The sequence below is a fragment of the Ciceribacter sp. L1K23 genome, from assembly GCF_018122705.1.
Lineage (GTDB): Bacteria > Pseudomonadota > Alphaproteobacteria > Rhizobiales > Rhizobiaceae > Allorhizobium.
Genome location: NZ_JAGRRC010000001.1, coordinates 2,056,464 through 2,112,759, shown reverse-complemented (window position 1 = coordinate 2,112,759; position 56,296 = coordinate 2,056,464). Strand labels below are relative to the sequence as shown.

Below are 56,296 nucleotides of genomic sequence, written 5' to 3'. Positions count from 1 at the left end.
GAGAAGTCGGCGACGACAGTCACCGGGCTCGCCGTTGCGCTCCTCATCGCCTCCGGGATGTGGATGCTGCTGGTTCCCGCGCAGGGCGAGGCCTTTGGCGGCGCCTATGTCGCGGATGGCTTCGGGACCTTCATGAAGGTCCTGGCACTCGTCGGCTCCATCACCGCCATGATCATGGCCGTCGGACATGCCCGCTTCGACCATCTCGACAAGTTCGAGTTCCCGGTCCTGCTGGTGCTGGCGACCCTCGGCGTCATGCTGATGATCTCCGCCAACGACATGATATCGCTCTACCTGTCGCTCGAGCTGCAGTCGCTGGCGCTGTATGTCGTCGCCGCAATCAACCGTGACAGCCTTCGGTCAACCGAAGCAGGCCTGAAGTATTTCGTACTCGGTGCTCTGTCGTCGGGCATGCTGCTTTACGGCATGTCGCTGATCTACGGCTTCACGGGCAATACCGGTTTCGACGAGATCGCACGCGTTCTGACCTCTGGCGAGCCGCAGCTTGGCTTTATCTTCGGTCTCGTGTTCGTTCTCGCCGGCCTTGCGTTCAAGATTTCGGCCGTTCCCTTCCACATGTGGACGCCGGACGTGTACGAGGGCGCGCCGACGCCGGTCACCGCATTCCTGGCCGCCGCGCCCAAGGTCGGCGCGATGGCGATCCTTGTGCGGATCGTGATCGAAGCCTTCCAGCCGGTGTTTGCCGAGTGGCAGCAAATCGTCGTCTTCATTTCAATCGCCTCCATGGTGCTCGGTTCGTTCGCCGCGATCGGCCAGCGCAACATCAAGCGCCTGATGGCATACTCCTCGATCGGACACATGGGCTACGCGCTCGTCGGCCTGGCCGCCGGCTCGAAAACCGGCGTGTCCGGCGTGATACTCTACATGCTGATCTATCTCGTCATGACGCTCGGCACCTTTGCCTGCATCATGGCGATGCGCCGCAAGGAAGGCGGCAATGTAGAGAACATCGAAGATCTGGCCGGCCTTTCGACGACCAAGCCGTTCATGGCAGTGGTTCTGACCGCCCTGATGTTCTCGCTCGCTGGCATTCCGCCACTCGCCGGTTTCTTCGGAAAGTACTTCGTCTTCATCGCGGCGATCGAAGCCAAGCTTTATGCGCTGGCCATCATCGGCGTACTCGCTTCGGTCGTTGGCGCTTATTACTACCTGCGCATCGTCAAGGTCATGTGGTTTGACGAAGCGAGCGGCGAGTTCGCGCGTATCGCAGGTGAACTGCGTCTTGTCTTCGGCCTCTCCGGCGTGTTTGTCATCGGTTACGTCCTGTTCGGCGGTCCGATCGGCAATGCGGCTGACGTCGCCGCCCAGTCGCTCTTCTATTGAGCCGGCTGGTGGCTGACCGGGCGCTATCGCTCGGGGACTTCCGGCACGAGGCATTGGGCGAGGTGTCGTCCACCAATGCCGAGTGCCTGGAAAGGGCAAGGCAAGGCGATCCCGGAAATCTCTGGCTTACGGCGACCGCCCAAACGGGCGGTCGTGGCCGTAGAGGACGGACCTGGCACTCGGCGCCGGGAAACCTTTACGCCTCTCTCCTGTTGATCGATCCTGCGCCGATGGACGCTCTTGGATCTCTACCGCTTGCAGTGGCTCTGGCCGTTTACGGTGCGGTGCGTCGTGTCGTTCCGCCTGGCTCTGATTTGGTCGAGATCAAGTGGCCGAATGACATCCTTATTGGTCGTCGGAAGACCTGCGGCATTCTCATCGAGGGAGAGCGGCTTACGGATGGCCGCCAGGCCGTGGTGGTCGGTATCGGTGTCAATATTGCTTTCAAGCCCGACCTCTCTAATTATCCCGTGACATGCCTTCGCGAGCATGGGGCATCCGCCTCTCCCGACGAAGTGTTTGCAGGGCTGTTCTCCAGCATGGTCGATGCGCTGTCGCTCTGGAAAAGGGGCGAGGGCGTCGCCGCTGTCGTGTCGCGCTGGCGATACGCGGCTTGCGGCATGGGAGAGAGAATTACGGTGAATCTCACCGATCGCGCGATTTCCGGCCAATTTTCCGGAATCGATGATAAAGGCCTTCTTCTGCTGACGCAGGATGACGGGCGAAGAATGACGATCGCCGCGGGCGACGTCTTCTTTGAACAAACTGGACTAGAAAAAGAATGAGCAACAAAGACGAACTGGTGTTTCTGCCGCTGGGCGGTGTTGGCGAGATCGGGATGAATCTCGCTCTATACGGTTACGGGCCGCCGACGAACCGCCAGTGGATCATGGTCGACTGCGGTGTGACCTTTCCCGGTCCGGACCTGCCCGGCGTCGACCTCGTGCTTCCTGACATCCGCTACATCGCTGCGGAGCGTAAGAACCTGAAGGCGATCATCATCACCCACGCTCACGAGGATCACTTCGGCGGGCTGAACGATATCTGGCCCGGCCTCAATGTGCCTGTGTACGCTTCTGGCTTCACGGCAGGCCTCCTGGAGGCTAAGCGCGACTACGAAGGGTCGAGAGCCAATATTCCGATCACGCCGTTCAAGGCAGGCGATGTCATCAATATAGGCCCGTTCTCGGTTGAGGCTGTCGGCGTCAATCACTCGATCCCCGAGCCGATGTCGCTGGTCATCCGAACGCCGCTGGGTAATCTCGTCCACACCGGAGACTGGAAGATTGACCACGCGCCGTCCTTGGGGCCGCTGACCGATGAACAGAAGTTCCGTGCCGTCGGCGACGAGGGCGTCCTCGCACTGATGTGCGACAGCACCAACGCCATGCGCGACGGCATCTCACCATCCGAGGAAGAGGTATCTGCCGGGCTGCGCAAGATCATCGAAAGCGCCGAGGGCAGGGTGGCGATCACCACCTTCTCGTCCAACGTCGGTCGCATTCGCTCGATTGCCCAGGCTGCGGAGGCTGCAGGCCGCGAGGTGCTGCTGCTCGGCAGTTCACTGAAGCGCGTCGTCGCGGTTGCCGACGATCTCGGACTGATGGAGGGGCTTAAGCCCTTTATCGCGGAGGACGAATACGGCTACATCCCGCGTGATCGCGTGGTCGTCATTCTGACCGGAAGCCAGGGCGAGCCCCGCGCGGCGCTCGCTAAGCTCTCGCGCGACGAGATGCGCAATGTCGCGCTCGCCGCTGGCGATACGGTCGTGTTCTCCTCGCGGGCGATCCCGGGCAACGAAAAGGCCATCCTCGACATCAAGAACGGCCTCATTGAGCAAGGCGTGCATATCGTGACGGACAGCGATGCGCTGGTGCACGTTTCCGGCCATCCGCGTCGGAACGAATTGATGCAGATGTACCAGTGGGTTCGACCGCAGATATTGGTGCCCGTTCATGGAGAGGCGGCGCATCTGATGGCGCAGGCCGAACTGGGACGTCAGGCCGGCATCCAGACCGTGCCGAAGGTTCGCAACGGTGATGTTCTTCGTCTCGCTCCCGGCCCGGCCGAAGTGATCGACCACGCGCCGTTTGGCCGCATCTACAAGGATGGCAAGCTGATCGGCGATATGGACGAGATGGGCATCTCCAATCGCAAGAAGCTTTCTTATGTGGGCCATGTCGCCGTCAACGTGCTGCTCGACAGTCGTCACGATTTCATGGGCGACCCCGAAGTCGTGCCGTTCGGCCTGCCGGTCTATGACGACGAGGGAGAGGACATGGAGGACGTGCTTTACGACGCCATTCTTGGCGCTGTCGAAAGCATACCCCGCGCGCGACGCAAGGATCTTGAAGGATTGCGCGAGTCCATCCGCCGGGCGGTGCGCTCGGCCGCCAACGAGACGTGGGGCAAGAAGCCCATCGTTACGGTCTTCGTGACGAAAGTCTGATGGCAGGCGGCAGATCGCGGCGTTAGGGTCGTGGCACGTTCGCGAAGGAGGTTCCCCATGCTAGGTCGCGTCAACCATGTCGCAATCGCGGTTCCGGATCTGACGGCCGCCACGGCGGCTTACCGCGATACGCTGGGGGCAAAGGTATCCCAGGCTCAGGCCCTTCCGGAACACGGCGTGACCGTCGTGTTCGTTGAGCTGCCGAACACCAAGATAGAACTCCTGGAACCGCTGGGCGAGAATTCGCCGATCGCCGCTTTCCTCGACAAGAACCCGTCAGGCGGTATGCATCACGTCTGTTACGAGGTGGACGACATTCTCCAGGCGCGGGATCAGCTTTCCGCGTCCGGAGCGCGGGTGTTGGGATCCGGTGAACCCAAGATTGGTGCCCACGGAAAGCCGGTGCTCTTCCTGCATCCGAAGGATTTCTTCGGCACCCTCATCGAACTTGAGCAGGTGTGACGAAAAGCGCGGTCATGGCATTTTGCCAGACATGACGTTTGCCTCTATAAGCGGCCTTCCATTCAACGGAAGTTCTCGAGATGCAGTTCCTCTCCGCCTTCGCCGTCTATTTCATCATCTGGTGGATCACCCTGTTCATGATCCTGCCGATAGGCCTGCGGACACAGGCGGATGAAAACGAGATCGTTCCTGGCAGTGCGGAAAGCGCGCCCGCGCGGTTCCGGGGAGGGCGTGTCGTCCTTCTGACGACACTGGTGTCCGGCATCATTTATGGCGGATGGCTTGTGGCCGAGACGTGGTTTGGGATCAGTTTCGACAGCCTTCCGACAATCCTGCCGAGCTTCGAATAACCGCTTCCTTGCGTCGCAAGTCGCTTCGATGACAAATTTTCAAAAAAAAACAAGGCCGTGAGGCCTTGTTCAAGTATCGCGTGATCTTTCACCATTTAAGGGGCTGCGAACGGGCGCGCCTAAGATCTGATCCTCCCAAGACTTGACCGCGAAATCGGCAAGAATTTAATCTCCCTGCCTCTTTTGTGGGCTAAAGCTAGCCTAACGGATTGGCTTTGTCACCTCTTTTTTGCAAATTTGCTACAGTTGTTGATAAAAAATTTTTCCAGCGTAAATGCCTCGAAAAAATTCATATTCCCGCCATGCTCGTTCATCCGACCTGTAACGTTTCGGTCTCCTTCGGAACGCTGTTTTGGCCGGCTAGGCGGTGGGTGACGCGGGTTTCCTTCCCGTGTCGAACCAGTTATGAACGCATCCGAATATTGTTGCCGTCCGGCTGATTCCGCATGAGCGGATAGCCTCATTCATTGGAAACCGTCATGCGTCTGTCGCGCTATTTCATGCCGATCCTCAAGGAGAATCCGAAGGAAGCGGAAATTGTCTCCCACCGTCTCATGCTGCGCACCGGCATGATCCGTCAGCAGAGCCAGGGCATCTATTCCTGGCTGCCGCTCGGCAAGCGCGTACTTGACAAGGTGAATGCGATCATCCGCGAGGAGCAGAACCGATCGGGAGCGATAGAACTGCTGATGCCGACGCTGCAGTCGGCCGAACTCTGGCAGGAAAGCGGACGTTACGATGACTACGGCAAGGAGATGCTGCGCATCAAGGATCGTCAGGAGCGCCCGATGCTCTACGGTCCGACCAACGAGGAGATGATCACTGATATCTTCCGGTCCTACGTCAAGTCATACAAGAGCCTGCCGCTCAACCTCTACCACATCCAGTTGAAGTTCCGCGACGAGATCCGTCCGCGGTTCGGCACCATGCGCTCGCGCGAATTCCTGATGAAGGACGCCTATTCCTTCGACCTGACCCAGGCCGATGCGATCCATTCCTACAACAAGATGTTCGTTGCCTACCTGCGCACCTTCGACCGCCTCGGTCTGCGCGCCATCCCGATGCGCGCCGACACCGGCCCGATTGGCGGCAACCACAGCCATGAATTCATCATTCTCGCCGACACCGGTGAATCCGAGGTCTTCTCGCACAAGGCCTTTGTTGATTTCGACATCCCGGCGGAAAGCACTGACTTCGACGACATCGCCGGCCTGCAGGCCGTGTTCGACAAATGGACCTCCGTTTACGCAGCCACTTCGGAAATGCATGACGAAGGGGCATTCAACGCTATTCCGGAGGCTGATCGCCTGTCGGCCCGCGGCATCGAGGTCGGGCATATCTTCTATTTTGGCACCAAGTATTCGGAGCCCATGGGCGCCAAGGTGCAGGGTCCGGACGGCAAGGAGCACCTTGTCCACATGGGATCGTACGGCATCGGACCCACCCGCCTTGTTCCCGCCATCATCGAGGCCTCGCATGACGAGAACGGCATTATCTGGCCGGCTTCGGTCGCTCCGTTCGATGTCGTCGTGATCAACATGAAGGCGGGTGACGAGGCATGTGATGCCGCATGCGAGAAGCTCTACGCCGACCTCGGAAAGGCGGGCAAGGACGTTCTCTACGACGACACCGACGACCGCGCCGGAACGAAGTTCGCGACTGCTGACCTGATCGGGGTACCGGTGCAGATCATCGCCGGCCCGCGCTCCGTCGCGAACGGAGAAGTCGAGGTCAAGGATCGCAGGACCGGCGCCCGCGAAACGATGACGATCGAAGCTGCGATCAACAAACTGACTGCCTGACGCCGCAGAGGCGTAAGCGGCGAGCGAGGAGACGAGATGGGCGCTGAAGGCTCGGGCAATGGAGAGGGAGCGGCCGTCTCCGGCCGTGGCAGCAGGCCGTTTTCGGCTTTCGAGCGTATGGTGGCATGGCGCTATCTGCGTGCTCGTCGCAAGGAGGCGTTCATTTCCGTCATCGCCGGCTTCTCCTTTGTCGGCATCATGCTGGGGGTTGGAACGCTCATCATCGTGATGGCTGTGATGAACGGTTTCAGGACCGAGTTGATTTCGCGCATCCTTGGCATCAACGGTCATATGATCGTACAGCCGATCGACCAGCCATTTACCGACTATGCCGATCTCGCACGGAAATTCTCGGCCGTTCCCGGCGTGACCATGGCCTTGCCCCTGGTCGAGGGGCAGACTCTCGCCTCCGGCAAGATGGGCGCCGGGACCGGCGCACTGGTTCGTGGCATCAGGGCGGAAGACCTGATCAAGCTCAAGACGGTATCCGGGAACATCCGGGCCGGCGATATGGTTGGGTTCACGGCGGGGCAGGGCATTCTCGTAGGGTCCCGCATGGCCGCCGAGCTTGGCGTGACCGCCGGTGACATGATGACACTGGTCTCGCCTGAGGGCGACGTCACGCCCCTTGGTGTCAATCCGCGCGTCAAATCCTATGCGATCTCGGGTGTCTTCGAGATCGGCATGTCGGAATACGACTCGACGATCATCTACATGCCGCTTGAAGAGTCGCAACTCTACTTCAACGCTGATGGCTTGGTTCAGTCGATCGAGTTGTTCGTATCGAACCCCGACGCCGTCGATGAGTTGCGGCCGAAGATCGAGGAAGCGGCGGGGCGGCAGATCTTCATCACCGACTGGCGGCAGCGCAACCAGACTTTCTTCTCCGCCCTGCAGGTCGAGCGCAACGTCATGTTCATGATCCTGACCCTGATCGTCCTTGTCGCCGCGCTTAACATCATCTCAGGCCTGATCATGCTGGTGAAGGACAAGTCGAGCGATATCGCGATCCTGCGGACCATGGGCGCGCCTTCAGGCTCCGTCATGCGCATCTTCTTCATGACCGGCGCCGCCATCGGGATCACTGGCACGCTGGCCGGTGTCGTCCTTGGCGTCGTCGTCTGTCTGAACATCGAGTCGATCCGGCAGTTCTTCTCTTGGATATCGGGAACGGTCCTGTTCGATCCCGAGCTTTATTTCCTCAGTCAGCTGCCGGCAGATATGAATGTCGGGGAGACCGTGTCAGTCGTCATCATGGCACTGACGCTCTCCTTCCTTGCGACCATTTTCCCCGCCTGGCGTGCCTCACGGCTCGATCCCGTGCAGGCTCTGCGCTACGAGTGAGGTGAACGGATCATGGCGAACAAGAACAAGGTCCTTTCGCTCACGGGCATCGAAAGGCACTACGGTCAGGGCGAAACGACCCTGTCGATCCTGAAAGACGCGAACTTCAGCCTGGAGGCTGGGGAAACGGTGGCGCTTGTCGCTCCGTCGGGAACCGGAAAGTCGACACTCCTGCATCTGGCCGGGTTGCTGGAGCATCCCGATGCTGGCGACGTCTGGATCGGCGGCACCGCCTGCGGCGGCTTATCGGACGAGAAGAGGACGGCGATCCGGCGCAACAGCGTGGGCTTTGTCTACCAGTTCCACCACCTGCTTCCGGAATTTTCGGCGCTCGAAAATATCATGATGCCGCAGCTGATCGCTGGCCTCTCCATGAAGGAAGCGAGCGAACGGGCCCGCCAATTGCTGGACTACATGCGCATCGGTCACCGCGCCGATCATCGGCCGGCGGAACTGTCCGGTGGCGAACAGCAGCGCGTGGCGATCGCCCGTGCCGTGGCCAACGCACCACTGGTGCTTCTGGCCGACGAACCGACCGGCAATCTTGATCCGGAAACGGCGAGCTACGTTTTCTCCGCCCTTGAGGCGCTGGTGCGACAGTCAGGACTGTCCGCTCTCATCGCCACGCACAACCACGACCTTGCTTTACGCATGGATCGCTGCGTCACCCTGCGCGAAGGCAAGATCATCGATTACGATCCGCGCAAGCCGGTCCAGCCCTGACGAAAAGAAGCCGGGCAAGCGGATATCCGGGCCGCACTGATGCCCACGGCGGCGCGAAGCGAAAACATTGATCTCCAGGCGAGATCGATGTGAGAATATCCATGTTTTCAAAATGTTACCGACCGACCTGGTGGGGCGCCTCTCCAGGCTTGACATTGGCACAAAAAGAGAACAAAATAAAAACATAAAGAGTAAGGAGAGAGACATGACGGAAGTACTTCGTGATATCGCCGCATTCGCCTCAATCTGCATGTTTGTTGGCAGCTTCTCAGTTCTGATGCTCGCGCTTTGATCCGGCGTCGATAACAGCATTTCCGGTTGACCACCGATCCATCTCGCTAATCTGTTCTGGACACCGGGCGCCGCCCGGTCGAAAATCCGCACCCTGAATAAGAGTCGGAACGGGATGGATTATGGCTGACGCGGTGACGGAAATTGCGGGTGGACGCGAACTCGCGAGATCGCCGGGCTTTGTCCACCTGCGTGTCCACTCGGCCTATTCGCTGTTGGAAGGCGCGTTGCCGCTGAAGAAGATCCTGTCCAAGGCGGTGGGCGACGAACAGCCGGCGATTGCCGTTACGGATACCAATAACCTTTTCGTTGCCCTGGAATTCTCCCAGAAGGCAAAGGACGAGGGGCTGCAGCCGATCATTGGCTGCCAGCTGTCGATCGACATGGAAGACGTCGAGGACGACAAGCGCAACGGCATGAGCCGCTTGCCGGGCCTTGTGCTGTTGTCGGCGACTGCGGAAGGCTACGAGCGGCTGGTCGACATCGTCAGCCGCGCGTATCTGGCGGGTGAGGGCGGTCACGCCGTTCATATGAAGTTGTCCTGGCTTGACGAGTTCGGGACTGACGGCCTGATCGCATTGACAGGTGCGGCATCGGGACCGATCGATACCGTCATGAAGGACGGTTCGCGCGCGCTTGGCGAGCAGCGGCTCGTCAAGCTGAAGGAGCGCTTTGGCGACCGGCTTTACGTCGAACTCCAGCGTCATGGCGCTTATGATCGTCAGCACGAGCGTCGAATGGTCGATCTCGCCTACAAGCATGACATTCCGCTTGTTGCCACCAACGAGGCCTTCTTCCCCACTCGCGACGATTTCGATGCCCACGATGCGCTGATGGCGGTCGCCCACAATGCGATCGTGTCGGACGACAGCCGCTTTCGCTTGACCCCTGATCACTACCTGAAGAGCCGCGCCGAGATGTGCGCGCTGTTCGCGGACCTGCCGGAGGCCTTGCAGAACACGATCGAAATCGCCCGCCGTTGCTCGTTCATCCTGGATACGCGCAAGCCGATTCTGCCGCGGTTCACCGGCGGCGCCACCGATGGCGAGGAGGCTGAGCGGGCGGAGGCGCTGGAGCTTCGCCGGCAGGCGGAAGAGGGACTCGATAATCGGCTCGCCGCCCTTGGCATGTCTCCCGGATATGAGGAGAAGGATTACCGGGAGCGTCTGGAATTCGAACTGAGCGTCATCGAACGCATGAAGTTCCCGGGCTACTTCCTGATCGTTGCCGACTTCATCAAATGGGCCAAGCAGCATGACATCCCCGTCGGCCCCGGCCGCGGATCCGGTGCGGGATCGCTCGTTGCCTATGCCCTGACCATCACGGACGTTGACCCCTTGCGGTTCTCGCTGCTGTTCGAGCGCTTTCTCAATCCGGAACGCGTGTCGATGCCGGACTTCGACATCGACTTCTGCCAGGACCGGCGCGAGGAGGTCATCCGCTACGTTCAGCAGAAGTATGGTCGCGATCAGGTTGCGCAGATCATCACCTTCGGTTCGCTTCAGGCTCGTGCTGCGCTCCGCGACGTCGGCCGTGTGCTGGAAATGCCGTACGGTCAGGTCGACAAGATCTGCAAGCTAGTGCCCAACAATCCGGCCAATCCGACACCACTCTCGAAGGCGATCGAGGAAGAGCCAAAGCTGCAGGAAGCGGCGGAGGAAGAACCCGTCGTCGCGCGCCTGCTCGACATCGCGCAGAAGATCGAGGGTCTCTACCGACACGCATCGACGCATGCTGCCGGCATCGTGATCGGGGACCGGCCGCTGTCGAAGCTGGTGCCGATGTATCGCGATCCGCGGTCCGACATGCCCGTTACCCAGTTCAACATGAAATGGGTCGAGCAGGCCGGTCTGGTCAAATTCGACTTCCTCGGCCTCAAGACGTTGACGGTTCTGAAGACCGCCGTGGATTTCGTGAGGCGGAACAAGGGGATCGAGGTCGATCTTGCAGCGATTCCGCTCGATGACCAGAAGACCTACGAGATGCTGTCGCGCGGCGAGACCGTCGGCGTGTTCCAGGTGGAAAGTGCCGGCATGCGCAAGGCACTCATCGGCATGCGCCCCGACTGCATCGAGGATATCATCGCTCTCGTGGCGCTATACCGCCCCGGCCCGATGGAGAACATCCCGGTCTACAACGCCCGCAAGCACGGCGAGGAAGAGATCGAATCCATCCATCCGAAGATCGATTATCTTCTGAAGGAAACTCAGGGCGTTATCGTCTACCAGGAACAGGTGATGCAGATCGCCCAGGTCCTGTCGGGCTACTCGCTTGGCGAGGCCGATCTTCTCCGTCGCGCCATGGGTAAGAAGATCAAGGAGGAGATGGACAAGCAGCGGGCCCGCTTCGTCGATGGTGCTGTCAAGAATGGCGTGTCCAAGCCGCAGGCGGACCTGATCTTCGACCTGCTTGCCAAGTTTGCCAATTACGGCTTCAACAAGTCGCACGCCGCAGCCTACGCGATCGTCTCCTATCAGACGGCCTATATGAAGGCGCACCACCCGGTCGAGTTCCTCGCCGCGTCCATGACCTACGATATGGCCAACACGGAAAAGCTGAACGATTTCCGACAGGACGCGAACCGCCTTGGCATCAAGGTCGTGCCGCCCTCCGTGCAGACATCGTTCCGGCGCTTCGAGCCCGGGGATAACTGCATCTTCTACGCGCTAGCGGCGATCAAGGGTGTCGGTGAATCGGCGGTGGAGCATATCGTCGAGGTGCGCGGCGACAAACATTTCGACAGCATTGAGGACTTCTGCCTGCGTATCGACCCCAAGCAGGTCAACCGTCGGGTTTTCGAAAGCCTGATCGCGGCAGGCGCGTTTGACTGTTTCGGCCGTGACCGTACCGAATTGCTGACGGGTCTCGATCGCATCATCGGCTATGCGCAGAAAGCCCAGGAGGACAAGGTCAGCGGCCAATCGGACATGTTCGGCGCCGGTGCAGTGTCCGGACCGGAAAAGATCGCCTTCCCGCAGTTCATGCCGGCGCTTGCCTCGGAAAAGCTGCTGCGGGAATTCCAGGTCCTCGGCTTCTATCTCTCCGCTCATCCGCTCGATGCCTATCGCGCGGTTCTGGAAAAGATGCGCGTTCAGACATTCGCCGACTTCTCCGCCGCCGTGAAGCAGGGAGCTACCGCCGGACGCCTTGCCGGCACGGTGACGGGACGGCAGGAGCGCAAGACACGGACTGGCAACAAGATGGGGATCGTTACCTTCTCCGATGCCTCTGGCCAGTTCGAGGCAGTGCTGTTTTCGGAGGCACTCAACCAGTACCGCGACATGTTGGAGGCCGGAAAGTCGCTGGTGATCACCGTGCAGGCGGACGAGCGCCCTGAAGGGATCGGCCTCCGCATCCAGACCGTCCAGTCTCTTGAGGAAAAGTCCGTCCAGATGCAGAAGGCGCTGCGGATCTACGTTCGCGATTCCGGGCCTTTGAAGTCGGTGGCAACGCATCTCAACGCCAAGGGCGATGGTCTCGTGTCGTTCATCGTCATCAAGGATGAGGGTCGGCGGGAGATCGAGGTGGAACTCACCGAAAAGTATCGCATCACGCCGGACATCGCCGCTGCACTGCGCTCGGCGCCCGGAGTCATCGACGTCGAACTGGTCTAACGGCGCTCCTCGCCATCAAGCACGGGGCGTCGCACGCGTGATCGTTATGAAATCGGTCCCAAGGCCGGTCTCGCGCGTATCGCTGACGTCCGAAATGGTAATGGAAGTTCCCTCATCCAGAAGATGCGCGATCTTCTGGCGAATATCGTCCGGTATAGTCACTCGATCGAGCGCGCCCTGCAGGCTGTCAGGAGCGGCATCCGCGTCGATTTCAAGACGTTTGCGGGTTGCGGGCGCCAGATGGTTGTCGAGCGTGACACCATGCCAGTCGGCCTTGCCGCTGAAGCGATTGACGTGCGTAGCTTCCAGGAAATGCGTGCCAAGCGGCTTGCCGGGATCGTCAATGGATATCGGGGCTTCGAACAGTGGTTTGAACTTTTGCCGTACGAGGATTTGACCGGTCGGCGGCTTGCCCTTGCCTGCTGCTGCGTAGATCGAGTCTATGAATTCGTCCGACAATATGTCGCCGGCGGCCGGTAGTTGTTTGCTCTCCTTATAAGCCTTGACTGCAGCGATAGTTCGGCTGCCGAGCTGGCCGTCCTGGTCGCCTGCATCGAAACCGAGAGCATTGAGCATTGCCTGTACGTCCATGACCGTTTCACGATGATCGCGACGGGTGATGAGGATGCGCAGCGGTGGAAGCGCCTCGATGGCAACGGTCGCTGTTGCCCCAAGTTTCGGTTGAACGTCCGCCACAGCCACCTCGACAGGCTCGGTGCCGGCCTCGAAAGTCGCCGGTCGCATCTCCGCATCCGACAGCAGCACGCCGTCGGCAGCGGGAATCTCCGGTTTAAAAAGCGTTGGATGAGCGATGGCCTGTGGCGTTACGGGCTCGTCGGTAATGATCACATGCGCGCCGCGCTCGGTCATCTGGAAAAGAGCTTTTGCAAATGCGCCTGGCAGGCGGACGCAGCCGTGCGACGCTGGATAGTTCGGAACGCTGTTGGATTCGTGAAGCGCAACACCCGACCAGGTGATCCGCTGCATCCAAGGCATCGGAGCGTTCGAGTAGAGGTTTGACTCGTGGTACTTGCGCTTCTCCAGGATCGAGAAGATACCCGACGGCGTCGTGTGACCAGCCTTGCCGGTCGATACGTTCGATGTCGCGACGATCTCATCCCCGTCGTAGACCACCAGCGACTGGGTCTTTTTCGAAACGTAGATTTGCAGCGTTTCTCCGTCTCCGGCCCACGCGGCAGACGACAGCATCAGCGCGATAAACACGCCGAGGGATACGGAGAAAGACTTGCTCATGGGCGCGTGATCCTTACGCAATACTGAATTTCCCTAAAATAAATGCCCAAGTTTAAGGAAAGCTTGAAGTGCCACAGCAATCACATAGTCGTGTTCAAGCCGATCAGGGACGCGGCTTTGCGGGGAAGGTATAACCCGTCTGAACGGTACCCTTGCCGAATTTTTCCCTAAGCTTGTCCATGGCGGCCTCCGCTGCCGCGCGTCGACCTGCTTGCGGGTCGACCAGGTCGGGCGGATCAGCTTTCCGCGCGTCCGTCAGATCCGTGACACCGATGCCGATCAGGCGAAACTTGGTTCCGTCGAGCTCCCGCTCAAGCAGCGAAAGGCCGGTGCGGAATATCCGGTCCGCAAGTTGAGTCGGGTCCTCCAGCCGGCGATTGCGGGTTCGCGACTTGAAATCGCTTGTCTTGAGTTTCAGGACCACCGTATGTCCCGCCACCTCGCTCCTTTTCATCCGCCAGGCGACTTTCTCGGAGAGGCTCCGCAGATGCGCTACCAATTCGTCGCGGCTTGAGATGTCGTCAAAAAACGTCGTCTCGGAGGAAACGCTCTTCGCCGGTTCGTTTGGATGGACCTCCCGCTCGTCGATCCCCCGAGCAAGGCGAAACAGCCGTTGCCCGATCGAGCCGTAGCGTCGCATAAGGTCGCTCTCTTCCATCGTCTGCAACTGTCCTATGGTCCGGATCCCATCTCTCTCCAGCGTCGAGGCAAAGGCCTTGCCCACGCCCCAGATCGTCGTGACCGGCCGGTCGGCGAGGAAGGAAACGGCTTCGGCGCGGCCGATGACGGAAAAGCCGCGAGGCTTGCGCAGGTCCGAGGCGACCTTCGCAAGGAACTTGCAGTAAGATAGTCCGACGGAAATCGTGATTCCGATTTCCGTCTCGACGCGGCGAGCGAAACGGGCGAGCACGCGCGCGGGCGTTTCGTGATGCAGCAGCTCGGTACCTTTTAGCTGCAGAAAGGCTTCGTCGATCGACAATGGCTGCACGAGCGGAGTAAGTTCCAGCATCAGCCGCCGCACCTCGCGCCCGACCCTCACATACTTCTCCATATCGGGGCGGATTACGATGGCCTCCGGACACGCTTCGAGAGCCTTGAACATCGGCATCGCCGAGCGAACACCGTGAATGCGGGCAATGTAACAGGCCGTCGACACGACGCCCCGCTTGCCGCCGCCGATGATGACGGGTTTATCCGCGAGCTCAGGATTGTCGCGCTTTTCCACGGACGCATAGAACGCGTCGCAATCGATATGGGCGAGTGTGAGTTCATGAAGCTCCGGATGATGCACAAGCCGGGGACTTCCACAGGCCACACATCGCCGCCGCTCGGCCGGCTGCGGCGTCAGACAGTCGCGGCAAAAGCCCGAAGGCGCTTGGTCGTGGGCGGTCATGGCGGAACAAAAGTTGAACGTTGCCACCTTAAGCGCTAGCCTCGGCTGAGACAAGCGGGAGATTCTCCCCGTCGCCAAACGTTGTCAGCAGGAGGTGGCTGCCAGGTGCATGCGAATGATCTTCTCGGCATCCCGCCAGTCGGCCGCACGTGTGGCGATCGCAGGCGTTGCGGGAGCAAAGACGTGGATGTCGGACACTGGCTGAAGATGGACGAGCATACAGTCCTCGACATGCGAGCCGACGGAGGACAGATTGTGGACCATGTCGTCGACGAACGCGATCGGCAAGTCGGGGTTTCGGCGCAGCAGCCGGACCAGCGGTCCTTTCGCTTCCTCCGTGGCGATGAGCGGCTGATTGAACCCATGACGGTCGAGCAGCCGGCGTCGCTGGTCGAAATGCCTGTAGGGCATGGCAGTCAGAAAAACGACCTCGGCATGGGACGAAAGCCCCGAAAGCGTCTCGAGCGCAAGATCGGCCGGCGTTTGCCAGTTTGCCTGATCGGCGAAGAACGCTTCGATCAGTTGCCGAACCTCACTCTCTTCGAGCGCCTGTCCATCGGCTTCCCGGACGATGTTTCCCGTCAGCCGAAAGGATCGGGCCACCAGCCGATAGTCTCGGGACTGAAGGAAGCTCCGGAACGGATGAAGGAACTGCAACACGACGTCGTCCACATCGCAAACCACCAGTGGTCTGTCGCTCAGCTGGAGTGCGCGGATCGCCTCTTCTCCGGTCATCAGAATTCCCCGGAATCCAGCCCCGGACCGGACAGCGCGCGCCATGCGGCGCTGACGTCCTCAGGCTTTGTGCCTGTGGCGTCGGAAAAGGCAATCAAGGTTGGTTCATGGCCCATGACGAAATCGAGCAGTCCGGCCAGAAAACCTGGATCGGCGATGGCTTCCCGAAGTTGGTCGGCGCGCAGTCCGGAAAGTGCCAGGAAACGCGACAGCATGTCCGGCTCGTTGGCAAGCCACCCGAGAACATCGGCGGCCACGGCGAGAGGATCGACTTGGGATTGCTTTTCACGCATTTTGATTTTCCATGACCGTGGGCAGGTTACCTTTTTCTCAACCAAATCGTTGTAGCATCAGGCTTCGGGAAATGCCTTGAACTTTTGGCCGTTCGCCGAGGTTTGACGAGTTTCCATGTGCATGACAAGGTCGGATGAATGTCCAAAAAAGTGATGATTGTCGAAGATAACGAGCTGAACATGAAGCTCTTCCGCGATCTGATCGAGGCCTCCGGCTATGAGACGATCCAGACACGCAACGGCATGGAGGCACTGGATCTCGCACGCCGCTTTCGTCCCGATCTCATCCTGATGGATATCCAGCTGCCTGAGGTTTCCGGACTCGAAGTCACGAAATGGCTGAAGGAGGATCCGGAACTGCACGTCATTCCCGTCATCGCGGTCACGGCGTTCGCCATGAAGGGCGACGAGGAGCGAATCCGCCAGGGTGGCTGCGAGGCCTACGTATCAAAGCCGATTTCGGTTCCGAAGTTTCTCGAGACGATCAAGACCTATCTTGGCGATGCGTAGGGGAAGGGAAGGGCAGTCGTGACAGCGAGGATTCTGGTCGTCGATGACGTCCCCGCCAACGTCAAGCTTCTCGAGGCTCGCTTGCTGGCGGAGTACTTCGATGTCCTGACCGCGGATAATGGTCCGGAGGCGCTGGCCTTGTGCGAGAAGGTCCAGGTCGACGTCGTCCTTCTCGACATCATGATGCCGGCGATGGATGGGTTCGAGGTCTGCGAGCGGCTGAAGGCCAATCCTCGCACAGCACATATTCCCGTCGTCATGGTCACGGCGCTCGACCAGCCTTCCGACCGTGTGCGTGGGCTGAAAGCTGGCGCCGATGATTTTCTGACGAAGCCCGTCAACGATCTTCAACTGGTGTCGCGGGTCAAGAGCCTCGTCCGGTTGAAAACGCTCCATGATGAACTGCGCATACGTGCCGAAACGGCGCGCGACATCATGATGGAAGACATGCTGCGGGGCAGCGACGGCCGTCTCGATGAGCCGGCCCAGGTCCTTCTCGTCGATGGACGCGGCAGTTCCCAGGAGCGTATTGTCAAGGCGTTGAAACCCATCGCCGACGTGTCTTGCATGTCGGATCCGCAAGCTGCCATGTTCGAAGCGTCGGAAAACGAGTTTGACCTGGTCATCGTCAACACGAACTTCGATGACTACGATCCGCTGCGGCTATGCTCTCAGCTCCGTTCGCTCGAGCGGACCCGCTTCATTCCGGTTCTTCTGGTGGTGGAGCAGGATTCGGACACGATGATCGTCAGGGCTCTCGATCTCGGTGTCAACGATTACATCCATAAGCCACTGGATCCGAACGAACTGGTCGCCCGCTCGCTGACGCAGATCAGGCGGAAGCGCTACAATGACAGGCTGCGCAACAGCGTTCAGCAGACAATAGAGCTTGCTGTCACCGACGCGTTGACCGGGCTTCACAACAGACGTTATCTCGACAGCCATCTGAAGACGCTTTTCAACCGGGCACTGGTGCGGGGGCGCCCGCTAACCATTTGCATCACCGATATCGACCGTTTCAAGCAGGTCAATGACACCTATGGGCACGATGCCGGCGACGAGGTGCTCAGGGAATTTGCCGGAAGAATACGGTCCACGGTACGAGGCGCCGATCTTGCTTGCCGCTATGGCGGCGAGGAGTTCGTACTCGTCATGCCGGACACGCCGCCGGAAACGGCCGCTCTGGTCGCCGAGAGACTGCGGTCGATCGTTGAGAACAAGGCATTCGCGCTTGCAGGTCTGCCGTCCGGACTGCAGGTGACCGCATCGCTCGGCGTTGCCACGACGGGACCGGGTATCGAGACGCCAGAGCAACTCCTGAAACAGGCCGATCTTGCTCTCTATCAGGCAAAGAACGGCGGCCGAAACCGTGTCGTCGCCGCTGTCGCCGCGTAGCGTGATGGACACATCGCCCGAAGAAGGCGACGTAAAAATTGGCCACAACAAATTGAGGGATTGCCAGGGCGGCTTGGCTGGATGACAATGCGCCCATTGAAATGCGTCGAGGCTGGGCGTCACGTTCACAACCTCGTTTTCAAGATAAGTATAATTTGGCTGTACTTAAATCAATTGGGCATTCAGGCGTTTCCCCGGGATTGTTTCGTGGGTTGCGTTCGGATCGGCTTTAATTGAGTGCGCCGTTTTACGCCCTAAAATCCTCTTCCTAGATCGTCTAGACTTGATCGCTTTTTATGAGTGAGCGAGAGATACTGCTCCTTCAGAGATTCATCTCAGAATGTACATTAAATTTGCGGGAAGAAGACAGAAGAAGAGTTGGATTTCGATCTGTATAAAACTTGTATTCGGTGCCGTTTCGGGACGCAATTTTAACCATATTTGAGGACGAGCGCGGTATTGGGTTAAGAATTAGTTGATTTTTCTTCCGATTTGCGCAAGTTTGAGATGCGACTTGAAAAAGTCGGGCAAAAATTTGCAGATACCCCATGATGCTCAGGTCCGCCGCATCTCCTGGGTCGTGGGGTCGGTCGGTTGGCGTGCAATATACGCGGTTCCTCGTGCCGCTTTGCATGCCGACCGACCCCCAAACAAAAAAGCACCACGGTTGGCTTTGCCCCGTGGTGCTTTTTTTGTCTCAGCCTGTCCCGATAAAAAAAAGCGCCGCAAATGCGACGCTCTTTCACAAATACAAAGGAGAAAAGATCTTACTTGATCTTAGTTTCCTTGAATTCGACGTGCTTCTTGACGACCGGGTCGTACTTGGTCTTGGTCATCTTGTCGGTCATCGTGCGGCTGTTCTTCGTGGTCACGTAGAAGAAACCGGTGTCGGCCGTCGACAGCAGCTTGATCTTGATGGTGGTAGCCTTGGCCATGGTCGTCCTGCCTTCAATAAAAAACGAAGCCGTGGCGGGCGGAAGCGCTCCACGGCAAATTCTGGCGCGAAACTACAAATCGCGCCCGAAAAGTCAAGCCTGTTTGGGTCTAAAAAGCAGTCTGCCCAGCGAAAGCGCGACATAGAGGGCAAAGAAGGCCGCGATTGCATAGGCGAAACCGTGATTGCCGGAGATGTCGATCGCCACGCCGATCGCTTGTGGACCGGCTACGGTTCCCACCGCATAGCAGAAAACGAAGGCGGCATTGGCTGCCGCGAGATCGGACCCTGTGAGTCGCGATCCGAGGTGGCTCAAGCCGACCGTATAAAGACCGGAGACACTTCCGCCCCAGAACAGGAGCACGATCGCCATCAAAACCCAGTTGTGCGACAGCCACGGCAGGGCAAGCGAACCGCACAATCCGATCACCGCCATGATCGATAGCAAGAGCCGCCGGTCCTTCAATCTATCTGACAGCATCCCCACTGGGATCTGGAAGACCATGTTTCCAACCCCCATGACGGTGAGCAGCAGCGCAGCCTGGGATTCGCTGAAGCCGGTTCTTGTCGCATAGATCGGGAAGAGCGAGAGGCCTCCAGCCTCCACGGCGCCAAACACGAAGACTGCTGCCGTCGCTGTCGGCACCAGGAAGATATACCGGAAGAAATGGCTCTGCGGCTTCTCGTTCAACTGCGGGCTCTCGCCGCGCGCGATGTAGATCGGCACGGCCGCAAGGAGGATCGCTATCCCTCCAACGGCAAACGGCAGGATGCCGTCGCTGCCGAGGAGAGAGAAGAGCAGGGGGCCGCACGCAAAGCCAAGGGAGAGCACCGTGGCATAGATGCCGAGCACAAAGCCGCGTCGCGAGGGAGGAGCCGCGACGTTGATCCAGAATTCCGACAGGATGAAAAGTGTCGTCGTTGCACCATGGAACACGAGGCGCAGCGGAAACCACATCCAGAAGGCATCGGCGAAATAGAAACCCAGGCCGCTGATCGCCGACAGAAATACCGCCCACAGCATGGTGCGCGCCACGCCAAGCTCGTGTGCGAGCCTGGTTGTGATCGGCGCCGCAACCATGGCTGCGACACCGGCCATCGCGGTGTTGAGGCCGATCAGCGTCGAGGGGATGCCACGTTTTTCCAGTATGATGCTGAGCAAGGGAAGGCCGAGGCCTATCGCAATGCCAACCGCCGTGATGGCCGAGATAGCAGCGACCAGCGAAGGCCAGTGAATGTCCTCGCGATGGCCGTTCTCGGATATGCCTTTAGACATGCGCGCAGACCTCAGATGGTGCCACGGACGAAGCGGCCATGCCGCTCGTAGTAAAACGGACCGCCGAGACCGAAAGGTAAAGAGGGTTCAGCATGCATGAGTGTTGCCACGTCTTCCAGAATGGTTCGTGTAATCGAGGCCATGTTCAGTCCTGAAATCGTGTCCATGTCAACCCAGCGGAGATCGCTGAGTTCCTCGCTGTCCCGCAGACTTGTCAGGTCGAGCGCGGTTTCATCGGCGAAGGTGCAGAAAAAGCGGGTATCGAAGCGTCGGACATTCCCTGGCGGCGTGATGGCTCGAGCGACATAACGAAGCGTCGAAAGATCGGCCTTGCCGGTGTTCGCATCGCCGATCCAGAGCCCGGTTTCCTCGTGCAATTCCCTGACAGCGGCAAGTGCCAGCGCCCTGGCACGCGATATGGAAAGTCCCTCGTTGCAGAGCCGTCCGATCACCAGGGGATGAGCGTCACTGGCAAACGGATGTCGGAAGTCGGACCGATCGCGTCGTCCGCCGGGAAATACATAGAAATCGGGCATGAAGACGTTCGCTGCCGACCGCTTCCCCACCAACACTCGCAGGCGTCCGCCAGCGCGGTCGAACACCATCACAGTGGCCGCGTCGCGAGGTCGCAATCCAACCGTCACGTCCGTGCCCCCGAACAGCGCATTATGCGTCGCGGGGGTTCGGATCAATCGCTTCCGGAGTGTCGTCATGACCGCCGAAGCCATGCATCCGCAGCGCCCATTGCAAGCCTACGACGCCGCCCTTGATCGGCTGGATGCACAGCAGGGAGGTGATGACCGCGATGGGAGCCCATATGGCCAGGTGCACCCAGTCTGAGGCTGGGAAGACGAGATCGGTCATCATGTAGCCGCCGAGCAGCACATGGCCAAGTACCACGATGACGAGATAAGGCGGCAGGTCGTCGGCGCGCTGGTGGTGCATTTCCTCCCCGCAAACCGAGCAGGTATCAACCGGTTTCAGGAAGGCGCGAAAGAGACGGCCGCTGCCGCAGGCTGGACACGTGTTCAGCATCCCGCGCCGGATCGAACGGCCGAGCGGCCGTTCTGCCTGTTCGTCCCCGCCGAACCGCAGTGCGGTGGTATCTTGGCCCGTCGTGCTCATCTTTTGTTTCCTCAACGTCGTCCGCGGGGCGGCCGTGTTCCGGGCTGCTTGCCGCGTCGTTTTGTTTTGTGGAAGGACCGTACAGCCGTCGGCATGGGACGTCCTTCGCTCAGCATTTCGAAGCGCAACGCGCCGGCGAGCGGGATCGCTTCCGCCAACCGAACCTCAATGCTGTCGCCAAGACGATATCCGAGACCGGTCTTCTCGCCTGAGAGAGCCTGATGCGCTTCGTCGTAGATATAGTAGTCGCGTCCCAGTGTGGAAACCGGAATGAAGCCGTCCGCGCCGAACTGCGGCAATGTGACAAAGAGGCCGGACTTGGTGACGCCGGAAATCTGCCCTTGAAACTCGTCGCCGATGCGGCCAGCGAGATGATGCGCGATCAGCCGGTTGATCGTGTCACGCTCGGCGGCCATCGCGCGGCGTTCGAAGGTCGAGATCTCGGCCGCGATGTCATCGAGCGTGGCTTCCTCGTCCGGCGTGATTCCGCCTTCGCCAAGCCCCAGCGAGCCGACCAGGGCCCGGTGTACGATAAGGTCCGCATACCGGCGGATCGGGGAGGTGAAGTGGGCGTACTTCATCAGGTTCAAGCCGAAGTGCCCAATGTTTTCGGGGCTGTAGACGGCCTGGCTCTGGCTGCGCAGTACCATCTCGTTGACCATGGTCTGGTGCGGCGTGTCGAGCGCTCTGGCGAGGATGCCGTTGAAGGAATTGGACCTCAGATTGCCCTTTGCAAGCGAGAGTCCGATTGTACCGAGGAACTCTCTCAGCGCTTCTTGCTTTGAGAGGCTTGGCGCGTCATGAACACGGTAGACGAGCGGCTGGCGTTTTTTTTCCAGCGTCTCGGCGGCCGAGACGTTTGCCTGGATCATCATCTCTTCGATGAGCTTGTGCGCGTCGAGACGTTCCGGAATGTGGACCCGGTCGACCGTACCGTCTTCCTTCAATATCAACTTGCGCTCCGGCATGTCGAGCTCGAGCGGCTGGCGGCGGTCCCGTCCGGCCTTCAGGATACGATAGGCTTCCCAGAGCGGCTTCAAGATCGGTTCCAGCAGTGGCCCGGTCTTGTCGTCAGGTTTGCCGTCGATCGCAGCCTGTGCCTGCTGGTAGGAGAGCTTGGCCGCGCTTTTCATCATCACGCGATGGAACGTGTGGCTGGCCTTGCGACCTTCCTTGGAGAAGACCATGCGCACCGCGAGCGCCGGTCGATCCTCACCTTCGCGCAATGAGCAGAGATTGTTGGAGATCCGCTCTGGCAACATCGGTACGACCCTGTCTGGGAAGTATACGGAATTGCCTCGCTTCACCGCCTCGCGGTCAAGTGGCGACTTGGGCCGCACATACCAGGACACGTCGGCGATCGCGACGGTAACGATTACGCCGCCCGGATTATCGGGGGAGGGGTCCGGCTCGGCATAGACCGCGTCATCATGATCCTTGGCGTCGGCCGGATCGATGGTGATCAGCGGAACCTGACGCCAGTCCTCGCGATGCGACATCGTCGCGGGCTTGGCGGCCTCGGCCTCGGCGAGCACCGTGTCCGGAAAGACATGCGGTATGCCATGCGCATGGATGGCGATCATCGAGATCGCCTTCTCGGAGGCGACCGAGCCGACAACATTCAGCACGCGGGCGCGCTTCAGGCCCAGACGCGTTGCCGACCGCATGGTTTCCACCTCGACCAGATCGCCATCTTTTGCGCCGTTGAGGTCGACGGCGTCGATCGTCATTTCGTCGTCACGGCGGTCGATCGGCAGGATGCGTCCCGTGTCGCCGCTAACCCGCGCCTTGTAGACGCCGAGAACAGAGAGCCTTGTCTTGTCGATGACCTTGATGATCCGGGCGGTGTAGGCGGGGCCGGCGCGCCCCTTGGACGGAAAGATCTTCGCGAGAACACGGTCTCCCAGCCCGCCGACAGGCGCCTTACCCTTGGCGCGGTCGGCGCTTGTTTGGCGGATCGAAACGGCGGGTGCGACGCCGAGTTCCTCGTTCCACTCCGCCGGCCGGCCGATGAGGTCGCCATCCTTGTCGCGGGTCGTGATGTCGAGAACGGTGACCGGCGGCAACGCACCCGGCCGTGTCAGTGATTTCCTGTTCTTCTCGACGAGCCCGTCTTCTTCCAGCGCCCGCAGCATGTCCTTCAATTCGACGCGCGCCTCGCCCTTCAAGCCGAAAGCCTTGGCAATTTCCCGCTTTGAGGCGCGGTCCGGATTGTCGGAGATATAAGCAAGCAGCACCTCCTTTGGAGGAAGCTGTCCGTGAATGATCGTGCTCTCGTTCTTGTTCGAAGCACCACCTTCCGCGGCAACCTTGGCTGCGCGCCGCTCCCGTCTGTTCCTGGGGGCGGTCGTCATGTCGGTGTCGCGCGGTGTCTTGCTCAATGTCAGCTCTTCTTCGTCTTCGCCGCCGGCTTCTTCTTCGCTGGCGCCTTCTTGGTTTTCCCCTCGCCGTCGGTCTTCGCGGCCTTGGCTGGCTTCTTGGCCTTGGTCTTCTTGTCCCCGTCTTTGCCAGCGCGTTCCGCGATCAGAGCAAGCGCCTCTTCAACGGTTACTGACTGCGGATCCTTGCCCTTCGGCAGTGTGGCGTTGACCTTGCCCCAGTTGACGTAGGGACCATAGCGGCCATCGCGAACTGTGATCGCTCCGCCCTGCGGATGGTCGCCGAGCTCCTTCAGGACTGCCGCCGCCGTCCGGCCACGGCCGGCGCCGCCCTTGCTCTGCTTCTCGGCAAGCACCGTGACGGCGCGGTTGAGGCCGATCGAGAAGACGTCCTCGATACTCTCCAGGTTGGCATAGGTTCCGTCATGCAGCACGAATGGCCCGTAGCGCCCGAGGCCGGCGGAAATCATCTTGCCGCTTTCCGGATGCTGGCCTACGTCGCGGGGAAGATTAAGCAGCGCCAGCGCCTTCTCGAGATCAATGTCTTCGGGTTTCCAACCTTTGGGCAGAGACGAACGCTTGGCATCCTTGCCGTCGCCGCGCTGGACATAGGGGCCGAAACGGCCGCTTCTCAGCGTGACGTCCTCAGCCGTCATCGGGTCCTTACCCAGAGCTCTGGGTTCGTTGCCAAGTGCGGCTTCCGCTTCCGCGCCACCTTCGTTGGAAAGTTGACGCGTGTAATTGCATTCCGGGTAATTCGAACAGCCGACGAAGGCACCGTATTTGCCGAGCTTCAGCGAGAGCTGACCGGTGCCACAGACCTGGCAGATCCGCGGATCGGAACCATCTTCGCGCTTGGGGAAGACCAGCGGGGCAAGAACCTCGTTCAGCGAGTCCAGTACGTTGGTGACACGGAGCTCCTTGGTGTCTTCTATCTGAGAGAAGAAGTCCGCCCAGAACTCGCGCAGCACCTGCTTCCAGTCCAGTTCCCCTGCCGATATCTTGTCGAGCTTTTCTTCCAGATCCGCGGTGAAGTCGTACTCCACGTACTTGGTAAAGAAGCTCTCGAGGAATGCGGTAACCAGCCGCCCCTTGGAATGGGGAATCAGCTTGCGTTTTTCGGTAATGACGTATTCGCGGTCGCTGAGCGTCTTCAACGTTGCGGCATAGGTTGATGGGCGGCCGATGCCAAGCTCTTCCATCTTCTTGATCAGGGAGGCTTCCGAATATCGCGGCGGCGGCTCGGTGAAGTGTTGCGAGGCGTTGATCTTCTGCTTCGCGAGCGTCTCGCGCGCGTTGATCTCGGGCAGGCGGCCATCCTCGTCGCCGTCGTCGCTTTGCTCGCCATCTTCCTTCTGATCGGTATAGGCCGCGATGAAGCCGTCGAAACGGATCACCGATCCAACCGCGCGAAGGCCGGCTTTCTCGCCTTTGCTCTCGGCGAGGATTTCGACCGTCGTGCGCTCGATCTCGGCAGACGCCATCTGGCTGGCGATACCGCGCTTCCAGATCAAGTCATAGAGGCGAAGCTGGTCGGCATCGAGAAAGCGCTTTACCTTGTCTGGTGTGCGGTTGAAGTCGGTCGGGCGGATCGCTTCGTGCGCTTCCTGTGCGTTCTTCGCCTTGGTCGAATAGAAGCGCGGCTTCTCCGGCAGGTAGCGAGCGCCAAACTGATCTCCGATGGCCGAGCGTGCTGCGTCGATCGCTTCGGGCGCCATTTGAACGCCGTCGGTACGCATATAGGTAATGAGACCGACCGTCTCGCCGCCGATGTCTATGCCCTCGTAAAGTTTCTGGGCCACCTGCATTGTGCGCGAGGCGGAAAAGCCGAGCCTCGATGAGGCGGCTTGCTGCAGGGTCGACGTTGTGAAGGGAGGCCCCGGATTGCGTTTGACGGGCTTGGCCTCGACGGAGTCGACTGCATAGGCAGCCCCGTCTAGCAAGCTCTTCAATCTGTTGGCCGCTTCTCCGTCCGAAATCGAGTTCCGCTGCAGCCGCTTGCCGTCAGCTGATACCAGGCGCGCCTCGAATTCGTCGCCGCGTGGGGTCTTCAGGAGAGCGGAAATGTTCCAGTATTCCTCGCTGACGAAGCGCTCGATCTCCGCCTCGCGGTCGCACACGAGACGCAGCGCCACGGATTGCACGCGCCCGGCCGACCGGGCGCCGGGCAGCTTGCGCCAGAGGACTGGCGACAGGTTGAAGCCAACCAGATAGTCAAGCGCACGGCGCGCCAGATAGGCATCCACCAGCGGAACGTCGATGTCACGCGGATGCGCCATGGCATCCAGCACGGCCTTTTTCGTGATGGCGTTGAACACCACGCGCTTCACCGGCTTATCGCCGAGAACGCGCTTCTTTTTCAGCAGATCGAGCACATGCCATGAGATAGCCTCGCCCTCGCGATCCGGGTCGGTCGCGAGAAACAGGCCATCGGAGGACTTCACCGCGTCGGCGATGTCCTTCATGCGCTTGGCGGATGCGCTGTCTACTTCCCAGGTCATCTCGAAGTCCTGGTCGGGCAGAACCGATCCGTCCTTCGCCGGCAAGTCACGCACATGGCCGAACGAGGCGAGCACCTTGTATCCCGATCCGAGATACTTGTTGATCGTCTTTGCTTTGGCGGGGGATTCGACGACGACTACGTTCATTTTTCTTCTCTGGACTGGCATTGCGCACAAGTTTCGGGCGGCATGTGCAGGAAGCGGCTCTCCGACATGGACAGGGATTCGACTGCGGTCAAGAGGCTCGCATCGAAATTCTGCGAATGCACCTCAATGCAACCTATAAGAGATTTGCAATTTTATGCAATTAATCGTATATGGTTTGGGTCTGCTCGGCTGCATGGTCCGATGCTGCGGTTTCGCGAATTCGCTGTCAGGAAACAAATCATGGATTCACCGTCTCCGGAGAATTGCAAACAGTCTGGCGAAGCCATCATCTACCTGCACCACATGCTGGGCGAACTGCGACAGGTTGCGCACGCGGAGGGCGCAGAGCTGCTTAGTTACCTGATCGAGATGGCTTACATCGAGGCGGGCGATATCCTGTCTGGCAGGCAAGACGCCTCAGTCACCCATGGCAAGCGAAACAAGTCCTCCCGGATGCCGATGTAGCCGACCGGCAATGTCCAGCTCCAGAAGCACCAGATAGACGCTGGCTGCGCCAATCCCGGTATGTCGGATGATGTCGTCCACCTCGACCGGCGTCGGCCCTAGCGCATCGACGATTCGCGTCCTGTCTGATTCCTCTGGTGGCGATGGAACACGGTCCTCACCATCTAGAACCGGCTCCTCCACCTCGCTTTGACGACGCACCTCCAGGGCCGAAACGGGTGCCAGCGCGTCAATGACGTCGGCGGCGGATGTCGTGACGGTCGCGCCGTCTTTCAAGAGGCCATTGGTGCCTTGGCACCGGGGATCAAGCGGCGAGCCAGGCACGGCGAAAACCAGACGCCCGAAATCCGCCGCCAGCCTTGCCGTGATCAGCGAACCGGATCGCGCTGCTGCTTCCACTACGACGGTGCCCAACGCGATGCCGGCGATAAGGCGATTGCGTCTGGGAAAGTCGCGGGCGCGTGCCTCCCATCCGAAAGGCATTTCGCTGACCGCTAGCCCGCGGTCACAGATTTCGTCGAAAAGCCGGAGATTTTCCGGCGGATACGGCTGGTCTATTCCGCCCGCCAGCGCGGCGATCGTTCCTGTGTCAAGGCTGGCCGTATGGGCCGCGGCATCGATGCCACGTGCCAGTCCAGATACGATGCTATACCCCGCTCTCCCCACGTCCCGCGCGATCATCGCCGCGAACTTGGCGCCGCTGATCGAGGCATTGCGCGAGCCGACGATACCCACGGCGGACTGGGACGCGACCTCTAGATTGCCCTTGACCGCGAGAAGGGGAGGCGCGGCTTCGATTTGCCGCAGGGCACTCGGATAACCGGGTTCACCGATGCCGAGGAAGCGTGCGCCGAAGCTGTGCGCTAAGTCCAGTTCCCGCTCCGCTTCCGAGACACTGGCAATGCGGATCGGCCGTGCGGAACCGCCCCTTTTGGACAGTTCGGGCAACATGTCGAGCGCCCGCTCCGCCGAACCGAAATGATTGATGAGGTCGCGAAAGGTCGCGGGGCCGACATTGTCGCTGCGGATCAGCCGGAGCCAGGCGATCCTCTGGCGGTCGGTCAGCGCAATTCCAGTCCGTCCTGCGCCGACCTCTGCCATCCGGCGGCTATCCTTTTTGTCCGATCTTGCTCTCGGTTCCCGAAATCAGTCGTTCAATGTTTGCCTTGTGCTTCCACCAGGTGATCACCGTCATCGCCGATGTCACGAGAGCTGCATCCTTCGCGCCGAGTATCCACAATGCAACCGGAATGACAAGTGTTGCAACCAGAGCGGATAGCGACGAATAGCGGCTGAGGAAGGCGACGGTGAGCCAGGAGACGGCAAACACGAGCACCATGATCGGAAAGATGCCGAGCAAGGTACCGATATAGGTCGCGACGCCCTTTCCGCCCTTGAACTTCAGCCAAACCGGGAACAGGTGCCCGATGAAGGCGGCGAAGCCGCCGAGCAGGCCCGGCAATTGGTTGACATCGCCGCCAAAGAGCTTTTGCGCCAAGATAGCGCCTGCTGTCGCCTTCAGCGCGTCGAGCAGAAGCGTCGCTGCCGCCAGCGGCTTGTTGCCTGTCCGCAGGACATTCGTCGCGCCGATGTTGCCGGAGCCGATGTTGCGGACATCGCCCAGCCCCGCCATACGGGTCAGCAGCAGACCGAACGGGATCGAGCCCAAGAGATAGCCGAGGACCAGCGAGCCGAAGATCGCGGTAGCGGAAAGCGAACCATAATCGAGGCTTGGCACGGAAATCCTCCTGTTCTTGTGTCAGAGCGCGTGAACGAGCCGGCCAGAAACGTATGTCGCCACGGCGCGTCCCGAGAACCGGGCGTCCTCGAACGGCGTGTTCTTGGACCGCGAAAGCAGCGTATCTTTCGCCACCAACCAAGGCTCGTCGAGATCGATCAGTGTTATGTCCGCCCTAGCGCCTGGCTTCAGCGTGCCGGCGTCCAGCTTGAAGATCCGGGCAGGACGCGTCGACATGGCATCGATGAGCCGCATCAGCGGGACCTGGCCGTTGTGATGAAGACGAAGCGCGGCCGCGAGCATTGTCTCCAGCCCGACTGCACCGTCCTCGGCATCGGCGAAGGGAAGGCGCTTGGTGTCGACGTCCTGCGGATCATGTGACGACACGATGATATCGATATCGCCCTTTGCGAGCGCCTCGACCATAGCCATCCGGTCGTCCTCGGAGCGCAGCGGCGGTGCCAGCTTGAAGAAGGTCCGGTACTCGCCGATGTCGTTCTCGTTGAGGGCAAGATTGTTGATCGACACCGCACAGGTGACATTCGCACCCCGTCCGCGAGCTATACGGATGGCCTCGGCCGACTCCGGGACGGAAATCTGCGCGGCGTGATAGCGGGCCTTGGTCAAGCCGGCGACGCGAAGGTCACGTTCCAGAGGAATGATCTCGGCTTCCCGGGGGATGCCGGAGAGTCCGAGCCAGCTCGCGAGTAGGCCCTCGTTCATCACGCCATTGGCACCGAGATATTTTTCCCGCGCCTCCAGCGAAATGACGGCATCGAATTCGCGCGAATAGGTCATCGCCCTGCGCAGAACCTGCGTATCGGAAAGACCCCTCCTGCCATTGGTAAAGGCGACGGCGCCGGCCTCTTGCAAAAGGCCCATTTCGGTCATTTCCGTGCCTGCAAGACCCTTCGTGAGGGCGGCGGCCGGATGGACGTTGACGACCGCCTGGTCGCGCGCCGTCTTCTTGACGAACTCCACCAGCGCGATGTCGTCGATGACGGGATCCGTGTCCGGCATCATGATGAAGGAGGTGACCCCGCCGGCAGCTGCGGAACGGCTTGCCGAGGCGATCGTTTCGCGATGTTCGGCCCCGGGCTCCCCGGTGAAAACACGCGCATCCACGAGACCGGGAGTAGCGACCAGCCCGGAGGCGTCGCGAACCTCGGCTCCGTTTGGTGTGCCCTGATTGCGCGCCGAAGCACCGGCGGCGGCGATACGGCCGTCTTCGCCGACGATGATGCTGCCGACCTCGTCGAGGTTGCGCGACGGATCGATGATCCGGACATTGTTGATAACGAGCGGCTTGATCATGCGCCGGCTTCCTCGCTGCGTGGTCCCTGGTTCTGAGAAACCAACAGGGCCTCCATGACGGCCATGCGCACCGCGACCCCCATTTCCACCTGTTGCTCGATCACGCTCTGGGGCCCGTCCGCCACTTCCGAGGCAATCTCGACGCCACGGTTCATAGGACCCGGATGCATGACAAGCGCGTCTTCCTTGGCTGCCTTCAGCTTCTCGGCGTCCAGACCGTAGAAGCGGAAATATTCGCGCACCGAAGGCACGAAGGCGCCGGACATGCGCTCGCGCTGAAGACGCAGCATCATCACCACGTCCGCGTCCTTCAGTCCTTCCGCCATGTCGTGGAAAACCTCTACGCCCATCTGAGCGATGCCGGAGGGCAGGAGCGTGGCGGGCGCGACCACCCGGACACGGGCGCCCATCTGGTTGAGCAGCAGAATGTTGGAGCGGGCAACGCGCGAATGCAGGATGTCGCCGCAAATCGCGACGATGATGCGCGACAGCTTTCCCTTGGCGCGGCGGATCGTCAGCGCATCGAGCAGCGCCTGGGTCGGGTGTTCGTGTTGGCCGTCGCCGGCATTAACGACAGAGCAGGCGACCTTCTGGGCGAGCAGAGCGGCAGCGCCGGCGGACGAGTGCCGCACCACCAGAACATCGGGGCGCATCGCGTTCAGCGTCATCGCGGTGTCGATCAGGGTTTCGCCCTTCTTCACCGACGAGTTGCCAACCGACATGTTCATGACGTCGGCGCCAAGGCGTTTGCCCGCAAGTTCGAACGAGGATTGCGTGCGGGTCGAGGCCTCGAAGAACAGGTTGATCTGCGTCAGCCCGCGAAGCGTCGTGGTTTTCTTCTCCCGCTGCCGGCTGATCTGCACGGCGGCATCAGCCTTGTCGAGAAGAAGGGTGATATCCTGTTCGGAAAGCCCCTTGATGCCGAGGAGATGGCGGTGGGGAAAGAAGACCATGAGACCGTCCTCCGGAGAAAGTCACGCGGTCTATAAAGAGTGGGAGCCGCACGAGCAAGCATATGCTATGGGGAATGCCCTTTGTTCCCCATATAAAGCGAATCATCGAAGCGTTTGCGTGCGTTGGAAGGTAATTGAGTGACATGACCCGGATGGAAGACAAGTTCGCCGAGCTCAACCAGCCCGCGCCCTGGGCCGGCGTGAATGCGTTCCGCACCGACCCACTGCTCGTTGATATGGCCTCCAGTCTGCCGCGCGCGATGAAGGACGAATTCGATGCGATAGGTCGTTATGTGACCTCGCACGAAGCGCAGGAACTCGCCCGCATGGCGAACCAGAATGCGCCGCAACTCCGCACCCATGGGGTCCGTGGCGAACGTCTCGATGCTGTTGAATTCCACCCCGCCTGGCACGCGCTCATGCGCCGCTCCATGTCGGTCGGCCTGCACTGCTCGATCTGGGAAGGGCAACAGGGTACGCGCGGCCAGGAGCACAAGGCCCGCGCGATCCGTTTCTTCCTGACCGCCCAACTCGAAAGCGGCCATCTGTGCCCGCTGACCATGACCAGCGCCTCGGTCGCGGCCCTTGCCGCGTCTCCCCACGTGCAGCGCGAATGGGCGCCGAAAATCCTCTCGCGCAAATATGATTCCACGACCAAGCCGCCGATGCAGAAGAGCGCGATCACGCTCGGCATGGGCATGACCGAGAAACAGGGCGGCACGGACGTCAAGGCCAATACCAGCCGCGCCGAGCGTGTCGGCGAGGGAATCTACCGTCTCTCCGGCCACAAGTGGTTCATGTCGGCTCCCATGAGCGATGCGTTTGTGATGCTGGCGCAGACCACCGAAGGCATGGGCTGTTTCCTCGTTCCGCGCCTTCTCGAGGATGGATCGCACAATGGTCTCTATCTTCAGCGCCTGAAGGACAAGATCGGCAACCGCTCAAACGCCTCCTCCGAAGTCGAGTTCGACGGGACCATGGCCTATCTGCTTGGCGAGGCCGGACACGGTATCCGCACGATCCTCGACATGGTGACGCTGACCAGGCTCGATTGCGCCCTGGCGTCCGCCGGCATCATGCGCGCCTCGATGGCGGAAGCCGTTCACCACACACGTGGCCGCAAGGTGTTCGGCAAGAACCTCGTCGATCAGCCTTTGATGACGCGTGTGCTCGCCGACATGGCCCTCGACGTTGCGGCGGCGACCGCCCTCGTGTTTCGGTTGGCTGAATCCTTTGACAAGGCACGGGACAATCCGGCCGATGCGGCCTATGCCCGGGTGATGACGCCGGTCGTCAAATACTGGGTGTGCAAGATGGCGCCGGCGCTGATCTACGAAGCGATGGAGTGCATCGGCGGTTCGGGCTACGTGGAGGAACGTCCGATCGCGAGGCACTACCGCGAGGCACCTGTCAATGCGATATGGGAAGGCTCCGGCAATGTCATGGCGCTGGACGTGCTGCGTGTCATCAGCCGGGGCAGGGACCTGTTCGAAAGCGTTTTCGCGGGGCTGGAACGGGATCTCGGTCCCTCGGGCAAGAAGACCGTCGAGGTGCTTCGGGCCGCCGTGGCGCTGTGCGAACGCGACGAGGGCGCCTCGCGCCTGCTCGTCGAGCAACTGGCGCTCGCCGCCGCCGCAGCCGAACTCTACCGGATCGGTGCCGGCAAGATCGCCGATGCCTTTACCGAAACCCGCCTGGCCGGCGGCTGGCGACACACCTACGGCGTGCTCGACGGCCGCTTCGACGCGCGGTACGTCATCGATCTTCTCTACCCGCCCGCCACGTAACGGGCGACGACAATCACCAGAGGGATCGTGAGAAAAGCTGCCGCTGTCTGGAGTGTCGCGATCGTAGCGTAGAGCGGCGCATCGCCACCCATCTGCTTTGCGAGAACATACCCGTTCATCGCCGTCGGCACTCCGGCGCCGAGCGCCAGCATGACCAGCACCTCGCCGGAAAGCCCGAAGGCCATGGCGGTGGCGACCATCACCATGGGGAAAAACAACAGCTTCAGGAACCCGGCCAGTAGCACGACCTTGCGGGGCCGCAGGGCGTCGGCGATCCTCAGACCGGCGCCGACCATGATCAGGCCAAGACCGAGCGACGCCCGCGCGACGAGATCGACGGCCATGGCAAGCGGCTCGTACAATGTTATTCCGGAGAGGTTGAACGCGACGCCTGCCGCGGCGCCGAGGATGATGGGGTTGGTCACGATACGGGTGACGAAGCTGCGAATGTCGCGCCGACCGTTGCCGAACCACACAAGTACGCCGACATTGTAGAAATTGATCGGCACGATGATCGCTGCCATGGTGACCGCCACGATGGTGATACCGATCGTCCCGGCGAGCTTCTCCGCGATCGCCAGACCTATGAAGGCGTTCCATCGGGTGCTGGTCTGGAAGAGCGTCGTGAATGCAGGGCCGCCCAGTCCAAAGCTCTTCGCCAGTGGCCAAAGCGAGAGCACAAGCAGGCTCATCACCAGCACGGCGACATTCGTCGTCAGGGCGACGGTGGCGGTCGAGAGACCGGCGAAATCGGCGTTCGAAAGCGTCTGGAACAGCAGCGCCGGAAAAAGCACGAAGTACCCGAACTGGTCGAGACCGTGCCAGAAACCGGCATCGATTGCCTTCACGCGTTTCAGTCCCGTGCCCAGCAGAACGAGCAGGAAGACGGGGAGGATACTCTCGAAGATTGGCAACATGGCGGGTTCCTGTGTCGCCTCGCCTTAAACCTTCCAGGCGGGGCTCACAACTGTCTTGCCGTCGAACGCGGTTGCCACGCGCCAGATCACTCCTGTGGACAACCGTCCTGCGTTAACCACGTTCATCGCTTTCGATTGAGACTCGGAGGGCTTCCCGTATGGTGTGGTTAATGAAGTGTTAAAGCGTCGAAGCAGGAACTCCCGTGTCGCGTATTGCGTTCTTGATCGTCATGATGACGTTCTTCGCCGTCCTCGCGTTGGACATCGTTGTCCCCGCAACCGTTCTGAGTGGCATGGCGCTTTTGAACTGGTTTGTTCTGTCGGGCATGCCGGTGAGCCTCACCAGGGAGAAGGCCGCATGAAGTGGTTTTTGTTTTTTTGGGCAATGCCCATCATGCTGCTCGGCAGCTGGTACGGACTGTCCTACTACGACATGAACTTCGGCATCTTCATGCTGACGAGACAGGCGCACGACCTGGTCTTCCATATCTATGGCAACGTTCTCGGCATCCCGCCGGAAACGATACCGCCGCTCGTCGCGCGCGCCATCGTTGTGGACAGCCTCATCGTCTTCGCGATCATCGCTTTCCGCAGGCGTCGGCAGATTGCCGCGTGGTGGCAGGCGAGAAAGATTCAGTCCGACGCCGAAGCGGCCCCAAGCGTTGAAAGCCTGTCCAGCGCCCCCTGAAGAATGAAACTCGCAGCGGCCGAGTCAATGCGGTCGGCCCGCTTTGCCCGCGATACGTCCATCTCCAGCAGAGCTCGCTCGGCCGCCACCGTGGACAGCCGCTCATCCCAATAAACGAACGGAATTTGGGTCTTTTCCGACATCGAACGGACGAAGGCCCGGGTTGCCTGGACGCGGGGACCGGTCGATCCGTCCATGTTCACAGGCAGTCCGATTACGAATGCGGCGACCTTTTCCTTCTCCGCGAAAGCGAGGAGCGTCTCGGCATCCTTCGTAAACTTTACCCGCTTGATCACGGGGCGAGGGGAAGCGAACCGTCGTCCGAGATCCGACATGGCAAGGCCAATCGTCTTGGTGCCGAGGTCGAGTCCGGCAATGGCCTGGCCCGGTTTGAGGCAGTCCGCCAATTCCTCGATCGTCAACGTCGCCACGGGCTCGGCCTCCGCTCAGCGCTTGCGCACGAATTCGGTGCGAAGGACCAGTCCCTTGATGGCATCATGACGGCAGTCGATCTCTTCGGGATTGTCCGTCAGACGGATCGACTTGATCACAGTGCCCTGCTTCAGGGTGGTATTAGCACCCTTGACCTTGAGGTCCTTGATCAACGTGACAGAATCACCGTCGGCCAGGATATTCCCGGCGGCGTCACGCACCGCATTGAGGTTGGCCGCTTCGGCAGCGAGTTCCGAAGCCGGACGCCATTCGCCGGTCGCTTCATCGTAGACATAGTCATCGTCGGCCATCGTATCAGTCCTATCCATTGACATGTCGCAAGAGCCGCGACCTGTGGCTGGCTGCGGCTTACCCTACGCCTCGGGGCTACGCAACCGAGCGACGAGATACTTCAGTCTTCAAAGATTGCCCGCACGGTTCTTCGCCATATATTGCGTGCATCAAATCACAGGAGAATTCCATGAAGATCACCTGGCTCGGCCATGCCGCCTTCCGCGTTGAAACCGCCAAGGCCAACATTCTGATCGATCCGTTTTTCAGCGGCAATCCGGGTTTTTCCGGTCTCGACGCCAAAACCGCCGCTGCGGGCGTCACCCACATCCTTTTGACCCATGGCCACGGCGATCATGTTGGCGACACCATCGCCATCGCCAACGAGGTTGGGGCGACCGTCCTCGCCAATGCCGATCTGGCCGCCTGGCTCGGCTCGAAGGGCGTCAAGAAGCTGGAGATGGGCAATACCGGCGGCACGGTTGCGTTCGATGGCTTTACCGCGACGTTTACAAATGCCCTCCATTCTTCCGCCCAGATCACCGAAGATGGCGTCTCCCACGCTCTCGGCAATGCCAATGGCCTGATGCTGCATTTCGATGATGAGCCCTCGCTGCTGCACATGGGCGACACCGACATTTTCTCGGACATGGCGCTGATCAACGAACTGCATGAGCCTGACATCGGCATCGTGCCGATTGGTGACCGCTTTACGATGGGTGGGGCCGTTGCCGCGCTCGCCTGCCAGCGATTCTTCGACTTCAAGACTGTTCTGCCCTGCCACTACGGTTCTTTCCCGATCATCGACCAGACGCCGGAAAAGTTCGTCGTCGGCATGGAAGGCACGCAGACCAAGGTCGAAACGCCGAAGCCGGGTGGTGTGGTCGAAATCTGATCTTGATTTCAATGGTCGCAGCGCCCCTGCTGCGACCATTTTCTAGTCCGAACTCGGCGAGACGGCGATCTTGTCCCAGACCCGCCGGTAGAGCTCGGCGTTCGGCGGCAGCAGGAAAAGCTCGCTCATCGTGTGCTCGAACTCCGCCAGAGTAGGGATCTTCACCGATTCCACAGCCCCGTTGCGGATGCGTTTCAGGTCGCGGTTGAAAAGATTGTTTCGACCTTCTGGCGTCGCGATCGTCATCATCAAGTGGAACGGGAAGGGCGCCTTGTCCCATCGGGCGCAAACGACGTTCGCAGCTTCGAAATCCAGCGGCGCGACTGGAGCGCGATCAAAGCTGTAGAGCGCGAACCATGTCTCGCCGTTCAGCCGCTCCAGCACGTGTTCGCCGGTTGCGTCGTCCCACCGTACGCGGAACGTCTCGTGTCCGACAGTCTGCTGCTCGTATGTGCCGATTTTCACCGGCTCGACGGGCGCCTGCCCGCCAAAGCCGCTGTCGGCGAGATACTCTTCGCCATCAATGGAGACGATCAGCAAATGATGCGTCCGCGCCCCCCCGACCGACGCTCCTTTCCTGACCCGCCCGAGAAACGGAGCGACGGCGAATCCAAGCGTCGTCAGCGCGTCTGCGAACAGACGGTTCAACTCCAGGCAATACCCTCCACGGCGATCGACGATCAGCTTCTTCCAAAGCGCCGCTGGATCGATATCCGGAATGGTTCCCGTCAGCGGATCCATGTTCTCGAAGACGATTGAGGAGATCTGCGCCCGCTGAAGCCGGGCAAGTCCCTGGGGCGTTAGGTCGATCTGTTCGCCGGCGAGGCCGATGCGGTGCAGGTAGTGCTGGATGTCGAACGTCATGTGGCCTCCTCGCCAACCATGTTCTGGCGGATTTGCCGTCGTCGGACAATCCCGTGCCACATGTCCGGCGGGATGCCGATACCCGAAAAACCGTTGCATCGCGCCGATGCGGCAATTATAGCCGGACACATGATACCCTCACGTCCCGCGCGGTGGCGTAAGCCCTTATCGCGCGGCGCCCTGGAGAATTCGAAATGTCCGTTGATCTCGCAACCGTCAAACGCGTCGCGCACCTCTCCCGCATCGCCCTCAGTGATGAGGACGCCCATCGCATGATGGACGAGCTGAACGGTATTCTCGGCTTCGTCGAACAGCTTTCCGAAGTGAATGTCGATGGCGTTGAAGCGATGACCTCCGTCACCCCGATGGTGATGCGCAAGCGCGAGGACGCCGTTACCGATGGCGACAAGGCGGCCGACATCGTCGCCAACGCGCCGGAAACCGACCGCAATTTCTTCCTCGTGCCGAAGGTCGTCGAATAGATCGACGAACTGCCCTCGCATCCGACACGATCCTGGCGCCGCGCGCCGAGCCTTTCAAAGTGAAGCGACATCATGAGCGAACTCACCAGCCTGACCATTGCCGAAGCCCGCGCGAAACTCGCCGCGAAGGAAATCAAGGCCGTCGAACTGACCGAGGCCTATATCCAGGCGATCGAGGCCGCCAATGACGTGATCAATGCCTATGTGACCGTGACGCCCGAAAAAGCGCGCGAGATGGCAAAAGCGTCCGACGAGCGCATTGCAGCCGGCAAGGCGGGCGCGCTGGAGGGCATTCCGCTCGGCATCAAGGACCTGTTCTCGACCTATGACGTCCATACCCAAGCGTGCTCGAACATCCTGAACCGGTTCAAGCCCAAGTACGAATCGACCGTCACCCAGAACCTGTGGAACGACGGCGCCGTCATGCTTGGCAAGCTGAACATGGACGAGTTTGCGATGGGCTCCTCCAACGAAAGCAGCTACTACGGCCCGGTCATCAACCCGTGGAAGGCTGAGGGCTCGAACCAGCAACTCGTTCCCGGTGGCTCCTCCGGTGGCTCGGCCGCTGCCGTTGCCGCCCATCTCTGCGCCGGCGCAACCGCGACCGATACCGGCGGCTCGATCCGCCAGCCGGCCGCCTTCACCGGCACCGTCGGCATCAAGCCCACCTATGGCCGCTGCTCGCGCTGGGGCATCGTCGCCTTCGCCTCGTCGCTCGACCAGGCCGGCCCCATCGCCCGCGACGTGCGCGATGCCGCAATCCTGTTGCAGTCGATGGCAAGCGTTGACGCCAAGGACACGACATCTGTCGATCTTCCTGTTCCGGACTATGCGGCGTCAGTCGGTCAGTCGGTCAAGGGACTAAAAATCGGGATTCCCAAGGAATACCGCGTCGACGGCATGCCGGAGGAGATCGAGAAGCTCTGGCAGCAGGGCATTGCGTGGCTGAAGGATGCCGGCGCCGAGATCGTCGATATCACCCTGCCGCACACCAAGTATGCCCTGCCGGCCTACTATATAGTCGCTCCGGCCGAAGCCTCGTCGAACCTCGCCCGATATGACGGCGTCCGTTACGGCCTGCGCGTCGACGGCAAGGACATTGCCGACATGTACGAGCAGACCCGCGCCGCTGGTTTCGGCAAGGAAGTGAAGCGCCGCATCATGATCGGCACCTACGTGCTGTCGGCCGGTTACTATGATGCCTATTACCTGCGCGCACAGAAGGTCCGGACATTGATCAAGCGCGACTTCGAACTGGCCTTCGAAGCAGGTGTGGACGCGATCCTGACGCCGGCCACACCGTCATCCGCCTTCGCCATCGGTGACGAGGCGCTCGCCGCCGATCCTGTCGCCATGTATCTGAACGACATCTTCACCGTGACGGTCAACATGGCCGGACTTCCGGGCATCGCCGTTCCTGGCGGCGTCGACAAGAAGGGTCTTCCCCTCGGTCTCCAGCTCATCGGCCGCCCCTTCGAGGAGGAAACCCTCTTCAAGACCGCCCACGTCATCGAACAGGCCGCCGGCAAGTTCACGCCGGCGAAGTGGTGGTGATTTCGCTTGCTGACAATCAAAAAACGGCGCCCGTGAGGCGCCGTCAGACTGCTGACAAACCCCTGGCTACATCCGGGGGTTTATGATTCACTGGGACATGTTGAAGAAACCTGCTCCCGAACAGACGGCTCTCGAGATGGTGACGGACCGAGCCTGGGTATAAGGGCACAGGTCCGATTAAGATCACGAAAATCTAAGACCAAAACACCACCTGACCGCGCACCTCAAAACAAGAAAACCCGCCGAGCAAAAATCGGCGGGTTTGTCAGCGGTCTGACGGCGCCCGTGAGGCGCCGTTTTTGTTTTTGTCACCTGTTGTCCAACTGCGATCTCACCAGAACCAGTCCTCGTTCGGTGATCCGATAAGGCTTGCCGCCCTGCGACTTGATTGCCTTTTTCTGCTTCAGCTTGCGGAAGGTGATGAGGTCGAGACCGCCGAAGACCCAGCCTTCTCTCGTGAAAAGTCGGATGGTTTCGATCTTGCGGTTGTCGTCTCGGCTCAGTTCGATGCGCCCGCCCTGGGCGAGCAGGTGAAGAATGCGCTGTTCGGCGCGAGAGATGTCCATGGTGGAATGTCCGGAATGGCGTCGTGAAGACGCGTGAAAACGGTTCCGCCGCCGCAAGGCGTCGGGGTTTCGTTTTCTGGCCCGAGCGCGCGAACAGGGTGATCGCGGGCAGGGGCCTTTACCGGGACTCGGACGAACCGAACATCAACACTCCATAGACGATGACAGCTTTTTCGCGTTTCGGTCGCGAAAGGTCAAGCCGTGGCTTGCGAATCGATGACGCCTCTCTCTCCTCTGGCGGGACGGAACACCATGTGTTTTATTGCCGCCGAACCTTGGAGGCCTCATGGCAAGCATTCGCACGGCGCGGGAAGACGAAGCTGATGTGCTGGCGGAAATCGGCCTTCGCGCCTGGGAAATGGCAATGCTGTCCGTCGGCGAGACCCGCCCGATGCTGGAGAATGCCAGTCGCGCCTTCCTGAATTTCACCCACAGCCGCTGGATCACCATATCCGTGGTCGAAATGGGCGGCGTGCCCGCCGGCTGGGCGGCGCGGGAGCGGTTGGACGAAAACATCACCGATTTCTGGATCGATCCGCAATATCAGCGGCGAGGCCTGGGCTCCGCCCTGCTGATCGAAGTCGAGGAGGAGTTGCGAAGCCACGGCTTCGAAAAGGTCGCGTTGGAAACGCATGCCCGTAATCGTGCAGCTGTCGAATTCTTCCAGAAACACGGCTACGGCGTCAATTGGCTGACGGTATCCTACAATCCCAAGCTCGATCGCGACATCCAGACGATCGGGCTATCAAAGCAACTCGTCGAGCCGGCCGGCACGGGATACGGACAGGAGTTCTAGACGAGTGAGGAGAGGGCAACCGCCAGCAGCCTCACGGCGTCAGGACAAATAAGCAGCACGAGAGCCACCACCAGGCACACGCCGTGCGTGATGCAGATGGCGCGCAGAATGGAGCGAAAGGGCTCCTTTCGCGTCTTATGCCGAAGCACCCGCTGCCCGATAACTGCGCCGGGAGTGCCGCCCAAAAAGGCGAGCCCCAGCAGTGTGCTTTCGCTGATGCGCCATTCTCCATTTCTGGCGGCGTCCTTGTCCCACCAGAAGGTGCAGAAGACGATGACGTTGTAGAGCGCGAAGATCAGTATCGCGATGGCGAAATCCGTCGGGGTCATTTCAGAAATCTGCCGCAAACTGTTAAAGTCGCCTTGCTGCGGAAGCCCTGCCTTGAACCCATTGCAAGCCTTGCGTCCGGCGGCCATTTGCTCTACCTCAGCCCTTGAAAACAGAAGCATCAGACGAGCATCCGATGACCATTGTCGATACCCGCACGCCCGATCCGAAACGTTTCATTCCAGGCGCCACCGGCGACTGGGAAGTAATCATCGGCATGGAGGTCCACGCCCAGGTGACGAGCAATTCCAAGCTCTTCTCGGGCGCCTCCACGACGTTCGGCAATGCGCCCAACTCCAACGTTTCGCTCGTCGACGCGGCCATGCCCGGCATGCTGCCCGTCATTAACGAGGAATGCGTCAAGCAGGCTGTGCGGACTGGTCTCGGCCTGAAGGCTGAGATCAACAAGCGCTCGATCTTCGACCGAAAGAACTACTTCTATCCAGACCTGCCGCAGGGCTACCAGATCTCGCAGTTCAAGGATCCGATCGTCGGCGAAGGCAAGATCATCATCTCGCTCGGCCCCGATCGTCAGGGCCAGTTCGAGGATATCGAGATCGGCATCGAACGCCTGCACCTGGAACAGGATGCCGGCAAGTCGATGCACGACCAGCATCCGACCATGTCCTATGTCGACCTGAACCGTTCGGGCGTGGCGCTGATGGAAATCGTCTCGAAGCCCGATATGCGCTCGTCCGACGAAGCCAAGGCCTATATGACCAAGCTGCGCTCGATCGTGCGCTATCTCGGCACCTGCGACGGCAACATGGACGAAGGCTCGATGCGCGCCGACGTCAACGTCTCCGTACGCAAGCCGGGCGGCGAATTCGGCACGCGCTGCGAAATCAAGAACGTCAACTCCATCCGCTTTATCGGCCAGGCCATCGAATACGAAGCCCGCCGGCAGATCGCCATCCTTGAGGATGGCGGCTCGATCGACCAGGAAACCCGCCTCTTCGATCCGAACAAGGGCGAGACCCGTTCGATGCGCTCCAAGGAAGACGCGCATGACTACCGCTACTTCCCGGATCCGGACCTGCTGCCGCTCGAATTCGACGACGCCTTTGTCGAGGCGCTGAAGAAGGACCTGCCGGAGTTGCCCGACGACAAGAAGGCGCGCTTCGTCGCCGAACTCGGCCTCTCTGTCTACGACGCCTCTGTTCTCGTTTCGGAAAAGGCGATCGCCGACTATTTCGAGGCCGTGGCCGAGGGTCGCGACGGCAAGACGGCCGCCAACTGGGTCATCAACGACTTGCTGGGAGCCTTGAACAAAGCCGGCAAAGGCATTGAAGAGACTCCGGTTTCTCCTGATCAGCTCGGCGGCATCATCGACCTCATCAAGGCCGAAACCATCTCCGGCAAGATCGCCAAGGACCTCTTCGAGATCGTCTGGAACGAGGGCGGCGTGCCGGCCGAGATCGTCGAAAGCCGTGGCATGAAGCAGGTGACCGACACCGGCGCTATCGAGAAGGCAGTGGACGAGATCATCGCCGCCAACCCGGATCAGGTCGAGAAGGTGAAGGCGAAGCCGACACTTGCCGGCTGGTTCGTCGGTCAGGTGATGAAGGCGACCGGCGGCAAGGCCAATCCTCAGGCCGTCCAGGCGCTCGTCAAGGCCAAGCTCGGCATCGAGGAATAAGGCCGTGTTCTTCGTCCGGACCGCCAGTCAACAGGATGTGGAGGCTCTCCGCACCCTCTTGTCCGAGACGTTTCATGCGACCTACGACGGCTTCTACGGCCTCCTCAAGGTGCAACAGCTGATCGACTCCTGGCATTCCGTTGCCGCGCTGAAGGCGCGTGTCGACAAGCGGGACGCGGAGTTTCTCGTTGCCGACGATGGCAAGCGGTTGGGCGGTATGGCTTATGCGGCGATGTCTCCGAAGCTCACCAAGACCGCGGTTCTTCACCAGCTCTACATCCATCCGGAGTGCCAGCGTCAGGGCATCGGGCGCGATCTCTTCGCGGAAATCGAGAGCTGCTTCCCCGATGCTGAAATCATGCGGCTTGAGGTCGAGCCCCGTAATGCCGGGGCCATCGCCTTCTATCAGGCGCACGGCTTCATCGAGGTCGACCGAATCGACAGCTGCGGCAGTCCCGACAGCGGTTTGCCCGCTATCGTGATGGAAAAGCCGTTGGGCTGACTGCCTACTGGTTGATCAGGTCTTCCATGTTGCCGTCCTCGTCGTAGATCGCGGCCGCCGAGCAATCAGCGATAAACGGTCGCTTTTCGGTGTCGCAGGCGACCTTGGCCGCATCTAAAGCAGCTTCCTTGCTGTCCCAGCCGCAGAAGAACTCCTGCCAGTGGATGCCTTCGGTGTGGAGGATCGACACTTGAACGCTGTAGAGCGCAGGAAAGCAGTAGGCCATTTCCACGCAATCCTCGTCGGTGCCGCCGCCGTCGATGCATTGCTGCTTGGCGCAGGCAAACGCAGACTGAGCATCCTTGCCGGTGCACACGCCGCTCGACATCTCCGGCGCTTGCACGAAGGCTATGCCTGAGCGACCGCTTTCCTGTGCGGCCGAAGCGCTGGCGAAAAGCATCGCGAGCAAAGTGAAAAACGCTGCCTTTGTCATAAACCTGTCTCCCAATCCCTTTAGCTGGGCGGCAATCTCTCAGGTCGGATCGAAGCATGCAAGCGTCACCGGTGATTATCAGGGAAGCGGTGGAAACCGACGTTCCGGCGATCGTGGCGCTGTTCGCCGACGATCCGCTCGGCGGTCATGGGGACACGGTCGATCCGGCCGCCTTGCCGGGCTACCGGGCTGCCTTCCGTCGCATTTCCGCATCGGCAAACGAAACGCTCTACGTCGCCGAAAGGGAGGCGTCGATCGTCGGGACATTCCAGACCATGGTTACAACGACCATGACCGCGAGGGGCTCGTCCTCGATGATCATTGAGGCTGTGCAGACCCGCGCCGATTGCCGCGGCCAGGGGATCGGGGCGGCGATGATCGGCTTCTGCATCGAGAAGGCCCGGGCCGATGGCATGCGCCTTGTTCAACTGACCTCCAACGCTGTTCGCAAGGACGCCCATCGCTTCTATGAGCGTCTCGGCTTCAGCCCCAGTCATATCGGCTTCAAACTGAAGCTCAAATGACCGGGACGACGTGCGAATCACTGGACATCGAAGCCGCGAGGCGGCATAAGCGGTTGACCTCATGTGACAGCGCCACGCCCTTTTTTGGCGGGCCGAAGGATACGAGATGAAGCAGTTTCTGTTGGAGCTTTTCACCTGGTGGAACGGGCAGACCATGGGTACCCGCTTCTTCACCTGGCGCAAGGGCACGCGCGTCGGCGAGGATGAAGCCGGAAACGTCTATTACGAAGGTCCTATGACCACCTGGGGCAAGCCCAAGCGCTGGGTCATCTACAAGGGCTATGCCGACGCGTCGGCGATTTCGCCCGGCTGGCACGGCTGGATGCATTACCGGACCGACGTTCCGCCGAGCAAGGAAGACTATAAGGCGCGGGAATGGCAAAAGCCCCATCGTGCCAATCCGACCGGTACACCGGCTGCCTACCGCCCGCAGGGGTCGATAGCCGTCACCGGCGAGCGCCCTCGCGTAACCGGCGACTACGACGCCTGGACGCCGGGCAACTGAAACCCCTTTTGGCCATATTTGGCGGCTAGGCGCTTGAGCGGATGGGTCGGCGGGACGCCGGCCCTTCGCTTGAAAGGCTCGAGAGGCGTGAACATGATTTTTGCAGGAACGGTTGCTGCTAGGCAGGTTGGCACGCTTGCTACCGCTGTTGCCCTGACCGGACTGCTCGCCCTTCCAGGCGCCGCCCATGCCGAGCGCATATCCAATCCGGTTGCCGTCTTTGCCGGCATTGACAAGATTACGGGCCGGATCACCACCTTCGACGTCTATGTCAACGAGACCGTCCAGTTCGGCGCGCTGCAGGTCACGCCGAAGGTATGCTATTCTCGCGACGAGGAAGAGGCGCAAAAGACCGACGCCTTCATCGAAGTCGATGAAATCACCCTAGACCGCAAGATCCGTCGCATTTTTTCCGGCTGGATGTTTGCCGACAGCCCGGCGCTGAACGCCGTCGAACATCCGATCTATGACGTCTGGCTGACGGACTGCAAGGCGACGTCCGACGTGCCTGCCCCCGAGGGCGTCCAGGCCGCAACGCCGGCTCCCGTTCCGAAGACGGCTGAGCAGTTGGCGGCAGAAAGCCTGCAGCAGCAACAACAGCAGCAGCCGGCGACGTCTTCTTCATCTGACATCGGCAATGATTTCTCCACCCAGGCGCCGCTCGCCCAGGAGGGTGGCCTGCCGCCGGCCGATGACAATTTCCAGGCGACGGACGTGCCTCCGCTCGACGAACCTCAGATCATTGATGATTTTTCCCAGGGATCCGCTGGCGGTGAGCTCATTCCGCCGCCACCGCCCGTCGAACAGCAGCCGCTTCCCGGTGTGCCCGGCGGTGGCGTTGGTCTTTACTAGGCAAACAACTTGCTTGGCTGGCTCATCGCCTCGTCCAAAAGCTTCTGGTAGGCATTTTTCGGAATATCGACTGCGCCGAACGTCTTCAGGTGATCCGTGGTGAATTGCGTATCCAGCAGCGTAAAACCGCGCTCGACAAGGCGTTCCACGAGGTGCACCAGACAGATTTTCGAGGCATTGGTTCGCCTGGAGAACATGCTTTCCCCGAAGAAGGCCGACCCCAGAGACACCCCGTAAAGCCCTCCGACGAGTTCTTCTCCCTGCCACGCCTCGACCGAGTGGGCATGGCCGAGGTGGTGAAGCGCACTGTAGAGGTCGCGGATCGTGGCGTTGATCCAGGTCGATGGCCGGTCCGGAGCGGACTCGGCACACTTCGCCACGACCAGATTGAAGGCCGTGTCGAAACGAATGTCGAACGGTCGCTGGCGTACCGCTTTTGCGAGGCTTTTCGAAATGTGGAAATTGTCGAGCGGTATGATGCCCCGCATCTCGGGCTCGACCCAGAACAGTTCCGGATCCTCGGCGGAATCGGCCATCGGGAACAGCCCGATCGAATAGGCGCGCAGCAGGAGCTCCGGAGTGATCCTCTGGTTCCTGCCGCGCCGCCCCGCCATTGGCGATCAGGCCGAGGTTTCGGCCAGATAATTCTCTAGCCAGTGGATGTCATAGTCGCCATTCGCGATGTCCTGATTGGCGACCAGGTCCTGGAACAGCGGCAGAGTTGTTTTGATGCCATCGACGACAAACTCGTCCAGCACGCGGCGGAGCCGCATCATGCATTCGACGCGGGTGCGTCCATGTACGATCAGCTTGCCGATCAGGCTGTCGTAGTAAGGTGGGATCTTGTAGCCGGCATAGGCGCCGGAATCGACGCGAACGCCAAGGCCGCCCGGTGCATGGAAATGCGTGATCGTGCCGGGCGAGGGCACGAAGGTGCGCGGATCCTCTGCATTGATGCGGCATTCGATGGCATGGCCCGAGAAGACGATCTCGTCCTGCGTGACGGACAGGCCGGCGCCGGAAGCGACACGAATCTGTTCGTGCACGAGGTCGATGCCGGTGATCGCTTCGGTGATCGGATGCTCGACCTGCAGGCGGGTGTTCATTTCGATGAAATAGAACTCGCCGTTTTCGTAGAGAAACTCGATCGTGCCGGCGCCCCGGTACTTCATCTTCTTCATGGCGTCGGCGCAAATCTGGCCGATCTTCATACGCTGCTCGACATTGAGGGCAGGGGAGTTTGCCTCCTCCCAGACCTTCTGGTGGCGGCGCTGGAGCGAGCAGTCGCGTTCGCCGAGATGGATCGCGTTGCCAGCGCCGTCACCGACGACCTGGATTTCGATATGGCGCGGCTTGCCGAGATACTTTTCCATATAGACGGCGTCGTTGCCGAAGGCCGCGAGCGCTTCCGAGCGCGCGGTCGAAACGGCTTCGTCCAGATCTGCCTCGGTCTTTGCGACCTTCATGCCGCGACCACCACCGCCGGCCGTCGCCTTGATGAGAACGGGGAAGCCGATCTTCCGCGCGATTTCCATCGCGTTTTCCGGCTTTACTTCGCCATCCGAGCCGGGAACGACAGGAATGCCAAGTTCGACCGCGGTCTTCTTCGCCGTGATCTTGTCGCCCATCAGGCGGATGTGCTCCGCCGTCGGCCCGATGAATGTGATGCCGTGAGCGTCGAGGATGTCGGCGAACTTGGCGTTTTCGGACAGGAAGCCGTAGCCCGGGTGCACGGCGTCGGCGCCGGTGATCTCGCAGGCCGCGACGATCTGGTGGATATTAAGATAGCTGTCACGCGACGGCGGCGGGCCGATGCAGACGCTTTCGTCGGCCAGACGCACATGCATGGCGTCGGCGTCGGCGGTCGAATGAACCGCGACGGTCGCGATACCGAGCTCCTTGCAGGCGCGCAGGACGCGAAGGGCGATTTCGCCGCGATTGGCTATGAGGATCTTTGAGATACTGGTCATCGGCTTACTCGATGACGACCAGCGGCTCACCGTATTCGACCGGGCGGCCATCCTCGACGAGGATTTCGACCACCTTGCCCGAACGCGGCGACGGGATCTGGTTCATCGTCTTCATGGCTTCGATGATGAGCAGTGTCTGGCCTTCCTTGACGCTGGCCCCGACCTCGATGAACGGGCGGGCGCCCGGTGCGGAGGCGAGGTAGGCGGTGCCGACCATCGGCGCCGTCACGGCCTTCGACAGGTCGCGAGCAGCCGGCGCGGCGGCGGTAACAGGCGCTGCTGCGGCGGCAGGAGCGGCAGCAGCAGCGGGCGCCGCATAGCTCTGCATCGGCATCTGCGGCATGGCGACCATCTGCGGGCCGCTCCGCGAAACGCGGATCCTGAGATCGTCCTGCTCGACTTCGATTTCCGTCAGGTCGGTATCGTTGAGGATGTTCGCGAGATCGCGGATCAGCGCCTGATCGATTCCGGTTTTCTTGTCAGCCATGGAAATTAATCCCTATCGTTCTTGTTATTGCGTGAGGTTCTTCAGCGCCTGCAACGCCAGTATGTAACTGTGCGGCCCGAAACCGCAGATCACGCCCTTGCAAGCCGGCGCTATCATCGACTTGTGGCGGAATTCTTCCCGCGCATGCACATTTGAGATGTGCAATTCGACAACTGGCGCGCCGATCGCGCGGATCGCGTCGTGCAGGGCAACGGAGGTATGAGTGTAGGCACCGGCATTGATCGCAACGCCTGCCGAGGCTTCGCTTGCCTCGTGAAGCCAGTCCACGAGGGTGCCTTCGTGATTGCTTTGGCGGAAATCGATCGAAAAGCCATTGTCCTTGGCGTACGCAGCACAGTCGGCTTCGATGTCGGCGAGTGTCTTGCCGCCATAAATACCCGGCTCGCGCTTGCCCAGCATGTTCAGATTGGGCCCATTGAGGACGAAGAAGATCTTGCTCATGTCGAGTTTCTGTATCCTTGAACCCGCCTCCTATAGACTGGCGAGGCCGCAAGGGAAAGCCCCAAGCGGCCCGCACAGCCTTGGATCACAGGAAATGCGGGGTCAAGACGGAATGGCTGTCTTGGTAAACCGGCTCAGCACACGGTGGCACCGCACGCCCGGACATTCGCAACCTTCTCCTGCAGAAGTTCGGCTCCAAGGGCGCCGAAGAGCGCTTCCTTGCCGACGACATAGGACGGGGTGCCGTTGATGCCGAGGCTGGCGGCGAGCTGGTAGGATTCCCGCACCGCCTCGTCGCTCGGGTTTTCGGCCATCATCTTGCGGATGTCGTCTTCGCTCACGCCTAGCGACTGAGCGACGGCGATCGCCTTGGCGTCATCGGCCCTTCCTTCCGAACCGAGCAGCGCCCGATGGAAGTCGAGATACTTTTCCGGCGCGATCTTGCGGAAAGCATCGGAAACGCGATGCGCCTGCAACGAGGCATCGCCAAGGATCGGCAATTCCTTCAGGACGAAGCGGACATTGCTGTCAGTGGCGAGAATCTGGTCCATATCCGCCATGGCGCGCTTGCAGTAGCCGCAGTTGTAGTCGAAGAACTCGACGATCGTTACATCGCCGTCCGGATTGCCAACGGTGATGTCGTGGCTCGACGCGAAGAGAGCGTCGCCATTGCTTTCGATGGCTGCCGAGGCCTGTTGCTGGCGCGCCATGTCCTGCTTGCGCTCAAGCGCGTCCTGGACCTCGAGCATGATCTCCGGGTTGGCGAGGAGATAGTTTTTAACCTGATCGCCGAATGCGGAAGGGGAACTGGCAGCGACGTCGGTCGTCATCTCGCCTCGAGTCGTCACGACGATCGCGGCGGCCGCCGCTGTCCAGGCGATGATCGCAGCTCCCGCCAGAATGCCGAGTTTCGTTGCGCTCATTGCCATGTCAGTCCTCGCGATTGATTTTTGTCGTTGCTGCCGGCAGCGGGCTGCCTCGGCTGAAGTCGTTGTATTGGATGCTCCTTGAGTGCGAAACAGGAATTTTTGCCGCGCCCCACCAATCTCACCATTGTGATAGCGGATTCATTGCGGCAAATGTCGGACCGAATTCAAGAGAAGGAAAAATCCTGATGGTGTCCATATCCCGCCGCAGTGCCGTCGAACCGTTCCATGCGATGGATGTGCTGGCAGAGGCGACAAAGCGGCGGCAGGCGGGGCATCCGGTTATCTCCATGGCAGTCGGCCAACCCGGAGCGCCGGCCCCGAAGGCCGCTCTGGATGCAGCGCGTGAAGCCCTGTCACATGGCCGTATCGGCTATACGGACGCTCTGGGGATGGGTAATCTGCGTATCGCCTTGACCGAGCACTACAGACGACGTCACCGCATCGAGCTTGATCCGGCGCGGATAGCCGTGACCACCGGTTCCTCAGCAGGCTTCAACCTGGCCTTTCTCTCGCTTTTCGACGAGGGCGATTGCGTCGCGATAGCGAGGCCAGGCTATCCCGCCTATCGCAACATATTGAAGGCCCTAGGTCTTCGCGTGGTTGAAGTACCAGTCAACGCAGCAACGGAGTTCACGCTGACAGCCGAAAGCCTGGAGGCCGCGCAGTCTCGTGAAGGCGTTCGCCTGAAGGGTGTCCTTCTGGCGAGCCCCGCCAATCCCACCGGCACCGTCACAGGTCGCGAGGCCCTCGAAAGACTGGCCCGGTATTGCGCATCGCAGAAGATCACGTTGATCTCCGACGAGATCTATCACGGTCTGACCTTCTCTGGCGACGAAACCTCGGCTCTGGAACTGACCGACGATGTCGTCGTCATCAACTCGTTCTCGAAATACTATTGCATGACGGGTTGGCGCATCGGCTGGATGGTTCTTCCCGAGCATCTGGTCCGGCCGACCGAATGTCTGGCGCAAAGCCTCTACATCTCGCCGCCGGAGCTATCCCAGATCGCCGCCACCGCAGCGCTCGGCGCGACCGGTGAGCTCGATGCCTACAAGGAGAGCTGCAGGGCCAATCGCGACTTTTTGCAGAGACGTTTGCCTGCCTTGGGTTTTCATCTGCTCTCGCCGATGGACGGTGCGTTTTATGCCTATGTCGATGTCAGCGCGCACAGCAATGACAGCATGGAATTCGCGAAGCGGATGTTGTCCGAAACGAACGTCGCCGCCACGCCCGGTCTCGACTTCGATCCGCTGGAGGGATCAAGAGCCATGCGCTTTTCCTACGGCGGCACTATGGCCGATATGGTCGAGGCAACAGATCGGATCGAGCGCTGGATTTCGTGAAAAATATTTAATTTCAAGAATTTAAACAGGTTTCCGGATTCAATTACTGAGCCACGTTCGTTGCAATAAAAAAGGCCGCGATCACGCGGCCTTTGTGATTTTGGCGATGACGTCAGCGCCTTAGAAGAAGCCGCGACGTTGCCACCAGCCGCCCTTTTTCGGCTTATCCGGCTCATCTCCGCCGGCTGACGTGGATGTCACCACCGGTTCGGAATTGACGATGTTCTCGCCGCGGTTGGCGCGTGCCGGCTTGGCGTCGTCCGTTTCGGACTGTGGCTCCTCGATCGATGCCGGTTCGGACGCTTCGAGGTCCGCCGTCTTTTCGACAACCTCCGCTTCGACCGGAGCGACAGCCTCTTCAATCACCGGTTCCTCCACGGGGGAGGCCGCGACCTTGGCCTTGCGGGTGCGGCGGGCTTTGGGCGCTGGCTTTTCGTCCACCGGCGATGTCGCCGATTCGATTTCGGCCATGGCCATACCTTCGGCGACGCCGTCCTCGGCAATCTCCTCGATCTGTTCGGCCTCGGTATCCGGCTGTTCGTCGTCGCCCTCTGCATCATCGGCGCTCATCTCTGCGCCCTCTTCGCCCGGCCGGTTGCGGCGTCCGCCACGCTTACCACGACGGCGGCGCTTGCGGCGCGGTTCGTCCTGGTTGCCGTCGTCGTTGCCGGAAGCCTCCACGGAGCTTTCACCGCCCTCGTCGTCGCCTTCGTCCTCGTCACCATCAGAGTCGTTATCCGCAGCGCCGGCCTGGTGAGCATCACCGTTCTGCGCCTGACCATTCTTGCCGCGCCGACGGCGGCGGCGCTTGCGCTTGCGTCCGTTGCGATCTTCACCGTCTGCCGTCTCGGAGTTCGCGGCGGCCGGCTTCTCGATGACGACGTCGTCTTCATCGTCCTCCGGCTCGGCGACGTAGTCGTCCTCCTCGATCTCCGTGATGACAGGCATCAGGCTTTCGATCTTCACCGGATTGGCAACAGCTTCCCCGCGATCGATCGCGAAGTGTTGATGACCAACCGAATCGTCGGAGTCGATCGTGATCGTCACGCCAAAGCGATGCTCGTAGTCGACGATCGTGGACCGCTTCTGGTTGAGCAGGTAAAGAGCCGTTTCCGGGGTCGCACGCACGGTGATATCGTGCGTCGTGCTCTTCAGCAGGAATTCCTCAACGCCGCGCAGGACATGCAGCGCCACGGACGATTGCGAGCGAATAAGGCCAGTTCCACCGCAATGCGGGCAGAGCTGGGTCGTCGATTCCAGCACCGAGGCGCGGATGCGCTGGCGCGACATCTCAAGAAGGCCGAAATGCGAGATGCGGCCGACCTGGATGCGGGCGCGATCGTTCTTCAGGCAGTCCTTGAGCTTCTTCTCGACGGCGCGGTTGTTGCGCTTCTCTTCCATGTCGATGAAGTCGATGACGATCAGGCCGGCGAGGTCGCGCAGACGCAGCTGCCGCGCTACTTCTTCGGCGGCCTCAAGGTTCGTCTGCAGCGCCGTGTCCTCGATCGAGTACTCGCGCGTCGACCGTCCAGAGTTCACGTCGATCGCAACCAGCGCTTCGGTCTGGTTGATGATGATGTATCCGCCCGATTTCAGCGTCACCTGCGGCTGCAGCATCTTGTCGAGCTGACCTTCGATGCCGGACCGCGAGAAGATCGGGTGAAGATCGCGATAAGGCTGAACCACCTTGGCGTGGCTCGGCATCAGCATCTTCATGAAGTCCTTGGCTTCGCGGTAGCCTTCCTCGCCTGCAACCACGACCTCGGAAATGTCCTTGTTATAGAGGTCGCGGATGGAGCGCTTGATCAGCGAGCCTTCCTCGTAGACGAGGCAGGGAGCGGTCGAGTTCAGCGTCAGCGTGCGGACGTTTTCCCAAAGCCGCATCAAGTATTCGAAGTCGCGCTTGATCTCGGCCTTCGTGCGGTTGGCACCGGCCGTGCGCAGGATGACGCCCATGCCCAAAGGCACCTCGAGCTCGCGGGCGATTTCCTTGAGCCGCTTGCGGTCTTGCGGGTTGGTAATCTTGCGGGAAATGCCGCCGCCGCGCGCCGTGTTTGGCATCAGGACCGAATAGCGGCCGGCAAGCGAGAGATAGGTTGTCAGCGCGGCGCCCTTGTTTCCACGTTCTTCCTTGGCGACCTGGACCAGCAGGATCTGACGGCGCTTGATTACTTCCTGAATGCGATATTGTTTGCGCGGCTTGCGGACGACGCGATCCGGAACCTCTTCCATCGCGTCTTCAGCGCCGACGGATTCGATTTCTTCCTTCTCCTCGACAACGTCGTCGTCATCATCGTCATCATCGCGCCGGCGACCGCCGACCTCTTCGGAGATTTCGTCGCTGTCGACCATGGCGGCAATCGTGCCGCTGCCGCCTTCTTCGCCTTCGCCACCCTCGGAAGCGGTCTCACCGGTTTCCTCGGTGGATGGCTTCTTACGGGGCTTGCGGACACGCTTCGGCTTTGCCTTTGGCGTCGCGTCCTCCGCGGCAACCTCTTCTGGGGCCGCACCCGGCTCCACTGCGTTGTCTGTCTCGGCCGGGACGGCGCTTGCCACGCTCAGGTCGACGTCAGGCTGAGGTGCCGTCGCAAGATCGACGGAAGACTCGTCGTTATCCGAGTCGTTGTCGTCGTTGCGCCGGTGTTCTTCGGCTTCGGCCTTCAGGAGGGCCTGCCGGTCGGCGAGCGGGATTTGGTAATAGTCCGGATGGATTTCAGCGAAGGCGAGAAAGCCGTGCCTGTTGCCGCCATAGTCTACGAAGGCGGCCTGAAGCGAAGGTTCGACGCGCGTCACCTTCGCGAGATAGATATTGCCCCTGATCTGCTTCTTATGTTGGGACTCGAAATCGAATTCTTCAATACGGTTGCCGCGGACTACGACAACCCGCGTCTCTTCTTCGTGAGACGCATCGATAAGCATTCTGTCTGCCATTTTAAGCTTAACTCCTCGGTACGTCCGCCAAGGTGCAAGCCAGCACCGTCCTCATGAGAGAACGGCGGCTGCAGCAGGTTCTGTACCGGATAAATTTGTTCCCGTCCGTCGCCGAGACGTGCAGCAGCCATGAAGCGACTGGAGACCTTCGTCTCCATCTGCCTGTGACTTTTTAAAAGGATCTGCTGCAACGACGTATAGCCAAACAAGAACGACAATGCCAAAGGCCCTCGGGGCCCGATGAGTGCTCTAGCGAGCGGTTGGTGGTCGCCCACCTGGTAGTTCGGCCGGCCTCGACCGGCGTTCCGATCTATTTCCAGGACAAAAGCGCTGAGACGGCGGATGAGCATCCCGAGGATCATGGCGCCAATTCCAGACAGGTTGGCAGCCGTGGAGATGATTCTATCCCGTGGCACTTTTTACCCTCATCTGCCTTGTATGTTTTCTATGTGACAATGGCAAGCTAAAACCCGTTTGCGCCATAATATCGTTGGAATTGTAGGGCTTAACGAATCGCGGCATTTGAGGCGCGGAAAGCGTGGACATCAAGTCCCGATGGATGGTTCGGGCACCGGGCTTGATGGCACGGTTATCTTCGAGGGGATCAGGCGGCGGATGGTCATATGGTATCTCGTGCACCGGATGCGCACGCTCGTCTCTTGTGGCCTGGCCATGGCCGTCATCGCTGTTGTTCTCGGCGCTTCGATAGGCGGGTCTTTTGCTTCGGGCGCGAGCCTTGTCGCCACGGAGGCCCGTATCGCCGGGGACGAGGCGCGCACGCGGATTGTGATCGACTTCGACCGCAGCCCGGACTTCCAGGTTCACTACATCGCAGATCCGCCGCGCATCGTTGTCGACCTACCCGAAACGGACTTTGGTTTCGCTCCGGAGCAGATGGCGGCGAGGGGGCTTTTTCGCGACATCCGATACGGATCGATGGGCGGAGATACCGCCCGGATCGTTCTGACCGCCGATCGCCCGGTGCGTCTGGCAACAAGTGAAGTCCAGGCTCAGGAGAGCGGTGAGGGATATCGGCTCGTTCTTGATGCGGAAGTTGTGTCGGACGACGCTTTTGCCGAGCAGGTGAAGGGCGGCTGGAAACCCGAACCCGTCTCCGCCACGGCGGAACGCGGCGACCGGATCGCGCCCGCGGTTGACGAGAAGCCCGGCGAGTTCGTGATCGCGATCGATGCGGGGCATGGGGGTATTGACGCCGGCGCGAGCGGTGCAACGACCAAGACGCCTGAAAAGGAGATCACCTTGGCATTCGCCAAGGTTCTGGCGGATCACGTCAACAAAAAGCCGGGCATGCGGGCGGTGCTGACAAGGACCGGCGACGAATTCCTGTCACTGTCCTCGCGCGTCGCCATCGCACGGCAAAAGGGCGCGGATCTGCTGATTTCGCTGCACGCGGACACGTTGCGGCAGGCGGCCATTCGTGGCGCAACGGTCTACACGATCTCTGACAAGGCATCCGACCGGATGGCCGCGGATCTCGCAGAGCGCGAAAACCTATCGGACGCCATTGCCGGAATCGACCTGACGGCCGAGCCGACGGAGGTCACCGACATCTTGCTCGATCTTACGCGGCGCGAGACCCAGGCATTTTCGATCACGCTTGCGAACACGGTCGTCGAATCGTTCAAGGGGCAGGTCGGCCTGATCAACAACCCGCACCGCTACGCCGGCTTCAGGGTTCTGCAGGCCCATGACATGCCGTCGATTCTCCTGGAACTCGGCTTTCTGTCCAACAAGGAAGACGAGAAGCTCCTGCTCGATGAAGCGTGGCGCGAGAAAGTCGCAGCACTTCTGGCGGAAGCGGTGGTACGCTATCGCGATCCGGTGATCGCCAACGGCGGCTAATCGAGACAGCGGCCGTGATGACGATTGTGGGTACGGGGCGACGGCCCTATTTTCCTCACAATCGAACCGTTACACCGGAACCGGCGTTTGATAGTGTCTGCCGGCGTTCTTTGCGGTTGCCGCCGGCCTTGTCATTGCCTGTCCGGCGTGCAAAACGCTTGCCACTATGCAATGCTGTCATTGCCCGAAAGACCTGAAAGCAGATCCGGTGCCTAGACTATGATCAGACTGATTGGTTATCTCTTCGGACTAGCGTCCGTCCTTGCGTTGGGCGTGGCGGCGGTCGTCGCGATCTATCTGACGAATGTCTCCCGCGATCTGCCGGATTACGCTGTCCTGTCGAGCTACGAGCCGCCGGTCACGACGCGCTTTCACGCTGGTAACGGCGCTTTGATGGCTGAGTATGCGCGCGAGCGTCGTCTCTTCCTGCCGATTCAGGCCATACCGGACCGCGTCAAGGCCGCTTTCCTGTCGGCGGAAGACAAGAATTTCTACAACCACCCGGGCGTCGACGTTTACGGTCTTGCCCGCGCGATCGTCACAAATATTCAGAACCTCGGCTCGGGTCGCCGTCCCGTCGGGGCGTCGACCATCACCCAGCAGGTCGCCAAGAACTTCCTTCTGTCGTCCGACCAGACGATCGACAGAAAGGTCAAGGAAGCGATTCTCTCTTTCCGGATCGAGCAGACCTATTCGAAGGACAAGATCCTCGAGCTTTATCTGAACGAGATTTTCTTCGGTATGAACGCATATGGCATCGCCGGGGCTGCGCTCACCTATTTCGATAAATCCGTTACCGAGCTGACGATCTCCGAAGCCGCCTATCTTGCCTCTCTTCCCAAGGGGCCGGCGAACTACCATCCGTTCCGCCGCACCGAGGCGGCACTCGAGCGCCGCAACTGGGTCATCGACCGCATGGTCGAAAATGGCTTTGTCGGTGCCGAGGAGGGTGCCCAGGCCAAGAAGCAGCCGCTCGGCGTGACCCTCAGGCAGGGTGGTTCTTCCTTGTTCGCGTCGGATTATTTCGCCGAGGAAGTGCGTCGGCAGATCATCGAGAAATACGGCGACAAGGCGCTCTATGAAGGCGGCCTGTCGGTACGCACGTCCCTTGATCCTGTCATGCAGATTAAGGCCCGGAAGGCGCTGCAGGACGGCCTCATCACGTACGATCAGCGCCGCGGTTTCCATGGCCCTATCGAGCAGATTTCCCTGACGGGAGACTGGGGCGAGGAACTGGCCAAGCTGACGCCGCTCCGCGACATTCCGGAGTGGAAGATGGCGGTCGTGCTGGCGGTGTCGCCGCAGCAGGTCGATATCGGTATCCGGCCGGAAAAGGAAGCCGGCGGAAAGATCGTAACGGAACGGGTGACCGGAGAAATCGCTGCCGGCGATATGGAATGGGCCTTCCGGTCCGCCAAGGGTGACCGCAAGACGAGCAAGTCTCCCGAAGGCGTGGTCGAGCCGGGT

Annotated in this window: 54 protein-coding genes and 1 pseudogene (2 of these 55 only partly in view); 27 read left to right on the top strand and 28 right to left on the bottom strand. The window is 60.6% G+C overall.

Annotated elements, in window-relative coordinates; all coding sequences use genetic code 11:
* The 9 genes from nuoN to dnaE all read left to right on the top strand — a co-directional run.
* Positions 1–1,344: the 3' portion of an NADH-quinone oxidoreductase subunit NuoN gene (gene nuoN, locus J5J10_RS09995; protein ID WP_208549261.1), read on the top strand. It extends 102 nt beyond the left edge of the window; the window shows 1,344 of its 1,446 coding nt (coding positions 103–1,446); the start codon falls outside the window, past its left edge; its stop codon occupies positions 1,342–1,344.
* A 5-nt stretch (positions 1,345–1,349) separates the two neighbouring features.
* Positions 1,350–2,129, top strand: coding sequence for a biotin--[acetyl-CoA-carboxylase] ligase (locus tag J5J10_RS09990; RefSeq protein WP_211931199.1), 780 nt, complete (start codon positions 1,350–1,352; stop codon positions 2,127–2,129).
* Positions 2,126–3,793 (top strand): ribonuclease J, encoded by a 1,668-nt coding sequence (locus J5J10_RS09985; protein WP_211929759.1) that lies wholly within the window; start codon positions 2,126–2,128, stop codon positions 3,791–3,793. Before J5J10_RS09990 ends, J5J10_RS09985 begins: the two co-directional genes overlap by 4 nt.
* Before the next feature lie 57 nt (positions 3,794–3,850).
* Positions 3,851–4,255, top strand: coding sequence for a methylmalonyl-CoA epimerase (mce, locus tag J5J10_RS09980; protein ID WP_211929758.1), 405 nt, complete (start codon positions 3,851–3,853; stop codon positions 4,253–4,255).
* An 80-nt stretch (positions 4,256–4,335) separates the two neighbouring features.
* Positions 4,336–4,605 carry a DUF1467 family protein gene (locus J5J10_RS09975; RefSeq protein ID WP_208549264.1) on the top strand — a complete coding sequence of 90 codons (270 nt, stop codon included), beginning with the start codon at positions 4,336–4,338 and terminating at the stop codon, positions 4,603–4,605.
* Positions 4,606–5,084: 479 nt separating this feature from the next.
* Positions 5,085–6,407 (top strand): proline--tRNA ligase, encoded by a 1,323-nt coding sequence (gene proS / locus J5J10_RS09970; RefSeq protein ID WP_211929757.1) that lies wholly within the window; start codon positions 5,085–5,087, stop codon positions 6,405–6,407.
* A gap of 36 nt (positions 6,408–6,443) precedes the next feature.
* A complete protein-coding gene (locus J5J10_RS09965) occupies positions 6,444–7,751 on the top strand; it encodes a lipoprotein-releasing ABC transporter permease subunit (protein ID WP_211929756.1) in 1,308 nt (435 codons plus the stop codon).
* Between the two features lie 12 nt (positions 7,752–7,763).
* Positions 7,764–8,474 carry an ABC transporter ATP-binding protein gene (locus J5J10_RS09960; protein WP_211929755.1) on the top strand — a complete coding sequence of 237 codons (711 nt, stop codon included), beginning with the start codon at positions 7,764–7,766 and terminating at the stop codon, positions 8,472–8,474.
* Positions 8,475–8,887: 413 nt separating this feature from the next.
* Positions 8,888–12,379 (top strand): DNA polymerase III subunit alpha, encoded by a 3,492-nt coding sequence (dnaE, locus tag J5J10_RS09955; RefSeq protein ID WP_211929754.1) that lies wholly within the window; start codon positions 8,888–8,890, stop codon positions 12,377–12,379.
* 15 nt (positions 12,380–12,394) lie between these two features.
* On the opposite strand, the gene J5J10_RS09950 is transcribed toward dnaE, so the two are convergent.
* The 4 genes from J5J10_RS09950 to J5J10_RS09935 form a co-directional block, all read right to left on the bottom strand.
* On the bottom strand, positions 12,395–13,633 hold the full coding sequence (locus tag J5J10_RS09950; RefSeq protein WP_211929753.1) for a L,D-transpeptidase family protein: 1,239 nt from the start codon (positions 13,631–13,633) through the stop codon (positions 12,395–12,397).
* Between the two features lie 103 nt (positions 13,634–13,736).
* The gene (locus J5J10_RS09945) at positions 13,737–15,026 is read right to left on the bottom strand and encodes a DNA polymerase IV (protein WP_211929752.1); all 1,290 of its coding nucleotides are present in this window, start codon (positions 15,024–15,026) and stop codon (positions 13,737–13,739) included.
* Between the two features lie 84 nt (positions 15,027–15,110).
* Complete coding sequence (locus J5J10_RS09940) at positions 15,111–15,761, bottom strand: hypothetical protein (protein WP_211929751.1); 651 nt, start codon at positions 15,759–15,761, stop codon at positions 15,111–15,113.
* Positions 15,761–16,054 carry a DUF3572 domain-containing protein gene (locus J5J10_RS09935; protein ID WP_211929750.1) on the bottom strand — a complete coding sequence of 98 codons (294 nt, stop codon included), beginning with the start codon at positions 16,052–16,054 and terminating at the stop codon, positions 15,761–15,763. Before J5J10_RS09935 ends, J5J10_RS09940 begins: the two co-directional genes overlap by 1 nt.
* 138 nt (positions 16,055–16,192) lie before the next feature.
* Here J5J10_RS09935 and J5J10_RS09930 point away from each other — a divergent pair, with 138 nt between their 5' ends.
* Positions 16,193–16,564, top strand: coding sequence for a response regulator (locus J5J10_RS09930; RefSeq protein WP_208549272.1), 372 nt, complete (start codon positions 16,193–16,195; stop codon positions 16,562–16,564).
* Positions 16,565–16,582: 18 nt separating this feature from the next.
* Positions 16,583–17,959 carry a PleD family two-component system response regulator gene (locus tag J5J10_RS09925; protein WP_208549273.1) on the top strand — a complete coding sequence of 459 codons (1,377 nt, stop codon included), beginning with the start codon at positions 16,583–16,585 and terminating at the stop codon, positions 17,957–17,959.
* 767 nt (positions 17,960–18,726) lie between these two features.
* Here the strand turns inward: J5J10_RS09925 and rpmG are convergent.
* The 6 genes from rpmG to topA all read right to left on the bottom strand — a co-directional run bounded on the left by rpmG (position 18,727) and on the right by topA (position 26,320).
* Positions 18,727–18,894, bottom strand: coding sequence for a 50S ribosomal protein L33 (gene rpmG / locus J5J10_RS09920; RefSeq protein WP_023512792.1), 168 nt, complete (start codon positions 18,892–18,894; stop codon positions 18,727–18,729).
* Between the two features lie 93 nt (positions 18,895–18,987).
* On the bottom strand, positions 18,988–20,169 hold the full coding sequence (locus J5J10_RS09915; RefSeq protein ID WP_211929749.1) for an MFS transporter: 1,182 nt from the start codon (positions 20,167–20,169) through the stop codon (positions 18,988–18,990).
* Between the two features lie 11 nt (positions 20,170–20,180).
* On the bottom strand, positions 20,181–20,801 hold the full coding sequence (locus J5J10_RS09910) for an NUDIX hydrolase (protein WP_249116878.1): 621 nt from the start codon (positions 20,799–20,801) through the stop codon (positions 20,181–20,183).
* 34 nt (positions 20,802–20,835) lie between these two features.
* Complete coding sequence (locus J5J10_RS09905; RefSeq protein ID WP_211929747.1) at positions 20,836–21,294, bottom strand: DUF983 domain-containing protein; 459 nt, start codon at positions 21,292–21,294, stop codon at positions 20,836–20,838.
* Between the two features lie 11 nt (positions 21,295–21,305).
* Positions 21,306–23,675, bottom strand: coding sequence for a ribonuclease R (gene rnr / locus J5J10_RS09900; protein ID WP_249116709.1), 2,370 nt, complete (start codon positions 23,673–23,675; stop codon positions 21,306–21,308).
* Positions 23,676–23,677: 2 nt separating this feature from the next.
* Positions 23,678–26,320, bottom strand: coding sequence for a type I DNA topoisomerase (gene topA / locus J5J10_RS09895; RefSeq protein ID WP_211929746.1), 2,643 nt, complete (start codon positions 26,318–26,320; stop codon positions 23,678–23,680).
* 240 nt (positions 26,321–26,560) lie between these two features.
* Between topA and J5J10_RS09890 the strand changes: the two genes are divergently transcribed.
* Entirely contained in the window at positions 26,561–26,785 is a 225-nt protein-coding gene (locus J5J10_RS09890; RefSeq protein ID WP_211929745.1) for a hypothetical protein, read from the top strand.
* Here the strand turns inward: J5J10_RS09890 and dprA are convergent.
* The 4 genes from dprA to J5J10_RS09870 are packed head-to-tail and all read right to left on the bottom strand — an operon-like array spanning position 26,738 to position 30,790.
* A complete protein-coding gene (dprA, locus tag J5J10_RS09885; protein WP_211929744.1) occupies positions 26,738–27,886 on the bottom strand; it encodes a DNA-processing protein DprA in 1,149 nt (382 codons plus the stop codon). The genes J5J10_RS09890 and dprA overlap by 48 nt on opposite strands.
* 7 nt (positions 27,887–27,893) lie before the next feature.
* Complete coding sequence (gene plsY, locus J5J10_RS09880) at positions 27,894–28,523, bottom strand: glycerol-3-phosphate 1-O-acyltransferase PlsY (RefSeq protein WP_211929743.1); 630 nt, start codon at positions 28,521–28,523, stop codon at positions 27,894–27,896.
* A 21-nt stretch (positions 28,524–28,544) separates the two neighbouring features.
* Positions 28,545–29,837 carry a dihydroorotase gene (locus J5J10_RS09875; RefSeq protein ID WP_211929742.1) on the bottom strand — a complete coding sequence of 431 codons (1,293 nt, stop codon included), beginning with the start codon at positions 29,835–29,837 and terminating at the stop codon, positions 28,545–28,547.
* Complete coding sequence (locus J5J10_RS09870) at positions 29,834–30,790, bottom strand: aspartate carbamoyltransferase catalytic subunit (protein WP_211929741.1); 957 nt, start codon at positions 30,788–30,790, stop codon at positions 29,834–29,836. The genes J5J10_RS09875 and J5J10_RS09870 overlap by 4 nt, the downstream gene beginning before the upstream one ends.
* Before the next feature lie 134 nt (positions 30,791–30,924).
* Between J5J10_RS09870 and J5J10_RS09865 the strand changes: the two genes are divergently transcribed.
* Positions 30,925–32,577, top strand: coding sequence for an acyl-CoA dehydrogenase family protein (locus J5J10_RS09865; protein ID WP_211929740.1), 1,653 nt, complete (start codon positions 30,925–30,927; stop codon positions 32,575–32,577).
* Here J5J10_RS09865 and J5J10_RS09860 read toward each other — a convergent pair.
* Positions 32,559–33,494 (bottom strand): AEC family transporter, encoded by a 936-nt coding sequence (locus J5J10_RS09860; protein WP_211929739.1) that lies wholly within the window; start codon positions 33,492–33,494, stop codon positions 32,559–32,561. The two genes, J5J10_RS09865 and J5J10_RS09860, sit on opposite strands and share 19 nt — an antisense overlap.
* Before the next feature lie 203 nt (positions 33,495–33,697).
* Between J5J10_RS09860 and J5J10_RS09855 the strand changes: the two genes are divergently transcribed.
* On the top strand, positions 33,698–33,856 hold the full coding sequence (locus J5J10_RS09855; protein WP_211931306.1) for a hypothetical protein: 159 nt from the start codon (positions 33,698–33,700) through the stop codon (positions 33,854–33,856).
* Positions 33,853–34,182, top strand: coding sequence for a DUF6105 family protein (locus J5J10_RS09850; protein ID WP_211929738.1), 330 nt, complete (start codon positions 33,853–33,855; stop codon positions 34,180–34,182). The genes J5J10_RS09855 and J5J10_RS09850 overlap by 4 nt, the downstream gene beginning before the upstream one ends.
* Here the strand turns inward: J5J10_RS09850 and ruvX are convergent.
* Complete coding sequence (gene ruvX, locus J5J10_RS09845; protein ID WP_211929737.1) at positions 34,128–34,613, bottom strand: Holliday junction resolvase RuvX; 486 nt, start codon at positions 34,611–34,613, stop codon at positions 34,128–34,130. The genes J5J10_RS09850 and ruvX overlap by 55 nt on opposite strands.
* A gap of 15 nt (positions 34,614–34,628) precedes the next feature.
* Positions 34,629–34,925, bottom strand: coding sequence for an alkylphosphonate utilization protein (locus tag J5J10_RS09840; protein WP_211929736.1), 297 nt, complete (start codon positions 34,923–34,925; stop codon positions 34,629–34,631).
* 170 nt (positions 34,926–35,095) lie between these two features.
* Between J5J10_RS09840 and J5J10_RS09835 the strand changes: the two genes are divergently transcribed.
* Positions 35,096–35,800 (top strand): metal-dependent hydrolase, encoded by a 705-nt coding sequence (locus tag J5J10_RS09835; RefSeq protein WP_211929735.1) that lies wholly within the window; start codon positions 35,096–35,098, stop codon positions 35,798–35,800.
* A gap of 42 nt (positions 35,801–35,842) precedes the next feature.
* On the opposite strand, the gene J5J10_RS09830 is transcribed toward J5J10_RS09835, so the two are convergent.
* The gene (locus J5J10_RS09830) at positions 35,843–36,664 is read right to left on the bottom strand and encodes an arylamine N-acetyltransferase (protein ID WP_211929734.1); all 822 of its coding nucleotides are present in this window, start codon (positions 36,662–36,664) and stop codon (positions 35,843–35,845) included.
* A 194-nt stretch (positions 36,665–36,858) separates the two neighbouring features.
* Here J5J10_RS09830 and gatC point away from each other — a divergent pair, with 194 nt between their 5' ends.
* Positions 36,859–37,146, top strand: coding sequence for an Asp-tRNA(Asn)/Glu-tRNA(Gln) amidotransferase subunit GatC (gene gatC, locus J5J10_RS09825; protein ID WP_211929733.1), 288 nt, complete (start codon positions 36,859–36,861; stop codon positions 37,144–37,146).
* Between the two features lie 72 nt (positions 37,147–37,218).
* Complete coding sequence (gene gatA / locus J5J10_RS09820; RefSeq protein WP_211929732.1) at positions 37,219–38,700, top strand: Asp-tRNA(Asn)/Glu-tRNA(Gln) amidotransferase subunit GatA; 1,482 nt, start codon at positions 37,219–37,221, stop codon at positions 38,698–38,700.
* Positions 38,701–39,008: 308 nt separating this feature from the next.
* On the opposite strand, the gene J5J10_RS09815 is transcribed toward gatA, so the two are convergent.
* Positions 39,009–39,266, bottom strand: coding sequence for a YjhX family toxin (locus J5J10_RS09815; protein ID WP_211929731.1), 258 nt, complete (start codon positions 39,264–39,266; stop codon positions 39,009–39,011).
* 286 nt (positions 39,267–39,552) lie between these two features.
* Here J5J10_RS09815 and J5J10_RS09810 point away from each other — a divergent pair, with 286 nt between their 5' ends.
* Complete coding sequence (locus J5J10_RS09810; protein ID WP_211929730.1) at positions 39,553–40,062, top strand: GNAT family N-acetyltransferase; 510 nt, start codon at positions 39,553–39,555, stop codon at positions 40,060–40,062.
* Here the strand turns inward: J5J10_RS09810 and J5J10_RS09805 are convergent.
* Entirely contained in the window at positions 40,059–40,511 is a 453-nt protein-coding gene (locus J5J10_RS09805; RefSeq protein WP_349252059.1) for a DUF1294 domain-containing protein, read from the bottom strand. The two genes, J5J10_RS09810 and J5J10_RS09805, sit on opposite strands and share 4 nt — an antisense overlap.
* A 14-nt stretch (positions 40,512–40,525) precedes the next feature.
* Here J5J10_RS09805 and gatB point away from each other — a divergent pair, with 14 nt between their 5' ends.
* Together gatB and J5J10_RS09795 are read left to right on the top strand one after the other, a co-directional pair.
* Positions 40,526–42,028 (top strand): Asp-tRNA(Asn)/Glu-tRNA(Gln) amidotransferase subunit GatB, encoded by a 1,503-nt coding sequence (gene gatB, locus J5J10_RS09800; protein ID WP_211929729.1) that lies wholly within the window; start codon positions 40,526–40,528, stop codon positions 42,026–42,028.
* 4 nt (positions 42,029–42,032) lie between these two features.
* Entirely contained in the window at positions 42,033–42,530 is a 498-nt protein-coding gene (locus tag J5J10_RS09795) for a GNAT family N-acetyltransferase (RefSeq protein WP_208549301.1), read from the top strand.
* 4 nt (positions 42,531–42,534) lie between these two features.
* On the opposite strand, the gene J5J10_RS09790 is transcribed toward J5J10_RS09795, so the two are convergent.
* On the bottom strand, positions 42,535–42,963 hold the full coding sequence (locus J5J10_RS09790; RefSeq protein WP_211929728.1) for a hypothetical protein: 429 nt from the start codon (positions 42,961–42,963) through the stop codon (positions 42,535–42,537).
* A gap of 56 nt (positions 42,964–43,019) precedes the next feature.
* On the opposite strand from J5J10_RS09790, the gene J5J10_RS09785 reads away from it, so the two are divergent.
* The 3 genes and pseudogenes from J5J10_RS09785 to J5J10_RS22410 all read left to right on the top strand — a co-directional run.
* Complete coding sequence (locus tag J5J10_RS09785; RefSeq protein ID WP_211929727.1) at positions 43,020–43,487, top strand: GNAT family N-acetyltransferase; 468 nt, start codon at positions 43,020–43,022, stop codon at positions 43,485–43,487.
* A 106-nt stretch (positions 43,488–43,593) separates the two neighbouring features.
* Positions 43,594–43,992 (top strand): NADH:ubiquinone oxidoreductase subunit NDUFA12, encoded by a 399-nt coding sequence (locus J5J10_RS09780; RefSeq protein WP_208549304.1) that lies wholly within the window; start codon positions 43,594–43,596, stop codon positions 43,990–43,992.
* 93 nt (positions 43,993–44,085) lie between these two features.
* A pseudogene (locus tag J5J10_RS22410) lies at positions 44,086–44,523 on the top strand (DUF2155 domain-containing protein); the annotation flags it as partial.
* Positions 44,524–44,840: 317 nt separating this feature from the next.
* Here J5J10_RS22410 and aat read toward each other — a convergent pair.
* The 5 genes from aat to J5J10_RS09750 form a co-directional block, all read right to left on the bottom strand.
* The gene (aat, locus tag J5J10_RS09770) at positions 44,841–45,458 is read right to left on the bottom strand and encodes a leucyl/phenylalanyl-tRNA--protein transferase (RefSeq protein ID WP_211929725.1); all 618 of its coding nucleotides are present in this window, start codon (positions 45,456–45,458) and stop codon (positions 44,841–44,843) included.
* Positions 45,459–45,464: 6 nt separating this feature from the next.
* Complete coding sequence (gene accC / locus J5J10_RS09765) at positions 45,465–46,814, bottom strand: acetyl-CoA carboxylase biotin carboxylase subunit (protein ID WP_208549307.1); 1,350 nt, start codon at positions 46,812–46,814, stop codon at positions 45,465–45,467.
* Between the two features lie 4 nt (positions 46,815–46,818).
* Entirely contained in the window at positions 46,819–47,301 is a 483-nt protein-coding gene (gene accB, locus J5J10_RS09760; protein WP_208549308.1) for an acetyl-CoA carboxylase biotin carboxyl carrier protein, read from the bottom strand.
* A 24-nt stretch (positions 47,302–47,325) separates the two neighbouring features.
* A complete protein-coding gene (gene aroQ / locus J5J10_RS09755) occupies positions 47,326–47,763 on the bottom strand; it encodes a type II 3-dehydroquinate dehydratase (RefSeq protein ID WP_211929724.1) in 438 nt (145 codons plus the stop codon).
* Between the two features lie 134 nt (positions 47,764–47,897).
* On the bottom strand, positions 47,898–48,593 hold the full coding sequence (locus J5J10_RS09750; RefSeq protein WP_211931196.1) for a DsbA family protein: 696 nt from the start codon (positions 48,591–48,593) through the stop codon (positions 47,898–47,900).
* Positions 48,594–48,877: 284 nt separating this feature from the next.
* On the opposite strand from J5J10_RS09750, the gene J5J10_RS09745 reads away from it, so the two are divergent.
* A complete protein-coding gene (locus J5J10_RS09745) occupies positions 48,878–50,035 on the top strand; it encodes an aminotransferase class I/II-fold pyridoxal phosphate-dependent enzyme (RefSeq protein WP_211929723.1) in 1,158 nt (385 codons plus the stop codon).
* A gap of 120 nt (positions 50,036–50,155) precedes the next feature.
* On the opposite strand, the gene J5J10_RS09740 is transcribed toward J5J10_RS09745, so the two are convergent.
* Both J5J10_RS09740 and J5J10_RS09735 read right to left on the bottom strand, forming a co-directional pair.
* Entirely contained in the window at positions 50,156–52,966 is a 2,811-nt protein-coding gene (locus J5J10_RS09740) for a ribonuclease E/G (RefSeq protein ID WP_211929722.1), read from the bottom strand.
* The gene (locus J5J10_RS09735) at positions 52,909–53,328 is read right to left on the bottom strand and encodes a hypothetical protein (RefSeq protein ID WP_208549312.1); all 420 of its coding nucleotides are present in this window, start codon (positions 53,326–53,328) and stop codon (positions 52,909–52,911) included. The genes J5J10_RS09740 and J5J10_RS09735 overlap by 58 nt, the downstream gene beginning before the upstream one ends.
* A gap of 310 nt (positions 53,329–53,638) precedes the next feature.
* Between J5J10_RS09735 and J5J10_RS09730 the strand changes: the two genes are divergently transcribed.
* The gene (locus J5J10_RS09730) at positions 53,639–54,829 is read left to right on the top strand and encodes an N-acetylmuramoyl-L-alanine amidase (protein ID WP_211931195.1); all 1,191 of its coding nucleotides are present in this window, start codon (positions 53,639–53,641) and stop codon (positions 54,827–54,829) included.
* Between the two features lie 219 nt (positions 54,830–55,048).
* Positions 55,049–56,296: the 5' portion of a penicillin-binding protein 1A gene (locus J5J10_RS09725; protein ID WP_208549313.1), read on the top strand. 1,209 nt of this gene lie beyond the right edge of the window; only the first 1,248 of its 2,457 coding nucleotides appear in the window; it begins with the start codon at positions 55,049–55,051; its stop codon lies beyond the right edge, outside the window.

Excerpts from the sequence above, each read along its gene's own strand:
- J5J10_RS09985 (WP_211929759.1), top strand. The coding sequence starts at position 2,126 with ATGAGCAACAAAGACGAACTGGTGTTTCTGCCGCTGGGCGGTGTTGGC.
- J5J10_RS09935 (WP_211929750.1), bottom strand. The coding sequence starts at position 16,054 with ATGCGTGAAAAGCAATCCCAAGTCGATCCTCTCGCCGTGGCCGCCGAT.
- J5J10_RS09945 (WP_211929752.1), bottom strand. The coding sequence starts at position 15,026 with ATGACCGCCCACGACCAAGCGCCTTCGGGCTTTTGCCGCGACTGTCTG.
- J5J10_RS09805 (WP_349252059.1), bottom strand. The coding sequence starts at position 40,511 with ATGCTTCTGTTTTCAAGGGCTGAGGTAGAGCAAATGGCCGCCGGACGC.
- J5J10_RS09740 (WP_211929722.1), bottom strand. The coding sequence starts at position 52,966 with ATGGCAGACAGAATGCTTATCGATGCGTCTCACGAAGAAGAGACGCGG.
- gatB (WP_211929729.1), top strand. The coding sequence starts at position 40,526 with ATGACCATTGTCGATACCCGCACGCCCGATCCGAAACGTTTCATTCCA.
- J5J10_RS09960 (WP_211929755.1), top strand. The coding sequence starts at position 7,764 with ATGGCGAACAAGAACAAGGTCCTTTCGCTCACGGGCATCGAAAGGCAC.
- proS (WP_211929757.1), top strand. The coding sequence starts at position 5,085 with ATGCGTCTGTCGCGCTATTTCATGCCGATCCTCAAGGAGAATCCGAAG.
- J5J10_RS09835 (WP_211929735.1), top strand. The coding sequence starts at position 35,096 with ATGAAGATCACCTGGCTCGGCCATGCCGCCTTCCGCGTTGAAACCGCC.
- aroQ (WP_211929724.1), bottom strand. The coding sequence starts at position 47,763 with ATGAGCAAGATCTTCTTCGTCCTCAATGGGCCCAATCTGAACATGCTG.
- J5J10_RS09840 (WP_211929736.1), bottom strand. The coding sequence starts at position 34,925 with ATGGCCGACGATGACTATGTCTACGATGAAGCGACCGGCGAATGGCGT.
- rpmG (WP_023512792.1), bottom strand. The coding sequence starts at position 18,894 with ATGGCCAAGGCTACCACCATCAAGATCAAGCTGCTGTCGACGGCCGAC.
- J5J10_RS09975 (WP_208549264.1), top strand. The coding sequence starts at position 4,336 with ATGCAGTTCCTCTCCGCCTTCGCCGTCTATTTCATCATCTGGTGGATC.
- J5J10_RS09930 (WP_208549272.1), top strand. The coding sequence starts at position 16,193 with ATGTCCAAAAAAGTGATGATTGTCGAAGATAACGAGCTGAACATGAAG.
- J5J10_RS09915 (WP_211929749.1), bottom strand. The coding sequence starts at position 20,169 with ATGTCTAAAGGCATATCCGAGAACGGCCATCGCGAGGACATTCACTGG.
- J5J10_RS09735 (WP_208549312.1), bottom strand. The coding sequence starts at position 53,328 with ATGATCCTCGGGATGCTCATCCGCCGTCTCAGCGCTTTTGTCCTGGAA.
- J5J10_RS09850 (WP_211929738.1), top strand. The coding sequence starts at position 33,853 with ATGAAGTGGTTTTTGTTTTTTTGGGCAATGCCCATCATGCTGCTCGGC.
- mce (WP_211929758.1), top strand. The coding sequence starts at position 3,851 with ATGCTAGGTCGCGTCAACCATGTCGCAATCGCGGTTCCGGATCTGACG.
- accB (WP_208549308.1), bottom strand. The coding sequence starts at position 47,301 with ATGGCTGACAAGAAAACCGGAATCGATCAGGCGCTGATCCGCGATCTC.
- J5J10_RS09810 (WP_211929730.1), top strand. The coding sequence starts at position 39,553 with ATGGCAAGCATTCGCACGGCGCGGGAAGACGAAGCTGATGTGCTGGCG.
- dnaE (WP_211929754.1), top strand. The coding sequence starts at position 8,888 with ATGGCTGACGCGGTGACGGAAATTGCGGGTGGACGCGAACTCGCGAGA.
- J5J10_RS09875 (WP_211929742.1), bottom strand. The coding sequence starts at position 29,837 with ATGATCAAGCCGCTCGTTATCAACAATGTCCGGATCATCGATCCGTCG.
- J5J10_RS09890 (WP_211929745.1), top strand. The coding sequence starts at position 26,561 with ATGGATTCACCGTCTCCGGAGAATTGCAAACAGTCTGGCGAAGCCATC.
- J5J10_RS09965 (WP_211929756.1), top strand. The coding sequence starts at position 6,444 with ATGGGCGCTGAAGGCTCGGGCAATGGAGAGGGAGCGGCCGTCTCCGGC.
- J5J10_RS09750 (WP_211931196.1), bottom strand. The coding sequence starts at position 48,593 with ATGACGACCGACGTCGCTGCCAGTTCCCCTTCCGCATTCGGCGATCAG.
- J5J10_RS09860 (WP_211929739.1), bottom strand. The coding sequence starts at position 33,494 with ATGTTGCCAATCTTCGAGAGTATCCTCCCCGTCTTCCTGCTCGTTCTG.
- topA (WP_211929746.1), bottom strand. The coding sequence starts at position 26,320 with ATGAACGTAGTCGTCGTCGAATCCCCCGCCAAAGCAAAGACGATCAAC.
- J5J10_RS09785 (WP_211929727.1), top strand. The coding sequence starts at position 43,020 with ATGCAAGCGTCACCGGTGATTATCAGGGAAGCGGTGGAAACCGACGTT.
- gatA (WP_211929732.1), top strand. The coding sequence starts at position 37,219 with ATGAGCGAACTCACCAGCCTGACCATTGCCGAAGCCCGCGCGAAACTC.
- J5J10_RS09870 (WP_211929741.1), bottom strand. The coding sequence starts at position 30,790 with ATGGTCTTCTTTCCCCACCGCCATCTCCTCGGCATCAAGGGGCTTTCC.
- J5J10_RS09815 (WP_211929731.1), bottom strand. The coding sequence starts at position 39,266 with ATGGACATCTCTCGCGCCGAACAGCGCATTCTTCACCTGCTCGCCCAG.
- accC (WP_208549307.1), bottom strand. The coding sequence starts at position 46,814 with ATGACCAGTATCTCAAAGATCCTCATAGCCAATCGCGGCGAAATCGCC.
- gatC (WP_211929733.1), top strand. The coding sequence starts at position 36,859 with ATGTCCGTTGATCTCGCAACCGTCAAACGCGTCGCGCACCTCTCCCGC.
- J5J10_RS09790 (WP_211929728.1), bottom strand. The coding sequence starts at position 42,963 with ATGACAAAGGCAGCGTTTTTCACTTTGCTCGCGATGCTTTTCGCCAGC.
- J5J10_RS09905 (WP_211929747.1), bottom strand. The coding sequence starts at position 21,294 with ATGAGCACGACGGGCCAAGATACCACCGCACTGCGGTTCGGCGGGGAC.
- J5J10_RS09940 (WP_211929751.1), bottom strand. The coding sequence starts at position 15,761 with ATGACCGGAGAAGAGGCGATCCGCGCACTCCAGCTGAGCGACAGACCA.
- dprA (WP_211929744.1), bottom strand. The coding sequence starts at position 27,886 with ATGGCAGAGGTCGGCGCAGGACGGACTGGAATTGCGCTGACCGACCGC.
- J5J10_RS09830 (WP_211929734.1), bottom strand. The coding sequence starts at position 36,664 with ATGACGTTCGACATCCAGCACTACCTGCACCGCATCGGCCTCGCCGGC.
- J5J10_RS09950 (WP_211929753.1), bottom strand. The coding sequence starts at position 13,633 with ATGAGCAAGTCTTTCTCCGTATCCCTCGGCGTGTTTATCGCGCTGATG.
- J5J10_RS09730 (WP_211931195.1), top strand. The coding sequence starts at position 53,639 with ATGGCCGTCATCGCTGTTGTTCTCGGCGCTTCGATAGGCGGGTCTTTT.
- J5J10_RS09780 (WP_208549304.1), top strand. The coding sequence starts at position 43,594 with ATGAAGCAGTTTCTGTTGGAGCTTTTCACCTGGTGGAACGGGCAGACC.
- J5J10_RS09745 (WP_211929723.1), top strand. The coding sequence starts at position 48,878 with ATGGTGTCCATATCCCGCCGCAGTGCCGTCGAACCGTTCCATGCGATG.
- aat (WP_211929725.1), bottom strand. The coding sequence starts at position 45,458 with ATGGCGGGGCGGCGCGGCAGGAACCAGAGGATCACTCCGGAGCTCCTG.